The 57,671-nt window shown below is 45.1% G+C and carries 50 protein-coding genes (2 of these 50 running past the window's edge); 33 read left to right on the top strand and 17 right to left on the bottom strand.

Going from position 1 to position 57,671, the window contains the following annotated elements:
* The 3 genes from F0261_RS10350 to nspC all read left to right on the top strand — a co-directional run.
* Positions 1–88 carry the 3' portion of a hypothetical protein gene (locus F0261_RS10350; protein ID WP_014999348.1) on the top strand. It extends 323 nt beyond the left edge of the window, so only the last 88 of its 411 coding nucleotides appear in the window; its start codon lies off the left edge, out of view; it ends in the stop codon at positions 86–88.
* A 298-nt stretch (positions 89–386) separates the two neighbouring features.
* A complete protein-coding gene (locus F0261_RS10345; RefSeq protein WP_014950514.1) occupies positions 387–1,589 on the top strand; it encodes a saccharopine dehydrogenase family protein in 1,203 nt (400 codons plus the stop codon).
* Between the two features lie 176 nt (positions 1,590–1,765).
* Entirely contained in the window at positions 1,766–2,896 is a 1,131-nt protein-coding gene (gene nspC, locus F0261_RS10340) for a carboxynorspermidine decarboxylase (protein WP_171337902.1), read from the top strand.
* 228 nt (positions 2,897–3,124) lie between these two features.
* Here the strand turns inward: nspC and F0261_RS10335 are convergent, their stop codons facing one another.
* The 3 genes from F0261_RS10335 to rsmI all read right to left on the bottom strand — a co-directional run bounded on the left by F0261_RS10335 (position 3,125) and on the right by rsmI (position 5,430).
* The gene (locus F0261_RS10335; protein ID WP_171337901.1) at positions 3,125–3,961 is read right to left on the bottom strand and encodes a glycosyltransferase; all 837 of its coding nucleotides are present in this window, start codon (positions 3,959–3,961) and stop codon (positions 3,125–3,127) included.
* A gap of 270 nt (positions 3,962–4,231) precedes the next feature.
* The gene (locus F0261_RS10330) at positions 4,232–4,495 is read right to left on the bottom strand and encodes a hypothetical protein (RefSeq protein ID WP_014980128.1); all 264 of its coding nucleotides are present in this window, start codon (positions 4,493–4,495) and stop codon (positions 4,232–4,234) included.
* 98 nt (positions 4,496–4,593) lie between these two features.
* Positions 4,594–5,430: a 16S rRNA (cytidine(1402)-2'-O)-methyltransferase gene (gene rsmI / locus F0261_RS10325; protein ID WP_014980129.1), complete on the bottom strand. Its 837-nt coding sequence runs from the start codon at positions 5,428–5,430 to the stop codon at positions 4,594–4,596.
* A 141-nt stretch (positions 5,431–5,571) separates the two neighbouring features.
* Between rsmI and F0261_RS10320 the strand changes: the two genes are divergently transcribed.
* The 10 genes from F0261_RS10320 to F0261_RS10275 all read left to right on the top strand — a co-directional run bounded on the left by F0261_RS10320 (position 5,572) and on the right by F0261_RS10275 (position 14,868).
* The gene (locus F0261_RS10320; protein WP_171337900.1) at positions 5,572–7,572 is read left to right on the top strand and encodes a penicillin-binding protein activator; all 2,001 of its coding nucleotides are present in this window, start codon (positions 5,572–5,574) and stop codon (positions 7,570–7,572) included.
* Positions 7,573–7,576: 4 nt separating this feature from the next.
* Entirely contained in the window at positions 7,577–7,918 is a 342-nt protein-coding gene (locus F0261_RS10315; protein WP_171337899.1) for a YraN family protein, read from the top strand.
* A 181-nt stretch (positions 7,919–8,099) separates the two neighbouring features.
* Positions 8,100–9,188, top strand: coding sequence for a glycosyltransferase family 4 protein (locus tag F0261_RS10310; RefSeq protein ID WP_014977256.1), 1,089 nt, complete (start codon positions 8,100–8,102; stop codon positions 9,186–9,188).
* Positions 9,189–9,366: 178 nt separating this feature from the next.
* Positions 9,367–9,963: a phosphoheptose isomerase gene (locus F0261_RS10305; RefSeq protein WP_014950522.1), complete on the top strand. Its 597-nt coding sequence runs from the start codon at positions 9,367–9,369 to the stop codon at positions 9,961–9,963.
* 23 nt (positions 9,964–9,986) lie between these two features.
* Entirely contained in the window at positions 9,987–10,562 is a 576-nt protein-coding gene (locus tag F0261_RS10300; RefSeq protein ID WP_014950523.1) for a BON domain-containing protein, read from the top strand.
* Between the two features lie 19 nt (positions 10,563–10,581).
* Positions 10,582–11,964, top strand: a complete 1,383-nt coding sequence (locus F0261_RS10295; RefSeq protein WP_367613860.1) for an MFS transporter — start codon at positions 10,582–10,584, stop codon at positions 11,962–11,964.
* 125 nt (positions 11,965–12,089) lie between these two features.
* A complete protein-coding gene (locus tag F0261_RS10290; protein WP_171337897.1) occupies positions 12,090–12,686 on the top strand; it encodes a hypothetical protein in 597 nt (198 codons plus the stop codon).
* A gap of 28 nt (positions 12,687–12,714) precedes the next feature.
* Complete coding sequence (locus F0261_RS10285; protein WP_014950526.1) at positions 12,715–13,044, top strand: multidrug efflux SMR transporter; 330 nt, start codon at positions 12,715–12,717, stop codon at positions 13,042–13,044.
* Positions 13,045–13,060: 16 nt separating this feature from the next.
* Positions 13,061–14,251, top strand: a complete 1,191-nt coding sequence (locus tag F0261_RS10280) for a sensor histidine kinase (protein WP_171337896.1) — start codon at positions 13,061–13,063, stop codon at positions 14,249–14,251.
* Positions 14,248–14,868, top strand: a complete 621-nt coding sequence (locus F0261_RS10275; protein ID WP_171337895.1) for a DNA-binding response regulator — start codon at positions 14,248–14,250, stop codon at positions 14,866–14,868. Before F0261_RS10280 ends, F0261_RS10275 begins: the two co-directional genes overlap by 4 nt.
* A gap of 7 nt (positions 14,869–14,875) precedes the next feature.
* Here F0261_RS10275 and F0261_RS10270 read toward each other — a convergent pair whose 3' ends face one another.
* The 3 genes from F0261_RS10270 to F0261_RS10260 form a co-directional block, all read right to left on the bottom strand.
* The gene (locus F0261_RS10270) at positions 14,876–15,208 is read right to left on the bottom strand and encodes a hypothetical protein (protein WP_171337894.1); all 333 of its coding nucleotides are present in this window, start codon (positions 15,206–15,208) and stop codon (positions 14,876–14,878) included.
* 51 nt (positions 15,209–15,259) lie between these two features.
* Positions 15,260–15,532, bottom strand: coding sequence for a hypothetical protein (locus tag F0261_RS10265; RefSeq protein WP_014980136.1), 273 nt, complete (start codon positions 15,530–15,532; stop codon positions 15,260–15,262).
* Positions 15,533–15,658: 126 nt separating this feature from the next.
* Positions 15,659–17,923 carry a TonB-dependent receptor gene (locus F0261_RS10260; RefSeq protein WP_014950531.1) on the bottom strand — a complete coding sequence of 755 codons (2,265 nt, stop codon included), beginning with the start codon at positions 17,921–17,923 and terminating at the stop codon, positions 15,659–15,661.
* Positions 17,924–18,719: 796 nt separating this feature from the next.
* Here F0261_RS10260 and F0261_RS10255 point away from each other — a divergent pair.
* From F0261_RS10255 to F0261_RS10230, 6 genes are all read left to right on the top strand, one after another.
* Complete coding sequence (locus tag F0261_RS10255; RefSeq protein WP_171337893.1) at positions 18,720–19,382, top strand: FCD domain-containing protein; 663 nt, start codon at positions 18,720–18,722, stop codon at positions 19,380–19,382.
* Between the two features lie 65 nt (positions 19,383–19,447).
* Complete coding sequence (gene prpB / locus F0261_RS10250; RefSeq protein ID WP_014950533.1) at positions 19,448–20,323, top strand: methylisocitrate lyase; 876 nt, start codon at positions 19,448–19,450, stop codon at positions 20,321–20,323.
* A gap of 225 nt (positions 20,324–20,548) precedes the next feature.
* Positions 20,549–21,673, top strand: a complete 1,125-nt coding sequence (prpC, locus tag F0261_RS10245) for a 2-methylcitrate synthase (protein WP_171337892.1) — start codon at positions 20,549–20,551, stop codon at positions 21,671–21,673.
* A gap of 18 nt (positions 21,674–21,691) precedes the next feature.
* Positions 21,692–24,283 (top strand): Fe/S-dependent 2-methylisocitrate dehydratase AcnD, encoded by a 2,592-nt coding sequence (gene acnD / locus F0261_RS10240; RefSeq protein ID WP_061095773.1) that lies wholly within the window; start codon positions 21,692–21,694, stop codon positions 24,281–24,283.
* Between the two features lie 11 nt (positions 24,284–24,294).
* A complete protein-coding gene (gene prpF, locus F0261_RS10235) occupies positions 24,295–25,476 on the top strand; it encodes a 2-methylaconitate cis-trans isomerase PrpF (RefSeq protein WP_168462803.1) in 1,182 nt (393 codons plus the stop codon).
* Between the two features lie 121 nt (positions 25,477–25,597).
* Positions 25,598–26,854, top strand: a complete 1,257-nt coding sequence (locus F0261_RS10230) for a response regulator (protein WP_049588096.1) — start codon at positions 25,598–25,600, stop codon at positions 26,852–26,854.
* A gap of 10 nt (positions 26,855–26,864) precedes the next feature.
* On the opposite strand, the gene F0261_RS10225 is transcribed toward F0261_RS10230, so the two are convergent.
* From F0261_RS10225 to F0261_RS10205, 5 genes are all read right to left on the bottom strand, one after another.
* Positions 26,865–28,442: a sodium/solute symporter gene (locus tag F0261_RS10225; RefSeq protein WP_171337891.1), complete on the bottom strand. Its 1,578-nt coding sequence runs from the start codon at positions 28,440–28,442 to the stop codon at positions 26,865–26,867.
* A gap of 103 nt (positions 28,443–28,545) precedes the next feature.
* Positions 28,546–30,252 carry a PH domain-containing protein gene (locus F0261_RS10220; protein WP_171337890.1) on the bottom strand — a complete coding sequence of 569 codons (1,707 nt, stop codon included), beginning with the start codon at positions 30,250–30,252 and terminating at the stop codon, positions 28,546–28,548.
* Positions 30,252–30,806, bottom strand: a complete 555-nt coding sequence (locus tag F0261_RS10215; protein WP_171337889.1) for a PH domain-containing protein — start codon at positions 30,804–30,806, stop codon at positions 30,252–30,254. The genes F0261_RS10220 and F0261_RS10215 overlap by 1 nt, the downstream gene beginning before the upstream one ends.
* Before the next feature lie 182 nt (positions 30,807–30,988).
* Positions 30,989–33,343, bottom strand: a complete 2,355-nt coding sequence (gene arcB, locus F0261_RS10210; RefSeq protein WP_171337888.1) for an aerobic respiration two-component sensor histidine kinase ArcB — start codon at positions 33,341–33,343, stop codon at positions 30,989–30,991.
* A 99-nt stretch (positions 33,344–33,442) separates the two neighbouring features.
* A complete protein-coding gene (locus F0261_RS10205) occupies positions 33,443–34,378 on the bottom strand; it encodes an N-acetylmuramoyl-L-alanine amidase (RefSeq protein ID WP_171337887.1) in 936 nt (311 codons plus the stop codon).
* A 662-nt stretch (positions 34,379–35,040) separates the two neighbouring features.
* Between F0261_RS10205 and gltB the strand changes: the two genes are divergently transcribed.
* From gltB to F0261_RS10145, 12 genes are all read left to right on the top strand, one after another.
* Complete coding sequence (gltB, locus tag F0261_RS10200; RefSeq protein WP_171337886.1) at positions 35,041–39,507, top strand: glutamate synthase large subunit; 4,467 nt, start codon at positions 35,041–35,043, stop codon at positions 39,505–39,507.
* Between the two features lie 13 nt (positions 39,508–39,520).
* Positions 39,521–40,936 carry an FAD-dependent oxidoreductase gene (locus F0261_RS10195; RefSeq protein ID WP_014950544.1) on the top strand — a complete coding sequence of 472 codons (1,416 nt, stop codon included), beginning with the start codon at positions 39,521–39,523 and terminating at the stop codon, positions 40,934–40,936.
* A 201-nt stretch (positions 40,937–41,137) separates the two neighbouring features.
* A complete protein-coding gene (locus tag F0261_RS10190; protein WP_171337885.1) occupies positions 41,138–41,587 on the top strand; it encodes a hypothetical protein in 450 nt (149 codons plus the stop codon).
* Between the two features lie 209 nt (positions 41,588–41,796).
* Positions 41,797–42,384, top strand: coding sequence for a DUF2726 domain-containing protein (locus F0261_RS10185; RefSeq protein WP_014950547.1), 588 nt, complete (start codon positions 41,797–41,799; stop codon positions 42,382–42,384).
* 164 nt (positions 42,385–42,548) lie between these two features.
* Entirely contained in the window at positions 42,549–43,250 is a 702-nt protein-coding gene (locus tag F0261_RS10180) for a 5'-methylthioadenosine/adenosylhomocysteine nucleosidase (protein ID WP_014950548.1), read from the top strand.
* Position 43,251: 1 nt separating this feature from the next.
* Positions 43,252–44,199 carry a cobalamin biosynthesis protein gene (locus tag F0261_RS10175; protein ID WP_039226185.1) on the top strand — a complete coding sequence of 316 codons (948 nt, stop codon included), beginning with the start codon at positions 43,252–43,254 and terminating at the stop codon, positions 44,197–44,199.
* Between the two features lie 14 nt (positions 44,200–44,213).
* Positions 44,214–45,119, top strand: coding sequence for a cobalamin-binding protein (locus F0261_RS10170; protein ID WP_367613859.1), 906 nt, complete (start codon positions 44,214–44,216; stop codon positions 45,117–45,119).
* Positions 45,120–45,252: 133 nt separating this feature from the next.
* Positions 45,253–45,657: a rhodanese-like domain-containing protein gene (locus F0261_RS10165; RefSeq protein WP_014950551.1), complete on the top strand. Its 405-nt coding sequence runs from the start codon at positions 45,253–45,255 to the stop codon at positions 45,655–45,657.
* 136 nt (positions 45,658–45,793) lie between these two features.
* The gene (locus tag F0261_RS10160; protein ID WP_014950552.1) at positions 45,794–46,195 is read left to right on the top strand and encodes a DUF2721 domain-containing protein; all 402 of its coding nucleotides are present in this window, start codon (positions 45,794–45,796) and stop codon (positions 46,193–46,195) included.
* Entirely contained in the window at positions 46,192–46,797 is a 606-nt protein-coding gene (locus tag F0261_RS10155) for a GNAT family N-acetyltransferase (protein ID WP_014950553.1), read from the top strand. Before F0261_RS10160 ends, F0261_RS10155 begins: the two co-directional genes overlap by 4 nt.
* Before the next feature lie 30 nt (positions 46,798–46,827).
* A complete protein-coding gene (locus tag F0261_RS10150; RefSeq protein ID WP_171337883.1) occupies positions 46,828–48,186 on the top strand; it encodes an FAD-binding oxidoreductase in 1,359 nt (452 codons plus the stop codon).
* A gap of 97 nt (positions 48,187–48,283) precedes the next feature.
* Positions 48,284–48,637 (top strand): DUF1428 domain-containing protein, encoded by a 354-nt coding sequence (locus F0261_RS10145; protein ID WP_014980153.1) that lies wholly within the window; start codon positions 48,284–48,286, stop codon positions 48,635–48,637.
* A 15-nt stretch (positions 48,638–48,652) separates the two neighbouring features.
* Here F0261_RS10145 and F0261_RS10140 read toward each other — a convergent pair whose 3' ends face one another.
* The 4 genes from F0261_RS10140 to tyrS form a co-directional block, all read right to left on the bottom strand.
* Positions 48,653–49,321 (bottom strand): hypothetical protein, encoded by a 669-nt coding sequence (locus tag F0261_RS10140; protein ID WP_253819391.1) that lies wholly within the window; start codon positions 49,319–49,321, stop codon positions 48,653–48,655.
* A complete protein-coding gene (locus F0261_RS10135; protein ID WP_171337882.1) occupies positions 49,318–49,845 on the bottom strand; it encodes an RNA polymerase sigma factor in 528 nt (175 codons plus the stop codon). The genes F0261_RS10140 and F0261_RS10135 overlap by 4 nt, the downstream gene beginning before the upstream one ends.
* Positions 49,846–49,915: 70 nt before the next feature.
* Positions 49,916–50,623, bottom strand: a complete 708-nt coding sequence (locus F0261_RS10130) for a hypothetical protein (RefSeq protein WP_171337881.1) — start codon at positions 50,621–50,623, stop codon at positions 49,916–49,918.
* 370 nt (positions 50,624–50,993) lie between these two features.
* Positions 50,994–52,193 (bottom strand): tyrosine--tRNA ligase, encoded by a 1,200-nt coding sequence (tyrS, locus tag F0261_RS10125; RefSeq protein ID WP_014999392.1) that lies wholly within the window; start codon positions 52,191–52,193, stop codon positions 50,994–50,996.
* Between the two features lie 302 nt (positions 52,194–52,495).
* Between tyrS and F0261_RS10120 the strand changes: the two genes are divergently transcribed.
* Positions 52,496–53,821: an OapA family protein gene (locus tag F0261_RS10120; protein WP_171337880.1), complete on the top strand. Its 1,326-nt coding sequence runs from the start codon at positions 52,496–52,498 to the stop codon at positions 53,819–53,821.
* Positions 53,822–53,831: 10 nt separating this feature from the next.
* Positions 53,832–55,034 carry an anhydro-N-acetylmuramic acid kinase gene (locus F0261_RS10115; RefSeq protein ID WP_171337879.1) on the top strand — a complete coding sequence of 401 codons (1,203 nt, stop codon included), beginning with the start codon at positions 53,832–53,834 and terminating at the stop codon, positions 55,032–55,034.
* Positions 55,035–55,096: 62 nt separating this feature from the next.
* On the opposite strand, the gene F0261_RS10110 is transcribed toward F0261_RS10115, so the two are convergent.
* Both F0261_RS10110 and fucP read right to left on the bottom strand, forming a co-directional pair.
* Positions 55,097–56,350 carry an SLC13 family permease gene (locus F0261_RS10110; protein ID WP_039235284.1) on the bottom strand — a complete coding sequence of 418 codons (1,254 nt, stop codon included), beginning with the start codon at positions 56,348–56,350 and terminating at the stop codon, positions 55,097–55,099.
* A gap of 300 nt (positions 56,351–56,650) precedes the next feature.
* Positions 56,651–57,671, bottom strand: partial view of an L-fucose:H+ symporter permease gene (fucP, locus tag F0261_RS10105; protein ID WP_171337878.1) — the 3' portion only. 263 nt of this gene lie beyond the right edge of the window; only the last 1,021 of its 1,284 coding nucleotides appear in the window; its start codon lies beyond the right edge, outside the window; the stop codon is at positions 56,651–56,653.

Raw genomic sequence — 57,671 nt, 5'->3', positions numbered from 1 at the left:
CCACGAAGAGCGATTGATTCTTTACCCTTATTACAAAGTTGATGATAAGGTAGTCATATCGCCACCAATTGATACGGTTACTCGCTAGAATCCTAGCAAATTAAAACCTTTAGCCGAGCGGAATTACAGACACGTTAGTGATAAAAAACGTGTCTGTTTTCGTATCAGCTCAAACATCGATTAAACGACGTATCTCGGTGTGGACCATAAACGGTCAATAACGAGCGCTTTAAAAGGTAAGCCATTTGTAGGTGTGCAATACCTTTTACATTCGTTGTAACGATTAAAATTTTTTGTACTGTCATGGGCTGTCTTTGCTTGCCAAATCCCATTGGTCTGCTAGCATTCAGCCCAAAATTCATTAGCAAAATTAGGGATTAGTTATTATGTCTCGCGTTTTAATTATTGGTGCTGGCGGTGTTGCGTCGGTAACTGTGAAAAAATGTGCACGTTTACCGCAACATTTCGACGAAATTTACTTAGCAAGCCGCACGGTATCTAAGTGTGAAGCGCTACAACAAGAAGTAGGTGCAGATCGCGTTAAGGGTGTTTTCGCTGTTGATGCTGACAACGCAAAAGAAGTTGAAGCACTTATCAACGAAGTAAAACCAGACCTAGTAATCAACCTAGCGTTGCCATATCAAGACCTTCCAATTATGGATGCATGTCTTGCAACTAATACTGATTACCTAGACACCGCCAATTACGAGCCTAAAGACGAAGCGAAATTCGAATACTCGTGGCAATGGGCTTACCAAGACAAGTTTAAAGACGCGGGCATTATGGCCCTTCTTGGCAGTGGCTTTGATCCAGGTGTAACTAACGTTTACACAGCATATGCAGCTAAGCATTACTTCGACGAAATCCACTACCTTGATATCGTAGACTGTAATGGCGGCGATCACGGCCAGGCTTTCGCGACTAACTTCAACCCTGAAATCAACATTCGTGAAATTACCCAACGCGGTCGCTATTGGGAAAACGGCGAGTGGAAAGAAACGGATCCGTTAAGCGTACGTGAAGATCTGGACTATCAAAACATTGGTGTTCGCGCATCTTACCTGATGTTCCACGAAGAGTTAGAGTCTATCGTTAAGCACTTCCCTACCCTTAAGCGTGCACGCTTCTGGATGACCTTTGGTGATGCTTACCTTAACCACCTGCGTGTACTTGAAGGTATTGGTATGACTAGTATCGAGCCAGTTGAATTCCAAGGCCAGAAGATTGTACCGCTAGAATTCTTAAAAGCCGTGCTTCCTAACCCAGGCTCACTTGCCGAAGGTTACAGCGGAATGACGTGCATTGGCACTTACATCACAGGTATTAAAGATGGCAAAGAAAAAACTATCTTTATCTATAACAACTGTGACCACGCGAAATGTAACGAAGAAGTAGGCGCGCAAGCAGTATCTTACACCACAGGTGTTCCTGCAATGATTGGCGCAGCGCTTATGCTTAACGGCACATGGAAAGAAGCAGGTGTATGGAACATGGAACAATTCGATCCAGACCCATTCATGGATATGCTTAACGAGCACGGTCTGCCATGGCACGTACTCGAATGTGAAGGTAGCCCTTTCACTAAATAATTGAAATATCGGGGCGCTTAATTCAAGCGCCCTTTTTTATTAACGCCACTATTTAAATCTAGATCAGATTACTGGAATGTAGGATACAGAGTAGTTTTGAGCTACGACCTGTAATGTAATACATTAGGCGTTTGATAAATGTTGAAAGCCGTTTTATTTTTTGGAGCTTTATCCCATTGACCGATTTAACTCAACGTACTGATATTCCCTCTCCTTGCTACGTGCTGGAAGAAGCAAAATTAATTAAAAACCTTGAGCTGATGAAACAGGTTCAAGACGAATCTGGCGCGCGTATTATCTTGGCGCTTAAAGGCTTTTCTATGTGGTCTTGCTTCGACATCATCAAACAGTACTTACACGGAGCAACGGCCAGTTCGGTTTGGGAAGCGAAACTTGCTGCAGAGATGGGTAAAGAAGTTCACGCATATTCTCCTGCGTACAAGGTTAATGACGCAAAGGAATTGGCGGGTCTTGTTAATCACCTGTCTTTTAATAGTTTGACCCAGTGGAACGCGCATAAAGACGTGCTAGCAGGCGTGTCGTTAGGCCTTCGTATAAACCCTGAGCATCAAGAAGCAGATACACCACTGTACGACCCAGCTGCACCAGGTTCGCGCTTAGGCATACGCGCTAGTGAGCTAGAAGGCGTAGACTTATCGGGTATTGAAGGTTTTCACTGCCACAACCTTTGTGAGTGTGATTCTTTTGCTACTGCACGCACGCTTGAAGCCATTGAAAAGCGTTTTGGCAAATGGCTTGGTCAATTAAAGTGGTTAAACCTAGGTGGCGGACACCTGATGACCCGTGAAGGGTATGATGTTGAGCACCTCATCAAAACACTAAAAGACTTTAAAGCCCGTTACCCACACCTAGACGTAATTCTTGAGCCAGGGTCTGCGGTAGCATGGCAGACAGGGCCATTAATTTGCGAAGTGGTTGATATGGTAGAAAATGACGGAGATATCGCTATTCTAGACATTTCAGCTACTGCACATATGCCAGATGTGCTGGAAATGCCTTACCGCCCTACAATTTTGGGCGCGGGTATGCCTAATGAAAAAGCATATAATGTGAAGCTAGGTGGCAATTCGTGCCTTGCAGGCGATGTCATTGCTACCTACTCATTCGATGCGCCGCTTAAGGCCGGCGATCGATTACAGTTTGAGGACATGATGCATTACACCATGGTGAAAACCACCTTCTTCAACGGTGTAGAACATCCTGCTATCGGCATCCTGCGTTCTAACGGCGACTTTGAGCTGGTTCGCGAATTCAGCTACGAAGACTTTAAAGGTCGTTTGTCTTAATTAGCTTTTTTGTAATTGGCTAATTGTTAATGAGCCTTTTTACGGGCAAGCTGTTTGATTAAACAAACAGCTTGCTAATTTACACGGCTCACACAGTAAATTCCCTACTATCTGATTCACCTTAATCAATGAACCCCTCATTTTTCTCAGGTTAATATTAAACCCAAATATGAGTTAATAGTCACCAGAGTAGGCTGATGCGAACACTAAGTAGTTTTAGATAACTACTTAAGAAAATAACGTCCTCTTCATCAGCTTAAAATTCACCTTCCAATTTGTCTTAATTTTATGCTTTAGCGCGCTTTTGCTACTGACTTTGGGATCTTCAACGTTTGCAATAACGTCTTCAAGGGCAGCAGGGTGTAAATTAAAATCTTCAACCCTTTCTTTTGGAACATTTCCATAACCTTTATATTCATTCACCTTGTTTTCAAAATGAATAATCGACATCCACATTCGCTTTCCTCTGACTGGCGTCAGTTCTTTTACACCACTCCAATATCCGTGCCTTTCTTGACACCAGATGGTTTTAAAATCTTCACTTTTTTCAATTAAACTCATAAACGGATTATGCACATGTGAGTGCAGGCCTAGCCTTACACGAGGCGCTACCTGCAGCGTATATCCGTCAACAAAGTCAATTGCCATAAAAGATTGCTCTGAAAATTGATTCTGGACTTCTTTAACGAAGTCTTGGTGAAGGCTATCATCGTTATCAAGCCTCGTCGTAATGAGGAAAGGGGCTGTTAATCTAGACGCTATTTCTTTTTTTATAGACGGGTAAAAGTTTTCCATTCCGTCTGCGTAAATAGGGAGAAAATTGGAGAATTTTGAAGCTAGCTCGTTTATTTTTTCGCGATAAATTTCTGGTGTATTCGTATCGAAAAATACTAGCCATTCAAAGTTTTTTACCGTTTGAGATTTTATAGACGAATAACAGTACTGCTCAAACAGCTTCAATCTGTTTTCCATCCAGCTATCAGTTAAAACTTTGGATTGAGATTTGGTCTCATCCCAACCTTTTTTTCGAAGATTAAAGCGCGTTAATATGAAATGCTGAAACATGATAATGCCGTTGAATATAAGAAAATGAATTTACAGAGAAAAAGAATGCAAAAGGCAAATTGAAATAATACCAATAAAAACCACTCTTTTACGAAATTTTTTCTTTTTCTTTGTTAACTAAGACCCACTAAACGTTAATTCGCTCACATTTTTTCCTGAAAAAGGAAAAAATGAATTGATTTCAGGTCAGAGCGAGGCCTTAGCATTCAGGTAAACAACGTAGGAATTCATCGCGCATTGATTTTTATGGCGGCGCGATGGGGTTAGTGACTATACAACTCCACTTCCCGACGCCGCCTCAGATTTGTCGATCTCACCTTCAGCCAGCACTTCGTCATCTAACTCAATTTTAAATGACGTTCCTGCTTTTCCATGCAGGCTATAACGAAAGCCGTACATTTCGCCTTCATTTAGAGAAACTTCCGCAAAGGCATTAGGGTGGATTAAGTCGTAAACACCTGAGTCGTTAGCTTGAGAAAATATATCAACTAACCATTTTCCTTCTGACATGGTGATTTTGAGTGTTTTTGTCATATGAGCCTCCATAAACCTCAGTCCTTTTTGAACTGGGCAGTTGACGTGAATTACACTCCTTTGTATTTATTCCAAGGCCCATAAGATCAACAACGTGTTTACGCTTTTGCGTCTAGCCCAGCTTGATAAAGCGCATTCTTTTTCAAGTCATAGTGAGTGGCGACCACCGCCGCGGCCTTTTTAAGCGGCATGTGCTCACACAAAACACTTAGCAACGACATTGCTTCACTGGGTATCGCCTGGTCACTTACCTTCGCAGGGCCAATCATGACGACGAATTCGCCTTTCTGGTGTGCAACATCCGCATTGAGATAATCAATTACATCTTGCGCGCTGCCACTCACGTAGGTTTCGAAGGTTTTGGATAGCTCTTTCGCTACCACAATCTGGCGATCGCCTAGAACGCGCTGTATATCAGTAACGGTGTCTAAAATTCGACGTGGTGCTTCATAGTAAACTGTGGTGAACGTTCTATCTATTAACGCTGACAACACGCTTTCACGTGCCTGCACTTTAACCGGTAGGAATCCTTCAAAAATAAACTTGTCTGTCGGCAGTCCCGACGCGCTTAATGCTGTAATTGCAGCACATGGGCCCGGCAGAGCGCTAACCGGAATACCTTGCTCACGGCACTTGCGTACCAAAACAAAGCCCGGGTCGCTGATTAACGGCGTTCCAGCATCACTTATTAATGCTACCGACTCGCCGCCCTTTAAACGCTCACAAAGCATTGCTGTGCGCTTATCTTCGTTATGCTCGTGCAGAGAAAGAGTTTTCGTTCCAATGCTAAAGTGCTGTAAGAGTCGAGCGCTGTGACGGGTGTCCTCGGCAGCGATCCAGCTTACTTCACTTAATACGCGTATTGCTCTGGCACTTATGTCGTCTAAATTACCGATAGGTGTTGGAACAATATATAAGGTGGCGGTGTCTGTCATAACAGTGGTTAAGTCTTACGTTATTTTTAAAGAATATGCGATAAGTGTATCACGCCATTAGTCCAGATTATGCTGGCAAGCGTAGATTTTCACACTGGTTAAGATAAACTTGGCCTATAACGATGTAAAAGGAATGAAACTGTGCGTCATATTGGACAAGCTGGAAAAATCTTTACGCTATCAGCCGTCGCTTCTATATTGGTGCTAACGGGCTGTGGAAGTACACCTAAAACCCAGTCAAAGCCTGTGGTAGTGCAACCTACCCCAATTGAAACCACACAGGTTGAAGATAACGTCACACCTGAGCACAAACTCCTTGAAGCAAAAAAAGTATGGGAGCGCACCCGCAACAAAGAACAGCGCGATACGCTGTTGCTGCAAGCGGCTGACCTGTACCTTCAAAATCAACAGCCTGTTTTGGCTCAGCAAGTGCTTTATGAGGTAAAAGAAGACGGTATTTCAGGGGTAAATCAATCTTATTACTCCCTTCTGGTAACCAAAGCCTATGCGGGAATGCCTGATGCCTCGGCAGAAGAATTGCTGGCTATGTTGGATGGCGTAACCGGTACAGGCGAAACCGCATTCCAAAAAGCGGAGCTTCAAACCCAGCTCTTCAAGCAGCAAGGCAACCTAGCTGCGGCAGCGAATAGCGTATTAAAGACCAATCTTACTGACGATGAAAAAGTGCAACAAGTTTGGCAGTGGATTACCTCCATTCCAGCATCGTCACTTGATTCAGTGGGCAGTGCTTATCCCGACCTGTCTCCTTTCATTACTCTTCGCGAACTAACCGAAGAAAACGCGTCGTCACCGAAAAAATTAGCCAAAAGCCTGCAGCAATTTAAGCAGGTTTATCGCGGTCATGTATTAGAAAACGCTTTGCCTGAAAACGTGATTGAAGCAACCCAGCTTACCGATGCTGGCGCCAACGATATTGCGGTTTTACTACCACTTTCTGGCAGGTTAGCTCGCACAGGACAAGTCGTTAAAAATGGCATCATGGCGGCTTATTACACCGATGTTGAAAAGCGCCAAGATGAACACCTTCTGCCTCGTCTTCGTTTTATCGACACCAACGAAGTAGATACACAGCATTTACTCAGCGAAATTGGCGATACCAAGTTCATCATTGGCCCTCTTTTAAAAGACACTGTTGAACGTTTAATTCCCAGTTTGCCGCTTGGTGTGAACGTACTTGCATTAAACAGGCCTGACGAATTGCCAGACAATGCGTCTGCTAAAGGGTTGACAACAGGATCGTCAAATCCGGCGATAGCCGATGTTGCTCTTGCCTCTGGTACAGGTCTCGCAGGTGATGACACACAAAATGAACTCCACTCATTAGGCTTGCCTACCTCGCTGAATTATTACGGGCTAGCACCAGAAGATGAAGCAAAGCAGCTTGCTGAATTTATCTTTAATAAAGGATATCGTGCGCCTATCGTTATTGCCGCACAAAGCAGTCTGTACCAGCGAATGGACGACACCTTTAAAAAGCACTGGCGAATACTCAACAATCAGGAAAACAAGCAGCGAGCCAACATAACGTCGGTATCGTTTAACGACAGTAATTCACTTCGAGAGGGAATTACACAGGCGCTAGATGTGGCGCAAAGCAACGAGCGTATCAATCAAATTGAGTACATGACAAATGATGAAGTGTATAACATGCCTCGCAGTAGGCGTGATATTGATGCCATTGTTGCATTTGCCTCACCTCAAGACACAGAACTGCTTAACCCCATTATCGAAGCGAGCTTAAACCCATACGATGGCAAACAAGTCCCCGTGTATGCCACCTCTCGTTCAATGGATTACGACAGCGGGAAAAACCAATGGCGTGACCTGCAGAATGTGCACTTTATCGACATGCCTTGGTTAATGCCTTCACATAGTTGGCAACCTCTTCAGCAGGAGGTTGAACAGGCTTGGCAAAATCAAAATACTATGCAAAAACGTTTATTTGCGTTCGGTTTTGATGCCTATCAGTTGTTGCCTCAGCTAGGCATGCTTAACACGCTGAAATATCTTTCACACGAAGGGTTAACGGGTACACTTTCCCTTAATCAACAAGGTGAAGTAATACGCAAACAGCCTCAGGCAATTATTCGTAACGAAAAAGTTCAAATGCTTTCGGAGTAAAATTATGTCAACACTGCAAGGGAGTGCAGCAGAAGACGAGGCCTGTAAATATCTGATGGAACAAGGCCTTACTCTTCGATGTCGAAATTACCACACTCGGCGTGGCGAGCTCGACATTGTAATGCAAGACGGCAGCACCATAGTGTGCGTTGAAGTTAAATACCGAAGACGAAATCAGTTTGGCAGTGCTCTAGAGTTTGTGACTGCCAAAAAGCTCCAGCGAATTCAGGCTGCGTTTGATTTCTATTTGTTAGATAATGGCTTAAATCCAGCGTCTACTTCTCTGCGAATAGACGTTGTTGCCATAGACGGAGACAACCTTCAGTGGTTGAAGAACGTGGGCTAAAGACTGACAATATCCAGCTTTTAAACTGATGTTCCCCAAAGAGGACTAGAAGCGTACGCCAACGATGAGCGCGGCCGATATTGATGAAAATGTCTTTATGTCAGAAGTATTCCGTTTGTTTTATCTTATGATTTGCAACCCTTCATCGGTTTGATGAAAGTTTCTTAGGTTCCCACAAATAATGAGTCATCCCAACAACAAGGTTTCGTCCAGCAGCGTTGATAACCAAGAAATAGAGCTAATAGTCGGCAACTCCAGCTCTAATTTTTCTGGCGTAACGTCTACGATGCTGCAAGTAACATCGCTACAGAAGCATATGATTAATTTGCGGATAATGGGCAAGCATTTTGTTCCAGACCCATCTATGACTATTACTTTTTGGGAGGTCGCCAAAATGTGTCGACGCCCGCTTAGTAATGGTAAGTGGCGAATTTTTCATGCACGTCGCGTTGACGAGATGATTCAGGGTGTGATCCTCAAATACGTGTTTCGCGCCAAAATAAAGCTTGTATTTAGCTCTGCCGCTCAGCGAAAGCGTTCGGCTTCTACGGTGTGGTTAAGCAATAAAATGGATGCGGTTATTGCAATGAGTAATCGCTCTGCAAAATATTTAAATAAGCCCCCCGCCAAGATAAATCTCCACGGTGTGCAAATAGACAACTACACGCCAGCAGAAAACAAGCAAGAAGCTTGGCAAGCATTAGGCTACGGCGGCAAGTACGGCATTGGTATTCTGGGCAGAGTTAGAGAGCAAAAAGGCGTTCATCTATTTGTTGAAGCGTGCATCAAAGTATTGCCCAAATACCCTGACGTGAACGCAGTAGTTGTAGGTGCCATATCCTCGAGCAACCAAGAATTTGTAAACGAGCTTAAAGAAAAAATTTCTAAAGCCGGGTTAACTGACCGAATTGTTTTCACCGGTGAATTGCCGTTTGAGCAAATTCCTAGAATCTTCAGTGCACTGTCATTAGTAAGTGCACTTAGCTATAACGAAGGGTTTGGATTAACTGTACCTGAAGCCATGAGTGCAGGAGCTGCGGTATTAGCTACTCAGGCGGGCGCATGGGAAGACATCATTAGGCCAGGCGTTGATGGGTATATTGTACCTACCAAAGATCAGCAAGCTGTCACAGAAAAGATGGATTTACTGCTTTCGGATATGGACAAACTTGCAGAAATGGGCAAAGCCGGACGCGAACACGTTGTGAAAAATTTTAAAGTTGAAGATGAAGCAAGAAACCTAGTTGAGTTTTTTCGCACGCTTCAATAGTAAATGCGGGTTGATTATCGCGAGCGATAAACGTTAGGCCGTTTTTCTCTCGCGCTGAGGCCACAATTTAAACCTCTGACTTTCAGATACTGGCCATTACAAAAATCAAGGCGCTGTAATGCAGCGCAAAAAATTTCACTAAATAGTCTACCGTTTGGTGAAAACAAAGAGATGACACATGATTGAACAGATAAAAGCGAATTTTACCGAGAGCATACAAACCAAAATAGCGGCATCGGAAATATTGCCAGAGCATATTGAGAAAGCGGCGTACATGATCGTTGAAGCCTTAATTAGAGGTAATAAAGTACTGAGCTGTGGTAATGGCGGGTCTGCAGGTGATGCGCAACATTTTGCTTCCAACATGCTCAATCGCTACGAGCGCGACCGTCCCAGCTTACCGGCAATCGCATTAAGCACAGACACCTCAACCCTGACGTCTATTGCGAATGACTATAACTTCGAAGAAATATTTGCGAAGCAAGTACGAGCGCTCGGCCAACCCGGAGATATACTGTTGGCTATATCAACCAGCGGTAACTCTCGTAACGTCATAGCAGCGATGGAAGCGGCATTATCTCGCGATATGACCATTGTCGCGCTTACTGGCAAAGACGGCGGTGAAATGGCGGGCTTTTTAAGTGAACATGATGTAGAAATTCGCGTACCGTCAAACCGCACTTCGCGTATTCAAGAAGTTCATTTACTGGTAATTCACAATTTATGTGAATGCATTGACGACAGCTTATTCCCTGCCGATCACGGCGACGAGTAGTAAAACAGATAACGAGGACACAAGTGAAAAATTTGGGACTACTGGGTTCTTTATTAGCCCTAATTCTTACATTGCAAGGGTGTGTAGTGGCCGTTGGAGCTGCAGGCGCCATGGCTGCGAAAGTGGCTAATGACAGACGTACTGTGGGTACGCAGCTTGATGACCAAAATGCCGATGCTGCGGTGTCGTATCAATGGTCGAAAAGCGATGCGCTTAAAGAGCAGGCTAATCTTCAAGTGGATGTTTATAACGGTGTAGCGTTGCTAACCGGGCAAGCGCCAAACCAAGGCTTAGTTGACGAAGCTGTGCGCCGCGCCCAAGAAGTAAGCTATATTAAAAAAATTCACAATCAAATTAGAATTGGCGAGGCGATAGGTGCAGGCACACAAGCCAACGACTTGTGGTTAGCGTCAAAAGTGCGTACTAAAATTGTGGCAGACGAACGAGTGCCTGCTCTACAAGTTAAGGTAGTGGTTCAAGATTCAGAAGTATTCCTGATGGGTCGGTTAACCAATTTAGAAGCCACAGCCGCCGTAGATATTGCTCGTAATATTACGGGTGTCGCGCGCGTAGTTAGAGCCTTTGAAATTGTTCAATAGAGAGTTCGCCACTGCCCTTTTGGTTGCAGGGGCACTCTTTATGGAAATTTTAGACGCCACGGTTATCACCACGGCGTTACCTGTCATTGCTGCCGACTTCAATGTGCCGGCAGCCCACCTATCTATTGGTGTATCGGCATACTTGGTAGCCGTAACACTCTTTATTCCATTAAGTGGTTACGCCGCCGATAAATTTGGCGCTCGCACTATATTCGTAGCAGCGATTGCCGTATTCACTTTTGCCTCGGTGCTTTGTGGTCTGAGTACCAGCTTATTCGAATTTACCTTGTCTCGTATTCTTCAAGGTTTAGGCGGGGCAATGATGGTTCCCGTGGGAAGATTAGTGGTTCTGCGGGACTTGCCAAAGGAAAAGCTGGTAAAAACCGTGGCCATTATAACCTGGCCTGCGTTAAGCGCACCGCTACTAGGCCCTGTGCTAGGCGGTTACATCGCCACTCATCTCAGCTGGCAGTGGATTTTTTATATGAATATTCCACTGGGCATAATCGCTATCATCGCGTCACTGTATCTCCTTAAAAACATTAAAGGCAATGTAGGTAAATTCGATATTAAAGGCTTTTTGCTCACCGGAATCGGCTTTGCGCTGTTTATGGCGGGGATCGAGTTTTTAGCGAGTACCAGCGACAAGCTTATTCGACCACTTGGCATCATCGCTATTGGCTTAGTACTCATGGTATTGGCAGTCAAACACGTAAAAACGGCCAAGAACCCACTATTTTCTTTCGATGCGATGCAACACAAAACCTTCCGGCTTACTGTGTTTGGCGGCTCTGTTATGCGTGTCGCACTTGGCAGTGCACCATTTCTTGTGCCACTCATGCTCCAGCTTGGATTAGGTTACTCACCTGTAGAAGCCGGCTCATTGTTGCTGTGGCTGTTTGCTGGAAACTTAGCGATAAAGCCAGCGACAACGTGGATCATGAATACCTTCGGCTTCAAACGCGTGCTTGTAGTTAACGGCGTGCTCATCGCCCTTGGTTTTGTGGCGCTCGCGATGATAAATCACTCCACATCGTCATTTACTATTGCCGTTATTTTATTTGTTAACGGTATTACTCGCTCAATGCACTTAACGTTAATAAACACCATTGCTTTTGCCGACGTCCCCCCCAATAAAATGCGAGACGCAAACACGCTAGGCGCCATTTTAATGCAAATGAACCGCGGTCTTGGCATTACCCTTTCTGCGCTTGCTATCGCTGCTGCAGCATTCATTCTTGGACAAAGCGCCAATATGCCAAACCTACAAACGTTTACGCTATCTATGATGTTTATGGCCGCAGTAGCGCTTGTCAGCATTTACGATAGCTTAATGCTGTCTAAGGAAGATGGCGATTCAGTGTTAAACAAACGAAAAGCGAAAAAAGCACGACAGACATAATTCATAGGCTTCATTAAGTGAACTGATGACAATTGTCATACGCGATTGGTGACGTTTGTGACTAACGCAATCTGAGGTACCTCGGCATACTTTACCTATAGACACTACAACATCAGGTAAAGCTCATGGAACAAGTATCTCACGCTTCATCAATAACTCCCGTTCAGAATGCTTCCATCCCATTGGAGCAGCAGCGGGAAGATTTTAAAAAGAACCGATTCATAGCCATGCCGCTGGCAGGCACTGTTGTTTGGGCTCTGCTTGGTATCAGCGCTCCCTTTGTATCTGAATTAACCATAACCTGGTTGCTGTATATCGGCACAGGTGCCATCTTCTACCTAGGTGCAGGCCTTTCCTACCTCACCGGTGAGCGATTTTTTGCCAAAAAGCAGGCAAAGAACAGTTTTGACCGTCTTTTCTTCGTTGGCATGATCATGAGCCTAATGGTATTCGCCATTGCGCTTCCCGTTGCAGCCATCGACCACACCACCGTTCCATTGAGTATTGGCATTCTCGCAGGCCTGATGTGGATGCCTTTATCATGGGCTATCGAACACTGGATAGGCTACTTTCACACGCTAACCAGAACCTTCGGCATTGTCGCCGCTTGGTACTTGTTTCCCGATGCACGGGTAGAGGCAATATCGGCTGTGATTGTCGCTGTCTACATTGTGTCATTAATCACCCTTGAACGCCGTTTTCAATCAATCAGATCTAACTAATTTCACTTTAATTAAGAAGGAATGCACTATGACTTATTTACTTTTGGCAGTTGCAGTTATCACCGAAGTTACCGCTACCATGCTGCTTAAAATGTCGAACGGATGGGAGAAGTGGGCTTTTGGGTACGGCGCTATCTTTTTCTACGCGATATCTGGGATGCTGTTTGCCATGGTCTTAAAGAACATGGGAATTGGGGTCGCCTACGCCATTTGGTCGGGTATGGGAATCGCACTTATCACTGCTGCCTCGGTGGTATTTTGGAAACAAACTTTCGACATTTATGCCGTGCTGGGTATTATGTTAATTATCTCTGGTACGCTGCTAATTACTAGCAAGTCTGCCGTTGTATTTCAGTAGGGACGAAATACTCACAATGCTCAGCAATAAAAGCATACAAGATAGTAACAGCGCGGGGCCTGCCGTCAAAAACGAGAGTACCGCGCCTGACATGCCCCTTTTGGCAAGTGGACGGAAAAAGCGCTGGTCTCACGGAAGCTTGTTCTTTTCACTGTTCTTCTTTGTTCCACTCATTATTTCCCGTCCTCTTCCCATCGAAACATGGGTGCTGCAAACCCTGGGATACCTTAGCTTTGTCATTCTTTACATTAAAGCCATAAACCAGCCTGTTAAAACACTGCCCACTTATTTGCTACTCATGTTTCTACTTTCGGTAGCATGCAGCTTTCAAAACCCTGGTGGCGCAACCATTATCGGCTTTATTGCTTTTATCGTAGGTTATTACAATTCGCTCAAGACAGGCATAATGAGCATAGGCGTGATGATGCTGGTACTCTTGTCACTGCACATTACCGTATTTAACAACGCACATTTTCTTTTAAGTGCTTCGTTGCTCAACAGCTTAGTGCTATTCGGGTTTGGTGTTATGGAGCGCAAAGAAACGCTCCATAGTCTGAAAGAGAGCCAGCAGGCCGAAGCACTACGAGTATTGTCTGCGATCGCTGAACGTGAGCGAATAGGCAGAGACTTACACGATGTTGCGGGTCACGCACTCAGCTCTATTTCGTTAAAGGCACAACTGGCCGATAAACTTATAAGCAAAGATAAGATTGAAGACGCGCATCGCGAGGTGAAAGCGCTGGCACAGCTTTCTCAAGCGCTACTGAGTGATATTCGTCAAGCGGTGTCAGATATCAAGCAGCTTTCTCTTAGCGATGAAATAGCAAAAGACAAATCACTGTTAGAAGAAAACGGCTTTAATGTTACAACCGATATTGAAGGCGGCGCTGAAGGACGTTTAAGCGCTAAACAAGAAAGCCAGCTTGCGCTTATTATCAAAGAGCTGACAACCAATACCTTACGCTATTCAAACGGTAACGCGGTATCCCTTGGTCTTGAAGTTAATGAGCAAACCGTAAAAATGACCTATAAAGATCATGGCGTAATTGAGAACATCGCATCAATCAAAGAAGGAAACGGATTAATGGGAATTAGAGAACGCGCGGCGTCTATTCATGCGGATGTGGACATTTCTTTCCTTCCCCACCCTATTGTCAGGGTTCAGCTTACTGCCGAGCAAGCTTTGTCACATAAGGCACCCCTATGAACTCAAAAGCGCCAACTACTATTTTGATTGTTGAAGACCAGTCGCTGGTTCGCGATGCCGTTGCCATGCTTCTGTCATTAGAAGACGACTTAACCATTGTTGAAAAGTGCAGTAATGGAAAGGAAGCCATTGATTATTTAAATGATAACCCTGCACCACACATTATTTTGAGCGATATTGAAATGCCGCTGGTTTCAGGGCTAGATCTAGCCGCCCACATTGCAAAGCAAAATCTCAATACCAAGGTGGTATTAATGACTACCTTTTCTAAACCAGGCTACATCAAGCGTGCATTAAGTTTAGGGGTTAAGGGTTTTATATTGAAAGAGTCTGACAGCGACTACCTGATAGATGCCATTCACAAAGTCTCTGCGGGAGAAAAGGTAATTTCGACTGAGCTCGCCATCATGGCTCTTGACGACAACAATCCACTGTCGCAAAAAGAAATGTCCGCACTAAAACTTGCTTCAGAAGGGCTTAAAACCCAAGGCATTGCTCAATCACTGTTTTTATCTGAAGGTACGGTAAGAAACTACCTCTCAGAGGCTATTTCAAAGCTCGACGCGACCAACCGCGTAGATGCTGCTCGCATAGCTAAACAAAAAGGTTGGCTCTAATAAAGGCTTAAAACCACGTTGTAGCAATTGCTGTAGACGTCGGTATATTTAGCTTTTCAGACAAACCGGTAAGCACGCGTTCGGGACCGTATACGATACCTTGGTGTTTAGCGGTCCACACGTAGGTTAAAATACTCGTACCTTTGCGTAATTCACACTGCCACTTAGCGGTCGTTTCAGCGAGCCGTTCATAGTCATCTTCTATTTCCCAACCTCCGTCTACATGGTCTACGATAAGTTGTTCAAATTGAGCGAACGGAATAGGTTGAATGATTACCCATTCGTTTTTCTTAAACTTTTTTTCTAACCGCGATTTTTTAAAACTGGTAAACAATCCCACGCTCCATCTCCGTATGATTGAAAGGCCCTACTTACTACAAAAGCACGTCTACTATTTCGACACCGTTCCCATAATCTGCCCTGAAGGTGTTGGACAAGAACAAGATGTTCCAACCATTTCACTATTTGACGTTGGGCACGCGCCATACTCACCGTTTCCGCTATAACGACATTGATTACCAAATTCAGGTTTAGCAACTGCAATCTTGCCGTTTTTCTTAGCGTTTATATCTTCATCGTCGGGTAAATACACCGTGTAGGTACACCCTGACAAAAGCGTATTAACAACAAGAAAACCAATACCGTAAAGTGCTTTCACTTTCATAAATAGTTGCTGGGCATTTTTAGAACAGTTTTAAAACTATGCTAATAATGAGGATAAAACAAGAAAAAATAAGCAAAAAAAAGCCAGTCTTTAGACTGGCTTTATAATTGTAACTCGTTGTAGCTATTAGAATTCAGTTGAGAACCTAACACCAAACTCGCTTGCGTCGTTGCTTAGAATTTGCAGGATGTAGTCACCTGTATTCAAGCGTGCATTGTCGTAACGCTCATCAAAAATATTGCGACCGTAAAGTGCAACAGTATACGCATCATTCGCTGGCGTATAAGCGATGTCGAAGTTAACAAGCTCACGGCTATCAAGTTTAGTCATCCGCTCAGGTGCTGAAGTAGGCTCACCATACATTTCTGCACGATATGAGTAATCTGCACGTACGCGAATTGAATCACCACCATCAAGCTCAAAGGTATACTGCGGACCAATTGCAAGGGTTAGGTCTGGAGTAAGTGGCGCTACAGGATTGAATCCATCTTGCTCTTCAACATCAACATCCATATAACCAACGCTGGTCATCATGCTGAAGTTGCCATAGGTAAACGTAGCATCAGCTTCAACACCACGAGATGTTTGCTCTACCACAAGGTTTGCGGTGTCGAAGCCACCTTCGCTCACGCGACTTACTTGGTAAGGAAGATCTTCAAACTCAGTGTTAAATACTGCAACGCTAATGTCGAAGTAGTCATTCACACGACCTTTAATACCTACTTCATAGTTAGTAGCAGTAATATTGTCAGACGCCGTAAAACAGTTATTTGCGCGAACCGCCGCTTGAGCGCCTTCGATATCATCAAAGCCACCTGCACCGAAGAACTCACCAATTAGGCAGTAAGGACGTGCTGGGAATTGACCCGACTGGTAGCCAGACTGAATTGTCGCATAGCCCGTCATGCCATTTTCAAATGTGTAGTTAGTGGCGAGTTCCCACGTCACTTCGTCCCAATCATTTGAATCATAGATAGTACCAAGTGCTGAAAATACGTTCGCTGATGCTTCTTTTTCATCTTTCGTGTAACGAAGGCCACCAGAAAGGCTAAGCTCATCAGTTAAGTCACGGCGAACGTTAACGTAAACCGCTTTTGAAGTGGTTTCTTGATCGAGTTCTAGCAGGTTAGCCCCACCGTCAAAACTAGAGTCGTCACCTTGACGGTTGCTACCTTCTTCGTTGAAGTAGTAAACACCAGCAACAAAGTCAGTGTATTCGTTGATATAGCCGTTAAGCTGAAGTTCGATTGATGTTTGATCGGCTTCACCACGCTCAGGGAACTGATCTAACGAGTAAATTGTACCATCATCATCAAGACCTGCTTTGTACTTAGATGTACGCTGGCTTGCAACAACCTTTGCAGTGTAATCTTCGTTAATGTCCCACTCAGTAGTGAGTGAAAGACCACGCGCTTCGTTCGACACGCCAGTTACTGCTTCAGTACCTGTTGCATTGTCGTAGATATCAGCGCCTTCAGGTGTCACATCTGTGTTGCGTAACGGTACGCCAACACCATTCTGACCACCGAAGTAGCGATCTGAACCCACTTCATCAATTAGCACAGTGTAAGGACGCAGACCGCCGTCACCATTGTTAGCATCTGCAGTTAATACCATGCGGAAGTCATTTGATGGCTCCCACTTTAGAGAGACACGACCAGAAACATCTTCAGTCTCACCAACATCGTACTCTGCGTTAGGCACGTTGATGAACTCACCAAGACCATCGCGCTTGTTAAATGACAGGTTCATGTTAAACGCTACGGTTTCTGAAAGACCGTGGTTAACAAAAAGATCAGCTTTAACGCGACCACGTGTACCAAATTCAGTGTTGATTTTGGTCACATCACCTTGGTCTGGCTCTTTTGTGATGATGTTAATTGCACCACCAATTGAGTTACGACCATATAGCGTACCTTGAGGGCCACGAAGTACCTCAATACGCTCAATATTATTTAGGCTCCAGTTTTGACCAACCTGACGGCCCAGATAAACACCGTCTACATAAACACTCACACCCGGATCGGTTGTGATTAGGTGATCTTGAAGACCAATACCACGAATAAATGGGTTTACAGACGACGTGTGACCGGCAGAGAAACCAGTAACGTTTAGGTTTGGAACGAATTTACCAACGTCAGTCAGGTCAGTAATACCTTGGTCAGCTAACTTGTCGCCATCAAAGGCGCTAATAGCAATTGGAACTTCATAGATAACTTGAGGGCGTTTTGTTGCGGTAACGGTAATGGCTTCAAATTGTTGCTCTTCAGTTGCTTCTGCTTCTTGGGCAACGGCAATATTTGAAATTGCTGGAACGGTCATCGCTACTGCTAGTGCGACAGGTGAAAGCTTACTGGCGAGTGCCTTAGACACGTCAGTATTGGTTTTCATGGTATAACCCCTTTGCGTGAGTGTTAGGTGTAATAATATTTCTAGGCCGCTTCAAGTTCTTCTTTGGAACTTTGAAAGACTAAACTCACTAATTTAAGAGGCGCACATAACCTTGTGCTTATACTGGATTACAGGCAATAAAAAAGTAAGTCGCAATAAAACATTACAAACTTACTTTCAATGAAACTCTGCTTTAAAAGTAGAACTTACTTTTCCAGCCCTCTAAAATTCAGTAGAAGAATTTAGGCTTGAAGACTGGAACGATATGTTACCGTTAGATTACGATCTTGCAAAGTAAAATATTACACTTTTACTAAAATAAGACTTCAAAATTAGACTAATTGGTTAGGTTAAGCACCAAACACAAAGTATGTATAAATTCCATAAAAACAATTAGATATCATGAAGATAATTTACTCTATCTCTTCACAACACCTAAGCGAATAAAGTAAAGAAGACCTAGACCAGATGGACAAACTTTAAACAAATCATCATTGGCTTGAATCATTCTTTAGCTCAGAACCTCTGTATGTAACTTTCGTTACCAAATTCCCTCCTCCGTCCGGGCAGTAGCTATCAATATGGTTGCGCAAGGTTCGCCTAATAGACGTAAGCTGACACATGGCTCTGTTTGCGTATGCCATTAAACCATTGCACAACTGTCAACACAGGCCGCTAAACAAGACTATCAGACTAATATCTTACTCTCGTTGTCGACAATCCAAACCTTTTAAGGTTGAAAAAACACCAAAATGGGCATATATTGTCGACATTAGTCATTTAAAGATTCTATACAGTGTTAGTAAAAAGCGAACAAGCCATCACCAATGCCGACCGCACTTTCTTTCAATTAAGAAAGGATATTGTTGAGGGGATCATTTCAGCAGGCAGTAAGCTGAGTGAAATGGAATTGTCGACAAAGTATGAAGTCAGTCGCGCCGTTATTCGTGAAGCCATCAATCGTCTCGCTACCTGTCACTTGGTGGAACGTAAAGCTAACGTGGGTGCCCGTGTGGTTGCACTGTCCCCCGAAGGCCTTATTCAGCTATACCAAGTGCGCGAAGCATTAGAGGGTATGGCCGCCCGCTTGGCTGCACGCTACATGAGCGATGAAGAAATTGCCGACATGCAGGCGTTGCTTGATAGCCACTTCGATAAAGTAAAAGACGGTCAAAGTTATTATCAAGAAGCCGGCGATGTAGACTTTCACTACAGAATTGTAACCGGCAGTAAAAACGATCATCTTATCAGCGTACTTGTAGACGGGCTTTACCATCTTGTTCGTATGTATCGCGTACAGCTCGGTATGGCTGGCCCTCGCGTAAGCACTGCGTTTGATGAACACAGACACATCGTTAACGCTATTGCCAATCGCGACGAGGAACTGGCTGAAATGCTAATGCGTCGCCATATTCTTTATTCAAAAAATAATATTGAGAAGAAGCTTAATCATGGTTAACACCACTCAGTCTTCTTCATACCTAATTCACCTTTACCCTACTTTCAAATAAGCGAGTGATTATCATGAGTGCAGGAAAGAAATTCAGAACCGCATTAGAGAACAACAAACCGCTACAAATTGTCGGCACCATTAACGCCTATACTGCCATGATGGCAAAGGCCATTGGGCACCAAGCAATTTATCTTTCAGGTGGTGGCGTAGCGAATGCGTCTTACGGCCTACCGGACTTAGGCATGACGTCACTTAATGATGTGATTGCAGACGTTCAGCGCATTACCAGCGCATGCGATCTTCCGCTCATGGTAGACATCGACACCGGTTGGGGCGGAGCATTTAACATTGCCAAAACTATTCGCGACATGGAAAAAGCGGGCGCGGCGGCAGTTCATATGGAAGACCAGGTTGCGCAAAAGCGCTGTGGTCACCGTCCTAACAAAGAAATTGTTAGCACAGAAGAAATGGTAGACCGCATAAAAGCTGCAGTTGACGCCAGAACTGACCCAGACTTTTTTATTATGGCGCGCACCGACGCGTTCGCACAAGAAGGTTTAGACAAAGCCATTGAACGTGCAAAAGCCTATGTTGCAGCGGGAGCTGACGGCATATTCGCCGAAGCAGTGCAAACCGAAGAACATTACCGTGCATTTGCTGAAGCACTAGACGTTCCGATCCTTGCCAATATTACTGAGTTCGGCAAAACCGAACTATGGAACAAAGAAGAGCTTGGTGAGTGGGGTGCCGACATGGTGCTTTACCCGCTAAGTGCATTCCGTGCGATGAATAAAGCAGCAGAAATGGTGTACAAATCTATACTTGAAAACGGCGACCAAAAAGCCGTTGTCGACAGCATGCAAACACGTATGGAACTGTACGATTATCTTGGCTACCACGAATACGAGCAAAAACTAGATGCTCTATTCGCCGAAGGTAAGAACTAACACGAATACGAAACAGCAGGAAGCGAGTGAGGTGCGAGGCACCATTGAAGCTGGAACGGTACACAGGGCGTTACCATGCCGTGAACCCATCCATGGGGGCTCCGTTTCGGCATCCATGCCTCTACCTGTGTACAGCCCCCACTCGCGTGATGAGTTCAATGTAATTTTTATTTCTAAATTTTTAAAAAAGTACCTTACAAATTTTACAAGACCGGAGACAACAAGATGGCTAAACAGTTAAGTGGCGCGGGTTTACGCGGCCAAGTTGCAGGCAAAACAGCATTATCAACCGTAGGTAAATCAGGTTCTGGTTTAACGTATCGTGGCTACGACGTAAAAGAATTAGCGCAAAACTGTCAATTTGAAGAAGTAGCGTACCTTATTCTAAAGGGCAAGCTACCTAACCAGTCTGAGCTAGACGCTTATAAAACAAAACTTCGCAGCATGCGCGGCCTTCCTACCGCGCTTAAAGAAGTGCTAGAGCGCATACCAAAAAATGCTCACCCAATGGACGTACTTCGCACGGGTTGTTCAATGCTAGGTAACCTTGAAATGGAAACCAGCTTCGACCAGCAACAAGATGTTACGGATCGTATGTTAGCTTGCTTCCCAAGTATCATTTGTTACTGGTACCGCTTCTCGCACGACGGCGTGCGCGTAGACGTTGAAACCGATGACGACTCAATTGGAGGTCACTTCCTTCATATGCTTCATGGCGAAAAGCCACGTGAACTTCATGAACAGGTTATGCATGTATCGTTAATTCTTTATGCAGAGCATGAATTTAACGCGTCTACCTTCACTGCACGTGTTTGCGCTTCAACCTTATCTGATATGCATTCTTGTGTAACGGGTGCTATCGGCTCACTTCGCGGCCCGCTTCACGGTGGTGCTAACGAAGCCGCCATGGAAATGATCGAGGGCTTTACCTCTGCTGATGACGCAGAAGAAAAAATGATGGGCATGCTTGAGCGCAAAGAGAAGATCATGGGCTTTGGCCATGCTATTTACTCAGACTCTGACCCGCGTAACGAAATTATCAAGCAATGGTCTGAAAAACTGGCTGCTGATGTGGGTGACGACGTACTTTACCCTGTGTCTGTTCGCTGTGAAGAAGTGATGTGGCGCGAGAAGAAACTTTTCTGTAACGCCGATTTCTTCCATGCCTCTGCGTACAACTTCATGGGTATTCCTACGCCGTTGTTCACACCAATCTTCGTAATGTCTCGTCTAACCGGTTGGGCAGCACACGTTATGGAACAGCGCGCTGACAACCGTATTATTCGTCCGTCAGCAGAATACACAGGCGAAGAACTTCGCCCAGTGCCAGCTATTAGCGAACGCGCTTAAGATTAAGGTTGGGGTTTTATGAATATTGATTACCGTAAACCGCTTCCAAACGCGGGTATCGATTTTTTCGATACCCGTGAAGCGGTAGATGCTATTGAGCCTGGCGCCTACGCCAAGCTGCCTTACACCTCACGTGTACTGGCTGAGAACTTGGTGCGCAAATGCGCCCCTGAAATGCTTACCGACTCACTTAAACAGCTGATTTATCGTAAGCGCGACTTGGACTTTCCGTGGTTTCCTGCTCGCGTAGTGTGTCATGACATTTTAGGTCAAACGGCACTGGTAGACTTAGCGGGGCTTCGCGATGCTATTGCCGCAAAGGGCGGCGATCCGGCGAAGGTTAACCCCGTAGTTCCAACACAGTTGATTGTGGATCACTCATTAGCTGTAGAGCATGCTGGTTTTGAGAAAGACGCGTTTGAAAAAAACCGTGCAATTGAAGACAGACGTAACGACGACCGTTTCCACTTTATCAACTGGACAAAAACGGCATTTAAGAACGTGGATGTTATCCCCCCGGGTAACGGCATTATGCACCAAATCAACTTGGAGCGTATGTCGCCGGTTATTCAAGCTCGCGACGGCGTAGCCTTCCCTGACACGCTAGTAGGTACAGACAGCCATACGCCGCATGTTGATGCACTTGGTGTAATTGCCGTAGGCGTTGGCGGCCTTGAAGCGGAAAGCGTTATGCTAGGCCGGGCGTCTTACATGCGTTTGCCTGACATTGTAGGTGTTGAACTTACCGGCAAACCACAGCCTGGCATTACCGCAACCGACATTGTATTAGCGTTAACTGAATTTTTGCGTAAAGAGCGCGTAGTCTCCGCGTATCTTGAATTCTATGGTGAAGGTGCATCGCACCTGACGCTGGGCGACCGCGCAACCATTTCGAACATGACACCGGAATATGGCGCCACTGCAGCCATGTTCTACATTGACCAGCAAACTATTGATTACTTGCGCCTAACAGGACGTGAGGAAAAGCAAATTGCGCTAGTTGAGCAATATGCTAAGCACACAGGTTTATGGGCTGATGATTTAGAAACTGCCGAGTATGAGCGGGTGCTTACGTTCGACCTTTCTGCTGTTGGACGTAACATGGCTGGCCCTTCTAACCCACACGCACGTTTACCTACCAGCGATTTAGAAAGTCGCGGTATAGCAGCGAAGTGGACCGAGGAGGAAGGCAAAATGCCTGATGGCGCGGTTATTATCGCGGCTATCACAAGTTGTACCAATACATCTAATCCACGCAATGTAATTGCTGCAGGTTTACTTGCTCGAAATGCCAACGCGCGCGGTTTAACCCGTAAGCCGTGGGTTAAGAGCTCACTAGCACCAGGCTCTAAGGCCGTTAAGCTGTATCTTGAAGAAGCTAACCTGATGAGCGAGCTGGAAGATTTAGGCTTTGGCGTGGTTGCCTTTGCGTGTACTACCTGTAACGGTATGAGCGGCGCGCTAGACCCCAAAATTCAGCAAGAGATCATCGACCGCGATCTTTACTCAACAGCAGTATTGTCGGGTAACCGTAACTTCGACGGCCGTATTCACCCTTACGCTAAACAAGCATTCTTAGCATCGCCACCACTGGTTGTAGCTTACGCCATCGCCGGTACCGTGCGCTTTGATATTGAAAAAGACGTATTGGGCACCGACAAAGAAGGCAACCCAGTAACGCTTAAAGACATTTGGCCAAGCGACGAAGAAATTGACGCTATTGTAGCGAAATCGGTGAAGCCAGAGCACTTCAGAAAAGTGTACGAGCCAATGTTCGACCTTAGCGTTGACTACGGAAAAGACATTAACCCGCTTTATGACTGGCGTGAAATGAGCACCTACATTCGTCGCCCGCCCTATTGGGAAGGCGCAATGGATGCTGAGCGCACCATGAAAGGTATGCGTCCACTGGCTATTTTGGGAGATAACATCACCACCGATCACTTGTCGCCTTCAAACGCTATTTTAGCCAGCAGCGCGGCAGGTGAATACCTCCACAAAATGGGCTTACCGGAAGAAGACTTTAACTCGTATGCCACACACCGTGGTGACCACTTAACCGCACAGCGCGCTACCCTTGCGAACCCGAAAGTGTTCAACGAGATGGTGCTGGAAAACGGTGAAGTGAAGCAAGGTTCACTGGCGCGCGTTGAGCCAGAAGGACAAGTTATGCGCATGTGGGAAGCTATTGAAACCTACATGAACCGCAGACAGCCGCTGATTATTGTAGCCGGCGCTGACTACGGTCAGGGCTCGTCACGAGACTGGGCAGCTAAAGGCGTACGTCTTGCGGGTGTTGAAGTGATTGTAGCTGAAGGTTTCGAACGTATTCACCGCACTAATCTAATTGGTATGGGCGTATTACCGCTTGAGTTTAAACCGGGCACTACGCGTAAAACACTAGAGCTAGATGGCACAGAAACTTACGACGTAAGCGGCGAACCGTCACCAGGGGCAACGCTTACGCTAGTAGTAAACCGCCAAAACGGTGAGCAGCTGGAAGTACCGGTAACCTGTCGCTTAGACACAGCAGAAGAAGTCTCTATTTACAGCGCAGGCGGTGTATTACAACGCTTCGCCAAGGACTTCTTAGAAGCTGAAGCTAGCTGAGGGGAAAAAACATGACAAAGTATGCGCCACAACTTCGAGTACCGGCTACCTACATGCGTGGCGGTACCAGTAAGGGTGTGTTTTTCAATTTAACCGATTTGCCAGAAGCCGCGCAAAAGCCAGGTCCGGCGCGCGATGCCCTGCTTCTGCGCGTAATTGGCAGCCCCGATCCGTACGGTAAACAAACCGACGGTATGGGCGGTGCTACATCAAGTACCAGCAAAACCGTTATCTTAAGCAAAAGTGAACGTGAAGGTTACGATGTCGACTACCTATTTGGTCAAGTAGCCATAGACAAGCCATTCGTAGACTGGAGTGGAAACTGCGGAAACCTAACGGCAGCCGTAGGCGCATTTGCGATAACCAATGGGCTAGTGGATAGAAGTAAAATACCAGAAAACGGCATCGCCACCGTCAATATTTGGCAAGCCAATATCAACAAAGCCATTATCGCTAGGGTGCCAATGACTAACGGGGAAGTACAGGAAACCGGCGATTTTGAACTAGACGGTGTCACCTTCCCTGCCGCAGAAGTTGAAGTGGCCTTTGTAGACCCAGCTGACGGTGAAGGGGCAATCTTCCCGACAGGACGATTAGTCGACACACTTGAAGTTCCAGGCGTAGGCTCACTTCAGGCGACCATGATAAACGCGGGTATTCCGACTATTTTCATCAACGCAGAAGATATTGGCTACACAGGCACTGAACTGCAGGATGATATAAACAGCGACTCCGAGGCGCTGTCCAAGTTCGAAGCAATTCGTGCACACGGCGCGGTTCAGATGGGGCTCATCAATGATGTGGGTGAAGCTGCAAACAGGCAGCACACACCAAAAGTCGCGTTCGTTGCACCTCCAAGAGGTTACCAAGCTTCCAGTGGCAAAGATATTTTGGGTTCAGACATTGATGTATTGGTTCGCGCATTGTCTATGGGGAAACTTCATCATGCTATGATGGGCACGGCAGCAGTCGCGATCGCAGCGGCTGCGGCGATACCCGGCACTCTTGTAAATATCGCAGCTGGCGGCGACGAAAGAGACTCGGTTACTTTTGGGCATCCATCTGGAACGCTTAGAGTAGGAGCAAGAGCTACGTTTGAAGACGACAAGTGGCAAATTAAGCAAGCTGTAATGAGCAGAAGCGCACGTATTTTGATGGAAGGCTCCGTGCGTGTTCCCGCTGAACAAAGTTAGTACAACGCAATGTTACATAAGAATAAAATTATTTAGACATAAGTATAAAACGCCCTCTCTTTGAGGGCTTTTTTGTCTATAATTGGTTATTATCGAAGCCTAAGTGCCGAGAGTAAATCACATGTATAAAGTTCTTGTAGTAGAAGACAGTCTCACTGTCCGAAAGATTGTAAACAAACTTATTGAGGATAATCCTCACTTTACGTGTGATCTGTGCGAAGATCTTGCGGAAGCTAAAAGTGCCCTCGAGAGCGATACCGACTACTTGGCAGCTATCGTCGACTTAAACCTTCCCGACGCGCCCAACGGCGAGAGCGTTGAACTTGCACTTTCCTACAACGTTCCAACAATCGTGCTTACTGGGAATTTCGACGAATTTACTCGTGCTCAGCTACTCGATCAGGGCGTACTGGATTACATCACAAAAGAGTCTCGCTATTCATACCTTCAAGTGTCTAAACTTGTAGACCGCTTAAGAAAGAACCTCACTACCAAAGTGTTGGTAGTGGAAGATTCTAGAACGAGCCGAAATCACATTTGCTCATTACTTCGCAAATTCCAATTTCAGGTGCATGAAGCGAACGATGGCTTAGAAGCGTTGGAAGAGCTTGATAATCACCGCGATATTAAAATGGTTATTGCCGATCACCGTATGCCCAATATGGACGGTTATGAACTGGTTAAAGCAATACGCCACGAAAAACGCATGCAAGACTTGGTATTTATCGGTTTATCGGCAAACGGCGATAGCGTGTTGACTTCGAAATTCATTAAAAGCGGCGCCAATGACTTCTTGTCCAAACCGTTTTATCACGAAGAATTCTACTGCAGAATTATGCAAAACCTTGAATCACAAGAAATGATTCAAACTATTAGAAATTCAGCAAACTTAGACCCGCTAACCAAGGTATATAATCGCCGTTTTCTCTACGAAAGAGCAGAAGAGTTATTTGCAAATAAAGCGTCGAGAAAGGATGTCATTGTGTCTATGATCGATGCTGACAACTTCAAGAGCGTAAACGATACGTACGGCCATAAAACGGGTGACATGTTATTGCAGGAATTTGCTGCATTGTTAAAAGATTACTTCCCTGACGACCTAATTGTGCGCTACGGTGGCGAAGAATTTACGGTGGTATCGGTGAGGCCGCCCAAGGTGTATTTATCGGCGCTTTCAGCGTTTATGGATGCAGTGCGCTCTACTATTTTTACCAATCACAAGTTTAATATTACGTGCAGTATTGGTGTATGTACTGAGGAGCACAAGTGCTTGGAGTCGCAGTTAGAAGTGGCTGACGCGCGCTTGTACGAAGCTAAGCACGCGGGCAAAGATCAGGTTATTCTGAGAGACGCAGTCGCCAAAACAGTAGAGGCGTAAATCACTGAGTCTACTGCAGCCAACGCGGCATTAAGTAGCAAACAACGACCAATAAGCAAAAATAGCCAACCAATAGGGTGGCAATCGGCTTATCAATCAGTAAGCGTCGTTGACCAGAGGTGGTGATCGTCGCTGTATCGTTTTCATCATTAGCTGACAAAACAGACAAGATAATAGCGGGTATCACTGTGCTCGCGAACCCCGTTACATTCCACCAAAACCAAAACATGTCCTCGACAAAAAATGCGAACGAAAAATTAGTCAGCACGCCACACATCAGGCCGGTATTGACCTGTGTGGCCTTTATCTTCTTCGTTAGCATGCCAAGTAGAAACACAGCCAAGACGGGGCCAAAAAAAACAGAGCCCACTTTGTTCACCGCTTCTATAACGGTAGGCGCTATATCGCCAGCATTGAGCGAAAGCAGCAAAATAATCCCTCCCCAAAGCAAGCCCGCAAACTTAGCATGACTCAGGTAGCCTTCAGGTTTTGCGCGTTTCCGAGTGAGTTTGAAATAATCTTCCAGTGAAACAGCGGCAAGAGAGTTTATTGCTGAGCTCAGTGATGACATGGCTGCAGCAAGAATAGCGACCACAAGCAAGCCGATAAGCCCATGAGGTAAATAATTAAGAATAAAGACCGGCATAAGCCAGTCCGGATTATCTTTAGGAATTTGCGATAGCAAGTTGGCGTCGTTAAACGCTAGTGTGCCGATCACCAAGCCTGCTAAACAATATAGAAGTGTTATAGGGAACCTGAAAATGCCATTGGCTAACATCATCTTTTTGAGATCGCTTTCCGATTTCGCTGACAATGCCCTCTGTGCTTCTGATTGATCACAACCGTAGTATGAGGCGTAGAGGATCACGCCACCTAGCACCATAGGAAAGAAGCCGAAGCCGTCACCATCAAAACCCAGAGATGAAAAATTAAGGGTAGAGACCCGCTCGCTTGGAAGTAGCTGTAAAAAGTGCTCCCAACCGCCTAATGCGTTTAGACCAAAAGCAATGCAGATAGCTGTGCCCAAAACGATGACAACCATTTGTACCGCGTCACCATATACAACTGCTTTCATACCTCCTTGTAAGGAGTACAAAACGGTAATCACACCAATGAGTAATATTGCCTGCGTGGATGAAACCTGCATGGTTCCTTGCAATATAATGGATAGCGCGTAAACCATTATGCCGGTAGCGAAGGCCCTGCTAAATTGAAATACAACACTGATACAAATACGGGTAGAGGTAGAGAAACGTCGCTCAAGATAGTCATAAATACTCACCACACCGCTTCGGTATAATGTAGGCAACACGGTGGTAATGAGTAAAAGCATGGCTAACGGAACTGCCAGTTCATAAGAGAGCCAAATCAGCCCTCCCCCCTCACGGAAGCCGACAAATGCAGGAGCGGAAATGAAACTGACCGCCGAGAGTTGCGTCGCCATCACTGAAAGTAACAGCGGTTTCCAACTTAAGCTTCTTCCAGCGAGAAAATAATCTTTCTTTGACTGCTGTCCACGCAAGCTAAAGCCGATAACGAGTAACGTGATGAGGTAAATCGCGATGACACTGTAATCAAGAATATCCATATAGACGCAAGGTTAAGCAACTAAATACCTACCATTACATAAACTCGGTCTATTTGCATAAAAAAACGTATAAAAAAGCGGCGCTCAAAAAAAACAGTGTACGTTACATCCAAGACCTTCTGGTTGACTCCACCTCGAATAGCACACTATCTGCTAGTTTATTAACGTAGTCTTCTGGTAGAAACGGTACAGTCACCGCCCCCGAAGCCAGTACAAACTTAACGGTGGCCTGTTTTCTTCGCTTCATAAACACGCTTTGCTTAACGATAACTTGCTGCGCTTTATAGGGCTCAAAGCATTGATAGTCGATGCCTATTCTACCTCGCCTTATATAAACGTACTTACTGTCGTAGGCTATACCCCATCGCCACCACCTAAGCGTGAGTAACAGCGATACCGCACTAAAGACAACGAGTGAACCTAGCATAATATCAAGATGGGACGACACAGCGCCTATGGTGAAAAAGATCGCCAATGGCAATGTCCAACCCGCAAACAACCAAAAAGTAATGAATTGCTTGCTAATGGGATGATAATCTTGGCCTCGCAAGTCGCATTCAGGCATTACTTCTTGGCTAAGCGCAAAAGCTTCATCTTCGGTTACCGATGGCACAATAAGCTTGTTTGGCGACATCAGTTCTTGCACTTGCTGCCCAGCCGTTGAGTTCTGCTCAAAATACAAATTCACACGCTTTAGTATTTTATCCAGCCAGTCTTGCTTCGCCGTAATCATTTGGATGCGTGAAGCTCGCATGCTGACTTCCAGTTTATTAAGCAAGCCGCTTCGGCGGATATAGCGGTCTCCCGATCTTGAAAGCGTATAACCATAAAACGTGAATAGCGCACCACCAATACTGAGCAGTGCCACCAACGCCATAAGCATCATGAGTATGACGAAGGCATACAATCCAAATTGCCACCACGCAACCGTTTGTTCACCAACCAGCTGATTAAGCTGCAAGCCTTTATCGGCTAACCACTCTGAAACTAGACCGAACACATCGTCATAGAAAGGTGCCGCAGCACCCAGTATGATCCACACGCGATTGTTGGTGATACCGTGAATAATAATGTCTTTCACGGACCGTCGATTTAATACTTCTTCATTTGAATGGGAAGAATCTATCGCTTTAGTGCGCGTTCGTGGCGTGGAAAAAGATGAACTCTGCTCGTCGGATAAATCTTCATTTGGCAAACAATCCAGGTCACCTTCATCATGCAGCGCTTTTTCATACAACACCTGCTTTTTTAGCGCTTCAGCATAATCTTCAGGAACCGCTACAATTTTAGCTTCTTCTTTCCCACTTCCTGCGGTATCAAGCACCACTAGCGCGTACCCAAAAGGTCGGTAGTAAAAAGGGCGTTCTATCTTTACGTTTTGAATACGCCACAAGGGCAAGTTGGTATAGCGGCGTTGAAACACGCCATGATGAATCTCAACGTGCTGGTTGTGCACGCGAAACTTGTACATTAAAAAGCTAATTACGCCGCTGACACTGGTAGATAGAAAGAGGATTCCAGCACCGATTAGTACTTCAGGCGACAGCAGGTTATCCCAAATATTGAACGATATGGCTAAGGCGGGAATGGTATAAATAAGCACTTGAGCCGAGTTGGTAAAATTGCGAATAGTAAAATACAAAATAGAAATTAGAGAGAGGCGCTGCCACTCATCACCCGTCTCTACTTTAAGTTTCGGTTCTTCCATATTAGCATCTTGCCCATGGGACTTGAGCGCAGCATCTTCTTTCAGCTCTTTTGACTGATTAAGTGTAGGCGCTTGGTGTGAAGGCCTTTCTGATACCGTCATTAGCGTGCACCTATGTCTTTATGAGCAAGAATGAACTCACGCAACTGCTCTGCCCTTTCAATGCTTAACCCAGGTATTTCAAACGTGTGCATTTCACCACCAGCCGAAAACACCTGAAGTGAGGCAAGACCCGCCCACCTGTCCAATGGACCGCGATTAACCTCTACATGCTGAACACGCAAAATAGGTTGGCACGAAAGTTTTCTAAAAATTAGCCCTGACTGCTTACTGATGTCTTGCTCTCGAATCGCATAAAATATGCGTACATCAGCAAAAAAGTGGTACAGCGCCCATAGAGAGCCTACAGCGACGATACCAGCTACAACATACGGGTAGGCTTGCAGCAGTCCTTCTGGCAATGACCAAAAGCTTTGGAATCGTAACGCAGAAGCAATACCTATTAGCACTAAGGCTATCAATCCAATGGAGAGGATATTTAGTGTCCGGTACTTTTTGGATATAGGAAGTAAAGCGAGCGTTTGAAGTGAGGGAATTTCCTCTACGCTAAGCTGATTATTTGAAAACACGGTTTCTTGTTGTGCGCTAATTCTCATCGCATTAATTCCTTTTACCACTGTATAAATAAGTTCAGCCTGCCGCTTTTTTTAAGGAGAGGCTTAGCTACTTAGCTACTTTGCTAAGCTGCTCTGACCGCTTTCTCTAGCGCAGTTTTTATAACAAAAAAGAGGGCAAGCCCTCTTTTTCACGTTACCTATTAAAGAGCGCGTTATGCTAACTAGTCATCAACCTGCTGTTCATTCAGCCAATCGTGTAGTGCCTTCATGTCGTGCTGAACGGCCATTTGTAGCTCTTCCACCCAATCATGCACGTTCTCCCACCAAGTCGGATGGTCGCCTTGCTGAATTTGATTAGCAATACGCTGTACACGAGCCAAACCAACAGAGCCAGCGGCGCCTTTAATTTTGTGAGCCTGTGAGCACACTTCTGACTTTTCGTCCGCACTTAAGCTTAGCTGCAGTATTTCCATGTATTCAGGCATTTTTTCTTGGAATACTTTAACGCTAGCGCGCACCATTTCATCCCCTATGGTATCAACTAACATCTGTAACAAGTCCATATCTAAAATGTTACTTAATGTTTTGTTAGGTTCAGGGCGCTCTACTTCGCCATCAATTTCAAGCGGTGCAGGTGGTGCATGGAACAACTCGTTAAACACCTCGATAACGCGAGATTTTTTAATCGGCTTAGCAATAACGTCATCCATACCGTTTTCTAAGTATTCATCACGCTTTTTAATGACGTTTGCCGTTAGCGCCACGATGGGCGTTTGCATAACCAGATCTTCTTCAATAATCGTACTTGCCACATCGAATCCGGTCATGTCAGGCAATTGAATATCAAGCAAGATAAGGTCGTATTGGTTTTCCCTGACTTTGTCTATGGCTTCTTGCCCCGTCATTGCTACATCGACTTTCTGGCCAAGCTTCTCAAGCAAGGCTTTAGCGACCATGACGTTCAATTCAATATCTTCTACTAACAAGATATTGAGCCCTGTCACTTGAAGCTGCGCCACTTTCATTGGGCTGTTAGAAATTTGAACTGGCAACACGATTTCAAAGCGGGTGCCTTTACCCACTTTGCTAGAAACGTGAATTTCACCTTTCATCAAGTCGACCATTTGCTTACAAATTGCCAATCCAATACCGGTACCTGTGGCCGATTGGTGGTCAGGGTGATCAACCTGATAGTACATGGCAAAAATCTTTTCAATTTCGCTTTCTGGAATACCCACTCCAGTATCTTCAATGACAAAGGTAACATACGCCTTATCGCCATCGGGTTTCGTTGATGAAACCGATAAGCTTACGTGCCCTTTTTGCGTAAATTTCACTGCATTAAACAAGATGTTCCACAAAATTTGACGAAGGCGCGTGCCATCTATTTCAACAAGACGGGGAAGTGGCTCGTTGATTGTTGTTTTAAGCTCTAGCTGTTTGTCAGCGGCCAACAGGCGAATAATGCTGCTGAGTTCCTCGGTAAAGTCCTTCAACGATATAGTTTTTAGACTTAGTTCAAGTTTGTCTCTATCTAATTTATCTAGGTCAATAATGTCGTTAAAGATATTACCTAGCGTAATGGCACTTGCGTAAATTGTACTAACCCAGCTGAATTGCTCGTCGCTTAACTCAGTATCACGCAGCATGCGACTTAAGCCAACAATACCGTTCAATGGTGTACGAAGCTCATGGCTGATGGTCGCGATAAAGCGCGTTTTATCTGTGCTAGCTTTCGCCGCAGCATTTTCAGCCTGCTTACGCTCAGTCATGTCGCGACCGAATGATAGTAGCCCCAAGCGGTTGCCTTCTTTATCGAAGAAAGGTACACGCTTCATTTCGAAGTAACGACGACGTCCATCAGCAAAGCGAAGCCACAGCTCTTCTGTGATACTGGCGTTGGTTTCTAGAACTTCGTGATCACTTGCTACAATTTGGCGGGCAAGCTCTTCCTCGTATACGTCTTTTGGCGTTAAGCCAAGCAGCTCTTGCTCGGTTTTGCCCGTCATCAACTCGGCAATGCGGTTGCAGCCCGCAAATCGACCTTCTTCATTGCGATAATAAATTAAGTCTGGCGAAGCATCGATAATGGAGCGAAGTAGCGTAGATAAGCGGCGCGCTTGGGCCTCTTGTTCAGATTTATCCTGAATTTCTTTTTCTAAATCTTTAAATAGCGCTTCACGCTCTTCTTGAGCCTGCTTACGTTGCTCTATTTCGTGATTTAGCTGGCGAATATTGCTCTGTAATTCTCGGTTAAGAAAAACGTCTTCTTCACGTAAACTTTCTAGCTGACTAACGACTTCTTTAAGATTAGTACGCGAATTCTCTAGCTGCTTAATTAGTTCACTGAAAAAGTAGAGAACCCATGGCGCAGACAACATGGTAAGAATAACGGCACTTATAAAATCGTCGGGTTGGACTTGGCTTCCCATACTTACGCGTATCACGTAAGAACCGCCTAGCGTGAACACAAGCGAAAGAACAACAAATAAGATGCTGAGCTTTAGAGTGCCAAAACGCTGAACAAATTGAGCAAAGCGGATTGCCCAAGAATCGTTTGGTGAATCTGAATGCATGTACGTCTAATCTAAACTTATTTTGCCTTTATCCTATCAGGCTTTCCCCTCTTCGGGAATGCGGTTTGTCAAAGCATAACTCTGTGGCCCTACCCAGAATTAGGATTTGAAAGGCGACTTTTCAGTAATTTCATTAATGTATTTGGTATTCACCCACCCCACCTTCGTGTAAGACACTTTCGCCCACTCCCCTCGCTTTTCCAGTATTTTTAATACCTCGCCCTTGTGCAATCCATTCTCGATCGTTGGGAATGAAACATCGGGGCCTCTTCTCACATTCAGTGAATTAGCACTTACATTAGCCACCCGCTTTACAGCACTATCAAGATCCCGCTGAATTTGATCATGCGCCTCTCGCTGTGAATTCGAATCACTTGACTCAGTTGCCCACCTTTCACTATCACTTTGCAAAACAGCGGCTTTGAGTCTTTGAAGGGGAAAAGCGGGGCCAGGATCGACCTTTCGTGACGGCGCTATTTCTTCATGCCCGACGATAGTAGAGATGTTGTAGTGGCTACACAACGCTTTACACAGCGATAGCGTCCTAACAATTTGTACGTCGGTGTACTTGTGCCAATAGCCCATAGACTGTTGGTTAATGTGCTGGGCAGCTAATACTTCATTCTCGCCAAAAATTTCGCCAAACCAACTTTCAAAGGTGCCGTCTCCTCTAGCCTTAAGCTGGCCGGCATTGTCTAATTCAATGCCGATAGAGTACTGATTCAAGCCACTACGCCCCTCGTAATAACTTTCTCCTGCGTGCCACGCTATTTTATTAGTCGGAAGCATTTGAACAATGTCACCATTGCGTCCAACGGCAAAGTGAGCTGACACACCGCTATCAGCATTGGTCAAGACATTCACCGAAGATGAAAGGCTACTACCGGCGGTAAAATGAATAACAATAGTATCGGGAGATCCAGATTGAAAACGCCCAGATGTGTTAGGAGAAAGCCTGAAGGTGATATTGTCGCCAGTTAGAATATGATCATCTATACTAAATAAAGGCAGTGGTGAAGCATGTAGTGTATTCATACAATAATCCTTATTGTCTTAACAGCACGCCACCACAGTGAATTTTTATTCTTCGCCTTCCACATAAGCGTACACTCAATTCACACACAGGGCTCTCTATCAACATCCTTCAGCGCACCACGGGCCTTACCTGTGGTTAATTTTCAACCAATATAGCAAACTACTTATATTAGTGGAACCATAGCTTTACAAATTAATAAAAATACACCGCAAACCGCTATTGACAACATAAAACATCAATTTCAAAGCATATTTATTCATTAATAAAACGCAAATGAGAAGTAATATCATTTATAAGGGATGAGTTATTCACTTTGCAATACTGATAACATTTTTGTTACAAATATAAATGACGACACGTAAGCAACTGATTAATATATATTTAATTATATTTATACTAATTCACTATAAAGCTTATACTTTTAGCGTTTGATTTTAGTTTTTAATGTGGGTATTTTGTACGGCCCGCATCGCAATAATGCATAAAAATGCGGAAACGACTGGAATCCTCTAATAATAAAATAACGACAAGAAAGGCGCACGCCGCGAGCAATACCGCTCGCAGGCATAAAAGACGTCTAATAATGTTGTGATACGCAAACCTAGGCGCATCTACACGCAACGCATACCTTGCCCAGTCAAAAGGTTGAAGGAGTTAAGAGATGAGTTTATATAATCCCAATGATTCCCGGGACAACTGTGGGTTTGGCTTAATCGCTCACACTCATGGGGAAGCCAGTCATGAATTGGTAACTACTGCAATACACGGTCTTGACCGTATGCAGCATCGTGGCGGTATCGCCGCCGACGGGAAAACCGGTGACGGCTGTGGTTTATTACTACAGAAACCGGATGCGTTCTTCCATGCAATCGCCGAAGAAAATGGCTGGAAACTCAGCAAAAAATACGGCGTGGGCATGATTTTCTTAAGTCAGGACCCGGTACTTGCGCAAGCCGCGCGTGAAGTACTTAATGAAGAACTAGAAAAAGAAACACTTTCAGTAGTGGGTTGGCGCGAAGTGCCTGTCGACCACTCAGTACTGGGTGAATTAGCGCTAACGGGTGTTCCACAAATTGAACAGGTATTTGTGAACGCGCCAGCAGGTTGGAGAAAACGCGACCTTGAGCGTCGTTTGTATATGATCCGCCGCCGCGCTGAAAAACGTCTTGAGAAAGATCCCGATTTTTACGTAGCTTGTTTGTCGGGCTTGGTAACGATCTACAAAGGCTTGGTAATGCCAAAAGATTTACCCGCCTTTTATCACGATCTTGCCGATGAGCGTATGCAAAGCGCAATTTGCGTTTTCCACCAACGCTTTTCAACAAATACACTACCACGCTGGCCGCTTGCTCAGCCTTTCCGCTTCCTTGCGCACAACGGTGAAATTAACACCATTAAAGGAAACCGCGACTGGGCCATGGCACGTGCTGCTAAATTCGCAACGCCACTTATTCCAGATCTTAAAGATGCAGCCCCTTTCGTTAATACTGAAGGATCGGACTCATCCTCGCTGGATAACATGCTGGAGCTATTCTTAGCCGGCGGTATGGATTTATTCCGTGCTATGCGGTTACTTGTTCCACCCGCCTATCAAAACAACAAGACCATGGACGATGATCTTCGTGCATTTTACGAGTTCAACTCTATGCACATGGAACCATGGGATGGCCCAGCGGGTATCGTTTTAACTAACGGTCGCCACGTTGCCTGTAACCTTGATAGAAATGGTCTACGTCCTGCACGTTACGTTATTACTAAGAACGGTTTCATTACCCTAGCCTCAGAAGTAGGTATCTGGGATTACGAGCAAGCTGACGTAATTGAAAAAGGCCGTGTAGGCCCAGGTGAAATGCTTGCTGTAGACACTTACACAGGCAAAATCTGGCGCTCTACTGAAATTGATGAAGACTTAAAAGCACGCCATCCTTATAAAGAGTGGCTAGACAAGCATATTCGTCGACTTACACCAATTGAAAAGCTTGACGCGTCATTAATTGGTAAACGTGTGTTTGACGACGATGCCATGGCGGTGTACCACAAGCTACACGCCTACAGCTATGAAGAAATTCAACAAGTTGTAAAAGTACTCGCGAAAGACGGCCAAGAAGCCGTTGGTTCAATGGGTGATGACACGCCAATGGCGGTTATGTCCTCGCGTCAACGTACAGTTTACGACTATTTCCGTCAGCAATTCGCACAGGTTACTAACCCGCCTATCGACCCGCTACGTGAAAACCACGTTATGTCGTTGGCAACCTGTATTGGCCGCGAGCAAAACGTATTTAGCGAAACCTCAGGTTACGCTGACCGCGTATTGTTTGACTCGCCAGTGCTAATGTATACCGACCTTAAGCAACTGCGCGAATTTAACCCAGACAACTACTACTCAGAAGTCGTGGAGCTTCAGTATGCGCCGCAAGAAGGTTTGAAGAAAGCCATCGAGCGCGTTTGTAACGAAGTAGAAATGCTGGTTAAAAACAAGCGTGCTGCGTTCGTTATTCTGTCTGACAGAAACATTAAACAAAATCGCTTGGTTATCCCTGCAGCAATGGCAGTTGGTGCGGTACAACGTCGCTTAGTTGAAAAGTCATTACGCTGCGATGCTAACGTTGTTGTTGAAACAGCAAGTGCCCGCGATCCACACCATTTCGCGGTGCTGATTGGCTTAGGTGCCACTGCGGTTTACCCATTCCTAGCATATGAAACTATTGAGCAGCTTTGTGAAAAAGGTGAGCTAGATATTTCTCCTATGCAGGCCACGTTGAACTACCGTAAGGGTATCAACAAAGGCTTGTACAAGATCATGTCGAAAATGGGTATTAGCACTGTTGCTAGCTACCGTAGCTCTAAACTGTTTGAAGCAGTGGGTATTAACAACGAAGTGATGAAGTTATGCTTTAAAGGTGTGACCTCACGCATTCAAGGTGCGGGCTTCGATGATTTCCAGCAAGATCTTATCAACCTAAACCGTATTGCTTGGCTTAAGCGTAAATCTGTCGATCACGGCGGCTTGCTTAAATACGTGCACGGTGGCGAATATCACGCCTATAACCCAGACGTAGTCAGTACGCTTCAAAAGGCTGTGGTGTCTGGTAACTACGACGACTACCAGCAATATGCAAAGCTTGTTAACGAGCGTGCGCCTGCGCACATTCGCGACTTGCTAGCTATAAACCCTGATTGCGACCCTATTGATATTAGTGAAGTAGAAGCACCGGAAAACTTATTCCCACGCTTTGATACTGCGGCAATGTCAATTGGTGCACTAAGCCCTGAAGCGCATGAAGCGCTAGCGATTGCCATGAACCGCCTGGGCGGTCAGTCTAACTCGGGAGAAGGTGGCGAACACCCTTCTCGCTTTGGAACTGAAAAGAACTCTAAAATTAAGCAGGTGGCTTCAGGTCGCTTTGGTGTAACGCCTCACTATTTAGTTAACGCAAACGTTATTCAAATTAAAGTGGCGCAGGGTGCAAAACCGGGTGAAGGTGGTCAGCTTCCAGGCGATAAGGTAAATAAATACATCGCACAGCTACGTTTCTCTGTGCCGGGTGTAACCCTTATTTCACCACCACCACACCACGATATTTACTCAATTGAAGATTTGGCACAGCTAATTTTCGATTTGAAGCAGGTTAATCCAACGGCACTTATATCCGTTAAGCTAGTATCTGAGCCGGGTGTTGGCACCATTGCAACGGGTGTAGCGAAAGCCTATGCCGACCTTATCACCGTTTCAGGTTACGACGGCGGTACAGGTGCAAGCCCGCTAACATCAGTTAAGTATGCGGGTAGCCCATTTGAGCTTGGTTTATCTGAAACTCAGCAAGCGCTTATTGAAAACGGCTTACGTCACAAAGTACGCGTTCAAACCGACGGTGGTTTGAAAACAGGCTTAGACGTAGTAAAAGCCGGTATTTTAGGAGCTGAGAGCTTTGGTTTTGGTACAGGTCCAATGGTGGCTTTAGGCTGTAAATATCTACGTATTTGCCACTTGAACAACTGTGCGACCGGTGTTGCAACGCAGGATCAAAAACTGCGTGACGACCACTTCATTGGCTTACCTGATATGGTAATGAACTACTTCAAGTTTATTGCTCAAGAAGTGCGTGAAATCATGGCGTCTATGGGTATTGCTAAGTTCGACGACCTTGTTGGACGCACAGAGCTACTTAAAGTTCTAGATGGCATTACCGCTAAGCAAAGCCGTTTAGATTTGTCTCCGTTGCTAGCGCAGCCTAAAGCAGGCGACCATACGCGCTTATTCTGCTCACAAACGACCAACGCACCTATCGATAAAGGTGAATTGAACGCGCAGATGCTTAAAGACGGCCAGCAAGCGGTTGTTGACGGTAAATCTATTACTCTTAAATACCCAATCCGCAATACGGATCGCTCTGTCGGCGCATTGCTATCAGGTGAAATCGCTAAACACCACGGTAACCACGACTTTGAAGATACACCTATCAAAGTTGAGCTTACCGGTACAGCGGGTCAGAGTTTCGGTGTGTGGAACGCTGGCGGTTTGCATATGCACCTTGAAGGTGATGCCAACGATTATGTAGGTAAAGGGATGACCGGCGGTAAGCTTGTTATTCACCCACCTCGCAATATCTCTTACGACGCCCACGACAGCGCCATTATGGGTAACACCTGCCTTTACGGTGCAACAGGCGGTAAGCTGTTTGCTGCTGGCCGTGCTGGCGAGCGCTTTGGCGTACGTAACTCTGGTGCTATTGCGGTAGTTGAAGGCATTGGCGATAACGGCTGTGAATATATGACAGGCGGTATCGTGGCTGTACTTGGTCCGGTTGGTGTTAACTTCGGTGCAGGTATGACTGGTGGTTTTGCTTATCTTATGGATGATGGCGACGACCTTGATAACCGTGTAAATGCGGAACTGGTCGATGTAATGCCAATTGAAGATAAAGCGATTCTTGCTGAGCACTTACGTGGCTTAATTAATCAGCATTACGAAGAAACAGGAAGCGAGCACTCGTTGTCGTTGCTTACTGACTTCGCCGCAACGCTGAAACGCTTCAAGCTTATTAAGCCAAAAACCAGTGATGTGAAAAACTTGCTTGGTCACATCAGTCGTTCAAGTGCTGAATTACGCATTCAGGCTCAGTAGGAGGATTTAGTTTATGGCAAAGAACGTATATCAATTTGTCGATGTTGAACGTATCGATCCGCCGAAAAAGCCGATCATGGTACGTAAACAAGAGTTCGCGGAAATTTATCAACCGCTGAGCCAATCTCAAACCGAAGGCCAAGCAGATCGCTGCTTGGACTGCGGTAACCCATACTGTGAATGGAAGTGTCCTGTACACAACTATATTCCACAATGGTTAAGCTTGGCGAACGAAGGCCGTATTTTGGAAGCTGCGGAACTCTCTCATAAAACCAACAGTTTGCCGGAAGTATGCGGCCGCGTATGTCCACAGGACAGACTGTGCGAAGGTGCATGTACACTGAATGACGATTTTGGCGCTGTGACTATCGGTAGTATTGAGAAGTACATTACCGATACAGCATTCAAAATGGGCTGGCGCCCAGATATGTCTGACGTGGTATGGACCGACAAGAAAGTGGCGATTGTAGGTGCAGGCCCAGCTGGTCTTGCATGTGCTGATATCCTGGTTCGTAACGGCGTTAAACCTGTTGTTTACGACAAATACGAAGAAATTGGTGGCCTACTTACATTTGGTATCCCGTCTTTTAAATTAGAGAAAGACGTAATCAAGCTACGCCGCCAAATTTTTACCGAGATGGGTGTTGAGTTCGTACTTAACACTGAAATTGGTAAAGACATACAGTTCCAGGATTTGCTTGATAAATACGATGCTGTTTTCTTAGGCATGGGTACGTACAAGTCTATGCAAGGTGGCTTCGATAACGAAGAAGTTGAAGGCGTTCACGAAGCGCTACCTTTCCTTATCGCCAACACCAATCGCGTAATGGGCCTTGAAAAAGATCCTGCTGATTACATTGATATGAAAGGCAAGCGCGTAGTAGTACTAGGTGGTGGTGATACCACGATGGACTGTGTTCGCACGTCAATCCGCCAAGGCGCTGCCCAAGTTACCTGTGCATACCGCCGTGACGAAGAAAGCATGCCAGGCTCTCGCCGCGAAGTTGTTAATGCGAAAGAAGAAGGGGTTGAGTTTAAATTCAATCTTCAGCCGCTAGACATTGCAGTAGATGAAAACGGTAAGGCATGTGGTGTTAAGCTGGTTAAAACCGAAATGGGGCCACCGGATGCCAATGGTCGCCGCCGCCCTGTTGAGGTGGAAGGTTCAGAGCACGTATTGGAAGCTGACGCGGTGATCATTGCTTTCGGCTTCCAGCCCAGCCCTGCGCCATGGTTTGCTGACTTCGGCATTATGCTTGATGAAAAAGGTCGCGTACGCGCGCCATCTGCTGGCAAATTTGCTTACCAGACCTCTCACCCGCAAGTCTTTGCCGGTGGCGATATGGTACGTGGTAGTGACTTGGTTGTTACTGCTATCGACGAAGGCCGTAAAGCCGCAGAAGGGATTATGGACTATATTGGCGTTTAACCTTCGCTAACTAAGGCCTATTGTCCATTCATGAAAAGCTCGATAGTTCTGCTATCGAGCTTTTTTTATGCACACTTCGATGATACGGAAAACGCTAAAAGTATACGTTAATAGACCAAGGTTTAGTTGAAGCGCGAGAGTTACGACTCTACTATCGTTTAAGCAATTAAAGACATCGCACATCGGGTGAAGAATCTATCTATGCAGCATTTAAACATTAAGAAACTTACATTTTGTCTAACACTGGCGATAGCAGCGAGCAATGCCAGCTTAGCTGATACCATTGCTGTTGACGCTTCATTAAATGCGCAAGTTAACAACCAAACTAAGAAACAAAGCGTCAACTCTTCACCTAGTAAGCCAAGCATCATGTCTTGCCCTTCTGATTTTCAGCAAGTTAAGATTTCTGATGATGCAAGACAATGCCAAGCATTTGACGAAAGCAAGACAGCAGTAATGGTTTACCACTCTCCTCGCTCCCCGAGTGAATTACTGAATGTTTACCAAACGGCGCACCCCGCTTTAAAAACTCACACGCCAGTTAGCGGCCGCACGTTGTTATCCTCAGAAGATAAAGGGGTCAGAGTAATAATCGGCCCAGATAAGACTGGCTCTCAAGTGGATATTCTTGTTACATCCACAACGAAATAAGCCCTTTTAGCAAGACAACTACGAAATCTACTCATGTTGGCATCTGCTTTGCAAAATCATCAATAACTACTCCACGGTAACAGTGAGTGTCATTTTTATGACGCTCGAACTGCAAACGGAGCCCATGCTTTTTTCGATATAAACACTTTAGCGGGCTTCTTTATTACGCATTCCGTGGGCTTTAACTATTGATATTTGCGAGGGTTACGATGGAATTGGCAATTATTCTAATGATGTTACTTATTGTCGTTGCACTGGGTGCCATAAAGTTGTCAGACGGCGGTGTCGCATTTCCATTTAGGCGAAAGCCGCAATTGTTCACCCCCGTTGAGCACTCTTTTTTAAACCTTATCGAACAGGCTATGGGAAGAGAGTTTCGCATAGTGTGCCGTGTGCGTCTTAACGATTTAGTGGCGGTTCGCCAGTCTGCAAATAAAAAGACGGCAAGCCAAGCTATCAGCAGAGCTTCTAGCAGACAGCTCGACTTTGTATTAGTAGATAAACACGACATGAGTCCTGTTCTTGCTATCGACTTAGTTCATAGCCAAGGCAAAGATGGTTATAAATCACAAAAAGACTGGTTTGTAACAGGAGCTCTTGATGCTGCTGGCCTTCCTCACGCAAGAATTAAAGTGAAGTCTGGTTATACCGTTGACGATATTCGCGAGTGTTTGGAAAACAAACTCATTCCATATCGCCGTTTACAGCAAAAAATGGCACAGCTGCCAACGCATAATCCAGAGCCACCAAAGCGCCCGACTCGCCCAGTGCGTTCAAGCAGACCAGCTGCAGCTTAAGACATAAGCCCACTTCCCCTGGCCTTTGTTGCTTTGCTATTTTCTTACTCTCAAATAGCGGTAACAGAGGCATTTTTCTGTCAGTTTCTCTATTTTCCTTATACAATTAACGCTTTCAACAGCGTATTCACGCGTTAAATTCCCTCAACACCGTCGGTAAAGTTATGAAAAAAATTGGTATTTTAGGTGCAATGGACGAAGAAGTTGCGCTACTTAAAGCGTCACTTTGGAATGTAAAAGAAACCCAGTGGAAGCACCTGACGTTTTACGAAGGTACACTTAACGACATAGAAGTGGTGCTAGTAAAATGCGGTATTGGTAAAGTGGCTGCAGCAATTGCTACTACTGTACTTATCGAACAGTACGCCCCTGATGCTGTTGTCAATACCGGTTCTGCCGGAGGTTTCGACAAGAATCTAAACATCGGTGATTTAGTGATCGCCAGTCACGTTATTCACCATGATGCCGATTTAACCCATTTTGGCTACAAGCTCGGTCAATGCGCAGGTATGCCTGAAGATTTCCGTTGCGATACAAGATTAATGGAAGCCGCTCGTAGTGCTGCCACAGGCATTACCTCACTTCAGTCGACAACAGGTTTAATCTGTACGGGCGATGCGTTTATCGGTAGCGACGAAGCTGTAGCAGAACTGCGTGAAAACTTCCCAGACATGAAAGCGGTTGAGATGGAAGGTGCAGCTATAGGTCAAACTTGCCATATGCTCGACACGCCTTTCCTTGTCATTCGTTCATTGTCGGATATTGCAGGAAAAACGTCGTCAGTGAGCTTTAAAGAGTATCTAGACACTGCCGCTAAACACTCAGCACAATTAGTTATGGCAATGATTAAGGCTCTCGCAAAATAAGATGACAGAGGTAATTAGCGACCCGCAATACCAGTCGCTATTCGTACTTTGGCTGGCTATCGCCGGCGACGCATTATGGCGCTGGCCCCAAAGTACTCATCCATTAACGCTCATGCGCTACCTCGTTCAGCAAATGGGGCGCAAAGTGGTACCCTCTCGTGAATACGGTAGGTCTCAGCACTATATTTCAGGCTCATTAGCCGCCCTAGTTCTTCTTGCGCCATTGGTAGTATGTGTTGCCATCTTGGTGTACATGGCCCAATACCCCGTATTCTTTGAGGCGATTATTCTTGTCGCACTGCTCGACTACGGTTACCAGCGTCAACAGTACAAAAAAGTGCTGGCGAGTGTGGGAAGAAATAAAAAATCCCTCGCACGTGAAATGGCGCAAACCATTACCGCACGTCAATGCGATTCACTTTCCGATATAGGAATTGCCAAAGCCGCGATAGAATCGCTATGGCTGAAGTTTCTTTATCTTTATTGCGGCGTCATTTTCTACTTTGTAGTGGCAGGCCCCATAGGCGCACTCATTTATCGATTGCTTTTGCTCACATCTTGGCAGTGGCATTACCGAACCCCTGCAATGACTTTCTTTGCCAAACCCGTACGTAACCTTGTTTACTTACTTAATATGCCGCCCGCGGTCATTGGTGGTCTAGCAACACTACTGGTCAGCCATCCTATTAAAGGATTTCGCGCCATAAAGCGCTCCCCAGTGAAAGATAAAACGTCGCTACTGCTTGCGCTTATGGGCGGTGTGCTTGATATTAAACTCGGCGGACCAGCAATTTATGCCAACAAGAAGATTCGATACACCCGCGTGGGAGGCGCTAACGAGGTAAAGTACTCTCACATGTTGACGGCCAAAAATACCGTCACTCATGCCATGATTGCGGTTAGCGCCTTTGCATCGTTAGCTATGCTGGCAATGGCCGTAGCCCAATGAAAACAGCAGTTATGATGAAAACCATTTTTTTTGTAATTTTAAGCTATTTACCTCTTCTCACATTTGCTAACTCAGAATCAGATGCCGAGACAATACACCTAGCTAATTCTGATCAATTTGCTTCTGCCGATGTTGCACCAAGCTCGGAATCAAGCGCCTTATCACATTCCGTCGAGCTAAAGATAGTCAGCCTTGCGCCCCACCTTACCGAATGGGCATTTAGTTTGGGCTTAGGCCCTAACCTTGTAGGTGTAAGTGACTATAGCGACTATCCTGACGCCGCGAAAAATATTAAGCGGGTGGCGGATTTTCAAGGTGCCGATATCGCTACCATTGTGGCATTAGAACCTGATTTAATTCTTGCATGGGATGGAGGCAATAAGCCGCAAGATATCCATAAACTTTCTTCGATGGGTCTAAACGTATTTAGCAGTAAGGTCGAAAATATCACTGATATAGCCAGCGAAATTAAAAGGCTTGGGGCACTTACAAATACGCAAAAGCAGGCAACCCAGCTCTCCAATGATTTTCTCAACGAACTAGCCGAACTTCGAAGTAAATACGCCAAATCCTCGCTTATACCAGTATTTTATTATTCGTGGACTGCTCCACTTATGACCATCGGTCCCAACGCGTGGGGTAACCAACTGCTGAATGTGTGTGGTGCTCAAACATTATTTGCAGACAGTCCTGTAGACTATCCTCAAGTCGCATTAAAAGATGTACTCACTCGCCAACCTCACGCACTCATTGCGGCATCTAAAAGTACGCATTCAGAACTTGAGGTATTCTGGCGTGATCATCGCTCTTTCCTCAAAGCCCCCTTAATTGTTGTGGATCCAGACGTCACCAGTCGGTTTTCATTGCGATTAATAAATGAACTAAAAGTACTCTGTAAAGGTATTAAAGATAGCGCATAAGCGTTATACTTAAGTCTAGACCTGCTGGGCTGTTTTCAATTGATACACACCGACTTGGTTCAACTTAAGCGCCTTTGTGTAACAGAATAAGAGCAGGTTCTAATCTTCTATAAAAAGGTAAGAGTTTTTATTCATGCGGATTGTTGTTGCGGGTTTTCTAGTTGTTATCAGTGTTGCATTGTTTGTGTCGCTTCAGTGCACAGCGAAAGCGACCGCGCAAGCCTCTGTTGCCGCATCACCATATCTTATCGAGCGAGTTGCTAACAACGACTGGCTCCTTATTGATGTTCGCTCTCCGCAAGAATTCGCCGATGGTCACATTCCTGGCGCAGTAAATATGCCCCATGAAAATATCAATGACTACCTTAGCGAATTAGAAGGCCACAAAAACAAGCCTATTATCATTTATTGTCGTTCAGGCAGAAGAGCCAAACTGGCAATGAAAGTATTGGAAGAACTCGATTTTTCTGAAGTCATGCATTTAGAAGGCGATATGTTAGGCTGGAGTGCCGCTGGCATGACAGTTGACCGAATGTAGACTCAATATTCCGCCTTCTCCTTCGTATTAGTCTTTGGCACTAAAGATGTTGTAAGTTCAACCTCTTGGCTGATTACTGTGTGTAACTGAGCCCCTGTGATACACTCTTTTTACTCGACGATTGTATGAAACACCCATGAAAATAGATATTGCTACTCCGGCCATGTTATTTCCGGCGATTTCTTTATTGCTTCTAGCCTATACCAATCGCTTTTTAACGCTTGCAACTATTATCCGAAACTTTTCAAAAGAAGAGAGAGATGAGAATACTCAAGCACAAATAAAAAACCTTCGATTACGTATTCAACTTATTAAGCGAATGCAAATAGCAGGTGTGGGTAGTTTTTTTCTTTGTGTAGTATCCATGCTAGCGATATACCTCACCTATCAACAGGTAGGAAACTGGGTGTTTGCTGCAAGTTTAGTATCACTTCTGTATTCACTATGGATGTCGGTAAGAGAAATATTGATATCAGTTGAAGCCTTGGATGTGCACCTTGACGGGATGAAAAACGCCCCGCGTAAAGAAAAAGTATGAAGCCCACAAATCATTTGAGCCACATAATTCAAAGTGATATCAGCTACGAGTCTCTAGCGCCTGAGTTTTTTGCAGGGGTGATTGCTCTTGGCAATCACGTGCACGGAGATAACTACCTAACCAATGAGCTACTTGCTGATTACTATGCAAAGAGCTTTGTTGGCAATACTAATGCTAGCTGGGTAGCCCTATACAAACAAAAAGTTGTTGGTTTCAGGCTCACCTTTGCGCATACGCAATGGGAAGCAGATGAGTGGTGCAGCCCTTCCCTTTGGCCAGTAGATCCAAATACCGTATGCTATTTCAAATGTAATACGGTAGACCCCGCAATGCAGGGCTGTGGAATTGGCAGCAGACTATTAAGTAAATCGATTGAATGTGCGCAAACTCAAGGCGCAGAAGCGGGTTTAGCACATATTTGGTTGGCAAGCCCTGGCAACAGCGCATTTAAGTACTTCACCAAAAATGGGGGGCAGCTTATCAAGAAACACCCCAATAAATGGCGCTACGCATCTATTCACGAAGGCTACGATTGCCCTGTATGCGAGGGTTATTGCGAGTGTGAAGGTGCGGAAATGCTACTTCAATTTCAAGCCCCATAAGTACGCCAAAGGTAAAAACGTTTTTAATTTATGACCTACGATCCTCTTATTTCACGCGGCGTTTCATCAATGTTACCCGCAGCAAACAGCTACTGGCATGCCACACATAAACCACCGACAATACCGCCTTTAAACAAAAAGGTGAGCACCGAATACCTCGTTATCGGTGGTGGTTATACCGGTCTTTCAGCTGCCATCACTCTTGCTCAAGCGAAACAAGAAGTCACGCTACTTGATGCGAATTCGCTGGGATTTGGCTGTGCGGGCCGGAACGGAGGCTTTATCCTCTCGGGTAGCGGCCGATTGAGCTTAAGCGCCATAGAGGACAAGTGGGGTCGCGACATCGCCAAAGCTATGCAGGAAGAGTTTGATAGCGCGGTACACCTGCTTAAACAACGTATTGCAGACTTTGATATGCAGGTCGATTTGGTAGAAGGACCCTATTTAAAACTGGCGCATAACCCAAAGCAAGCCGAACTACTCTGTGCCAGTGCTAAGCATCTTGAGTCACAGTTCAACGTACCGAGCTCTCCACTTAGTGAAAAAGACCTTACTGCGCGCTTTGGTATTGAAGGGGCGTATGGTGGCGTTGAGCTAAAGGGTGCATGCTTACACCCTTTAAAATTAGTAAGCGAATATGCAAGAGTAGCAAAGGAGCGTGGAGCAACGCTTTTTTACGACTCACCAGCCATTCGCATTGAAAAGCACAAGACCGGATATATCGTCGCAACACCCAGCGGGTCAGTTTCGGCCAAACACATACTCATTGCTACTAATGCTTATACTCCTAAGCGCTTTCATGACAGCGTAGACAATAAGCAATTTCCTGTTCAGTCGAGCATTTTTGTCACTGCGCCATTGAGTAGCGAACAGCGCGCAAAGTCTGGCCTAACCACGCCAATGAGCTTTATGGATACACGGATGATGAAATACTACTACCGTGTTTTGCCAGATGGCAGATTATTATTCGGCGGTCGTGGTGCCGTAAAAGGTAAAGATGCCGATAATGCTTCAGAGAAACAGCGCTTATATCGCGCGCTGATTAATAGTTTCCCTTCACTTAGCGGTATCGCCATGGATTATTTTTGGAGTGGTTGGGTAAGTGTATCGTTAGACAGTATGCCGCGGATTTTCATCGACAATAAGGTAAGCGGCAACAATTTAAACCGCTCTAGCGGTAATATCGGTTACGCCATGGGGTATTGCGGTTCGGGCGTTTCTTTTGCCGCATTTGCAGGGCAGCGACTCGCTCAACGTATGATGGGTAACAATGACGTCGATTTATCGCTTCCCCTTTATCGTTCTCCTTTGAAAACCTACCCCTTTGCGAAAGCAAGAAGGCTGGCACTGCATGGCTTGTACCAATGGGCGAAAATAGCAGAACGCTAGTAATGGTTATAATTTACGATTCACCTTAATGTTAAGCATTGCATGCTGTCTATAAATTAGGCTATTTTAGGTATCTATTCTTTGACGGAGTCACCTCATGTCATATATCGATGCCTTTGCTGTAGCCGTTCCCACTGAAAATAAAGCGTTATACATTGAGCACGCCAAACTCGCCGGTGATATTTTTAAAGAGTATGGTGCGACTAAAATACTTGAAGCGTGGGGTGACGATGTCCCTGAAGGGGAAGTCACGTCTTTCCCGATGGCTGTTAAAGCCAAAGAAAATGAAACCGTGGTGTTTTCCATTGCATTTTGGCCTTCAAAAGAAGTACGAGATACTGCATGGAAAAAGGTGATGGAAGATCCCAGAATGCAGGAAAACGAAAACCCCATGCCTTTCGACGGTAAGCGCCTTATTTATGGGGGCTTCGCTCCAATTCTTGAATTATAATGGTATAGCTTTCAGCTATTTCATATCGTCTATTTTCGCTAACGCCGATGGCAAGTCGGCGGCTAACTTTTTGTACCGGCGGTATACGATAAAAACGACCACACTGTTTATCAAAAGCTGTGTTCCCCACAGCGTGAAGGCGTTAAACATCAGTACATTAAAAACGGCCAGTGCCAGCAGTCCACACCACAAAGCCAAGCATCCATAGAGGCTGATTTTCCAGTAATGTAATTGTTGTTTTAATTGGTTTTGTTTAAACGCCAACATTGACTGAACGTCTAACGTCTGGACCTTCCACTGTTTTTGCCTTACCCAATATCCCCATGCCCCGAAAGCGGCGGGAATAGGTGTAAGTACCATGAAAAGCAAAAATTGATATGTGCTAAGTGGCTCGAACAACACCAAAGTTAAACACCACATAGAAACCGCTAGCCCGAGCACCAAATCAACGGCACCTTTTAGTTTAAGTTTAAATCTTGCGCTCTTGGTTTCTTTAATCAGTGCATCTGTATCTACTGAAGGTGTTGCATCTTTGTAGGCGCTTTGCCACTGAGCGAGTTGCTTATCTAATTCGCTCATCTGCGAGCCGTCGTCGCTTATGGCTGTTTTATCTTCGCTCAAGGCTTCTTTATGATCGCTCATAGCTGTTTTATCTTCGCTCAAGGCTTTTTTGTTATCGCTCAAGGCTGTTGCTCCATTATCTGCGTTAGCTGTTGGCGGGCGCGGCTTACTCGCTTAGCGACGGCAGTCTCTTTGATACCTAACATATTAGCTATTTCCAGCTGACTGAAACCTTCTAAAAGCAATGCCAGTACCTGTCTGTACTTTATTTCTAGCTGACGTAAGCCTGTCATGAGATCCATCGCATTCTCTTGTAACGTGGCATCCCGAGATGAGCTGGCGCTGGTTGTGTGAGAAGAATCAAACTCGCCGTCATGGGTAAACTCTTGACGCCGCTGCTCTTTAATCACGTGATCAACCGCCTTGTTATGCGCGACTTTAGCAACAAACGTTTTCACACTTGCCTCACCGCGAAAGCCACTATCACTGTCTTTTGAGGCTCCTTCAAAAGCGCGCCAAACCGCCAGTGACATTTCTTGTATCAGCTCATCTTGAAGTGATTTATTAGCCTCAAATGTTGCCGCAATACGCGCCATGAGCGGCGCGTATTCACTAAGCAGTTTTTCTATTTGAATGGTTTCTTTCACTGCATTTCCATTTTTATTATTTTTTAATTCCACGCTTTAAGTGAGCAGTTGAATTACGCTTCCTAGCTGATTAGCGAAATAAGCGCTGGTAAGCAACAAAGCACATACATGAAACAATAGGGCCAAACACTAATCCCGACAATGCGAAAGTATAGGGCGCAAGTGCAACTGTTAAGAAAATCAGGGCACCTATTATCAACATCGGCTTATAAGCGCCCACTACTGCAGCAATACTATTTGTAAAAGATGCTGGGATTGAGCGATGTTTTAAAATAAGCAACATAGGTACAAATAAAAGCAGTAAATTTATTGGTGTTGCCGAGCCCATCATTAGCCCGACCTTCCAAGCGGGTACATCTACTACAACACCATTTGCTAACGCCGCCACTGAATCTGCGCCCATTAACATAGCGCCAATTTGAAATTGGATCCACGCGATTACTGGCCCGGTCAAACTCCACAAGGCAACATTTGTCCATGAGCGCAGGGTTCCGCCCGACAATCTCAGCTTGTTATTTTCTGCTAAGTTGGCAATGGCCAGCCACATCACGGTAGCCAGAAGCGGACCTATCCATTTCGATATGCCTAGGCCAATTGGCCCTGCTAACGCTTGAATGAGCCCCGCGGCAAATAAGGTAATAAAAGAAAGCCCCAATAATTTAAAAGGCGCTTTTACGAAAAGCTGCCAACCCTCTTTCAGCCATGTGAACGCTTCCTTCGCAGGAAGACTCTTGTTAGCTTGTTGGTATATTTCACTTGTTGAAGTTACCGTTGTCATGTTTTTATCCTTTGCATTGCGTAAGCGTTAGTATTGAGTTTCACTGTTGTTTCATCCCAGCCTGCTACGCGTTAACTGCTTATCGTACAGTTGGGTTCATTGATTGATTTTTCCCCTATAGACGATAGCGATTGCAAAAACCTGACAAACTTTTTCAAAAAAAAGTAAAAAAATAAAAAAACTTTTAGCGACAATTACTTATAAACGTTAAAGCCAATATCCCCACTGTTAAATTGGGTTGAAGCTCAACTTTGTATGAGTAATTAGGGCCTTCTAAAAAATAATCCCCCTACTTTCCTCTAGTACTTATATTTCAGGCAAAAAAAAGCCCGCTTAACTAAGCGGGCTTTCAAAAACTATCAGAAAAACATTAGGCTAGTGTAATACGCGCAAACTTGCGTTTACCCACCTGATACACGTTTTCACCTTTTTCGGTGATTACTAAGCGGGTGTCTTCCACTTTGTCGCCGTTAATTTTTACTGCGCCTTGCTTAATCATGCGCATAGCATCTGAAGTCGAACCTACAAGGTTAGCTTCTTTCAACAAGTTACCAATGGCAATACCCTCATCGCTTAATGCAATTTCAAGCTCAGGCATGTCGTCAGGAATAGCATTTTTCTGGAAACGTTGAATAAAGTCCTGATGCGCACCTTCTGCTGCTGCGTCGTCATGGAAGCGTGCAATAATTTCTTTCGCCAGCATGATTTTGATATCACGTGGGTTTTCACCGTTCGCAACGCGAGTTTTAAGCTCAGCAATCTCTTCCAGCGGACGGAAGCTTAGAAGGTCATAGTAACGCCACATCAAATCATCAGAAATAGACATCACTTTACCAAACATGTCGTTTGGCGCGTCTGTAATACCAATGTAGTTGTTCAAAGACTTAGACATCTTCTGAACGCCGTCTAGACCTTCAAGAAGCGGTACCATAACAATAGACTGTTGAGTGAGTCCTTGTTCTTTTTGAAGTTCACGACCCATTAGTAAGTTAAAGCGCTGGTCTGTACCACCTAATTCAACATCAGATTTAAGCGCTACCGAGTCCCAACCTTGCACCAACGGGTACAGGAACTCATGAATAGCAATTGGCTGACCGTTGTTATAACGCTTTTTAAAGTCATCACGCTCTAGCATACGAGCAACAGTCTGACTTGCAGCAAGTTTGATCATGCCCGCCGCACCAAGGTCGTCCATCCACTCTGAGTTAAAACGTATTTCCGTTTTATCTTCGTCAAGGATCTTGAACACCTGTTCCTGATACGTTTTTGCGTTCTCTAATACCTGTTCTTTACTTAAAGGCTTGCGTGTTACATTTTTACCTGTAGGATCGCCTATTAGGCCAGTAAAATCGCCAATAAGAAAAACAACTTTGTGGCCTAGTTGCTGAAATGTACGCAACTTGTTGATCAACACAGTGTGACCAAGATGCAGATCAGGCGCAGTTGGATCAAAACCCGCTTTGATAGTAAGGGTTTTGCCGGATTTTAGTTTTTCAATTAAATCCTCTTCGGGGAGTATTTCATCAACGCCCCGTTTAATCTCAGCTAGCGCTGTTTGCCAATCTTTCATTTGTACGTCACACTCTTAAAAAAACTGTATATTCAATATTGGCGGGCATTTTACGCGTACAACGGAACCATTAAAAGGTTTGCGCGTCAAAAAACGGATTACAAACAGTCATGTTGTTAAACCCAACAGCTTTTAACGTGAATTCAGAGTACTGAATTAACGTGGACTCAAGAGATAATCCCGACGATAAGAGCTATTGGGTGTAACAATTTGCGCTAACAATATAATGAGAAAAGTTGCATTTTTGAGCAACGTATGTGAAATAGTGTTGTGCACATAACATTTCTCAGGTGGGCAGTAGTATGAGAAAGAAATTAGACGCTTCGAAAGCGCTCAATTTATTTAAAAAATTACCGAAACAGCACAGAACTGGGTTAGCAGTAGCTAGCTTATTTCTGGGTGGGCTTATTCTTTTTCCAAGTGAACCAGTAGAAGCCAGTCGCCATCAAGAAGCACACATTCTGGATGCAGGTGTCCGCTATCCGGTGGAGCTTCATATTGCACCGTCAACCAACGTATTTTCTGGTGAAGAAGAATCTTCATGGCAGACGTACAAGGTGCGCAGTGGCGATACATTAGCAAAACTGTTTAAGCGTGCTGGCTTCACGTCGCGTGACGTATATAACGTAACGCAGGCAGGTGAGCTTACGAAAACGCTGGTTACTTTATTGCCTGGTGATGAACTTTCGTTTAAAGCAAATAAAGACGGCAGCTTTGGCGAGTTGAAGTACAAATTGTCTTCGACTGAAACCCTGTTTGTACGTCCAGAATCGTCGGATGAGAACAGCACCTTAACCGCTGAGCTTGAAAAGCGAGATGTAGACATTCGCTACAACTTCGCCCAAGGTGAAATTCACTCAAGTTTTTGGAATGCCGCCAGTGAAGCAGGTTTAACCAGCAATCAAATTATGAATTTAGCTGGCATTTTCGGCTGGGATATCGACTTCGCTATTGAGATCCGATCTGGCGATACGTTTAACGTAGTATTCGAAGAGCAGTACATTGATGGTGAATTTGTCGGTTACGGCGACATCGTAGCAGCGGAATTTACTAACCAAGGCGAGCATTTTAGCGCTATTCTTCACGAAGATGGCACATACTACACGCCTGAAGGGCGCAGTATGCGTAAGAGCTTCCTGCGTGCGCCAGTGAATTTTAGATATGTAAGCTCTAACTTCACAAAAGCTCGCTTCCACCCAGTGCAAAAGCGTTGGAAAGCGCACCGCGGTACAGATTACGTTGCTGCGGTTGGTACGCCAGTTATGGCTGCGGGTGACGGTAAAGTAATTAAAGCGGGATACGATAAATATAACGGTCACCATGTTTTCATTCAGCATGGCGAGAAATACACGACCAAATATCTTCACTTTAAGAAGCGTGCAGTGAAAGTGGGAGATACGGTTAAGCAAGGCCAAACCGTGGGCTATTTAGGTAGTTCAGGTATGGTTACTGGCGCCCATCTTCACTATGAGTTTTTAGTGGATGGTGTTCACCGAAACCCACGTACGGTAGAACTACCGAAGGCGCTTCCTATTGCTAAGGAAGAGAAAGAAAGATTTATGGAAATTGCCGCAATACGCCAAGAGCAGCTAGATAATAACAAGCGCATTATGCTTGCGATGCAATAGCGACGACTAGATGGCAAAATATATTGGCCTGATGTCAGGTACTAGCATGGACGGCGTCGACGCCGTCCTATGCGATATTACACATACTTCTTGCACGACCCTCGCCGCCCATTCAATTCCTTATTCTGCCGAATTACTTACTGCACTCAATGCACTATGTAGTGAAGGTCCTGATGAACTTAATAGTTTGGCCATCGCTGATAGACTGGTTGCTGAAACCTTTGCAAAGGTCACCTTAGCGCTGCTTGAGAAAAACAACCTATGTCCCTTGGACATTACGGCTATTGGCTCGCACGGCCAAACCGTGCGTCACCACCCGAATTCCGATGTATTGTCAGCACACTTTGCAGAATCATCCATACGCGGCTTCACCTGTCAGATAGGCGATCCTAATACCATCGCCGTTCTTACCGGCATTGATGTTATTGCCGACTTTAGGCGCAAAGATATTGCCCTTGGTGGTCAGGGTGCTCCCTTAGTTCCCGCTTTTCACAATGCAGTATTTGCCAGTGATGATAAACACCGAGCACTCGTTAACATTGGCGGTATAGCAAACGTTTCACTGCTTGCGCCAAAACAAGATGCTTCGCCACCTAAAGGGTTTGATACCGGACCAGGTAACACCTTGATGGATCAGTGGATAAGCCTTCATTTAAATAAAAGCTTTGATAAAGACGGTGCATGGGCGGCGTCAGGGCAGTGTCACTCAGGTCTGTTAGACAGGCTCTTACTGGATGATTACTTTGCTTTGCCTGCGCCTAAAAGTACTGGAAGAGAGTATTTCAATATCAATTGGTTAAGCAATGCGCTTGCCGATTACTTCCCTTCTAGTGCAGAGCTACAAAGCGAAGAAAAGAACAATAATTTAGCCCCTAAAGACGTGCAAGCAACCTTACTTTCGCTAACAGGTAGCACTATCGCTCAGGAAATTGCGAAGCATTTACCTAAAACGAATAGAGAAGGCGCAAAAAGCGAAGTGATAGTGTGTGGCGGTGGCGCATTCAACAAAGCATTGATGCATAACCTGAGCAATGCATTAAGCGATTATGTAGTAACAGACAGCCATGCTCTGGGCATCCATCCACAGCACGTTGAAGGCGCAGCATTTGCGTGGTTTGCACATGCGTATATGAATGATATTCCAGGCAACGTGCCTGAAGTCACAGGGGCTTCGAAAGCCACAGTACTCGGAGCGTTATATAAAAAAGCATAAGGGCGACAGGCTATCGCCCTCAAACGCTTTATTGGTTCTGTTTATAAAAGCAACGTCACCAATTAACTTGCCGTAACAAACAAATTCGCCATTACCAATACCAGCGCGTAACCCACGCTATACGCTGCAAGAAGAAGCAACACGAACTTGCCGTATTTGGCGAACGTCAGGCCCTTAACCTTACTCATGGTAACAATACCTGCTGATGAGCCAATAATAAGTAACGAGCCCCCAACGCCTACTGCATACGTGAACGCCATCCACTCAGCTGTCGACATGGCAATGTCCGCTTTTAACAACGCAGCAGTTAATGGCACATTATCTATCATGGAAGACAACACCCCCATCACAAAGTTGGCTCCTGTTGAAGGCATTACGCTATATACATGTAAAAGTGCGCCCAATGCGTCAATGTGATCGAGCATTCCGACAAGCAGCAACACCCCAAGGAAAAACAGAAGCGTGTCGAATTCTATTAGGCGAATATAGTCCAAGATAGGATCATCATATTTTTCTTCTCCCATAAAGGTTGCCACTAAAAACATAACCGCCATACCCGCTAAAAACGAAAGCATAGGTGGAATAGCAAAAAGCACATTGGCAATTAACGTCAGTACAATAGTGGACAGAAATATTCCCGCAATTACGTAATCAACCGGCCTAAGTTCATGACGTGTTTTTTTTATTTTAACTTCCCCCTTCATACCTATACTCAACAGTAACGCTAGAAATAGTACTGCTGTGAGTGAAGGAATAATGAGTAAGAGCAGCTGAGTTATAGTGACCTTATCATCCAAGAAAATCATAAGAGTGGTGACATCCCCGGTTATTAGCGACACGCCCCCAGAGTTCACCGCAAATACCACTAGCACGGCAAATCGCATGGTTTGGTTAAAGGGCAAACCCAAGGATAAAACCATGGCAATAGACACCAAGGTCGCTGTGATGTTGTCAGCTAGCGAGGAGAAGCAAAAACTAAAAATAGCGGTAAAGAATATGAGTTTTTTGAGGGTTATTTTTTGCGGCATGATAATGTTTAACATGTTTTCAATCATGCCTTTGCGGTTAAGGTAAGCAACGAAAGTCATTGCCGCTACAAGGAATAACCAGAGGGTGGATATTTCACTTATGTTTTCTATGAGGTGTTCATTGAGCTCTGCTAGGTGAGGGCCCCTATTCGCATCTATGAAAAGAAGGATCCATGCGAATGTTCCGAAAAATAATGTGGTTTTGGCCTTATTCACGTGAAGCACTTCTTCAAATACCACACCCAATAATGCCATTACCGCTATGCCAATGAGCACATAGTCCAGCATACGTTTTACTCCCAAATTGTCAGGGGTGAATTATACGATTGCTGTTCATGCTTTAGCAGGTGTTCTGCGCTATACAAGGGGAAAAATCAGTTATATTCAACATGCACTAAACTGATGAAAATACGGTGAAAAAATGCTGTTAACTAATTGAGTGCATTCCTCAAAAAAGTGGAATACATAACGTATTCAATATACAAAAAAGGCCAGTGATAGAATCACTGGCCCGTACACGTTTCTGAAGAAATACTATTTAGCTATTCCCATTTCCATCTTTTTAAGGGCATCTGCGTCTATTTCGGACTAAGGCTTAGCGCTGCTCTTTTTGGCGCGCATGTCGAAGTAGCCATAGCCACCTACTAGCAAGAAGCAAATAGCTGGAACAATATATGACACAACAACACCTGCGCTATCAATAATGGCGGCTTGGAAGAGCGGCATAATAGCTCCACCAAGAATGGCCATTACAAGGCCTGCTGCGCCTAGCTTAGTGTCTTCCCCCAGACCTTCAAGCGCAATGCCGTAAATCGTTGGAAACATGAGTGACAAACAGGCAGAGATAGATACCAATGCGATTACGCCTGCTAAATTAGGAGACTGTGTCATGAAGATACATAGCGCCATGGCAATCAGTGACATGATCATTAGCAGTCTAGCTGGATAGAGGTACTGCATTACCCACGTCATCACGAAACGAGAAATTAGAAATACAATCATGCTGTATTGTAAAATTTCACCACCACTCACTTCGTTGCCACCTGTCGCTTTCATTGCATATTGGATGGTGAAGGTCCACACGCACGTTTGTGCTCCGACATTAAAAAACTGAGCCAATACGCCAAATCGATAATGCCTGTTGGCTACTAACCGCTTAAGCGAAGCGCCCAACTTAACGTCTTCCACACTAGACTCAACCGATTCTTGAATTGGCGCTTTGATCAGGAAGATTGCAACCCAAACCAAAACGAGTACACATGCCATACCTACATAAGGAAGCATTACCGCATCAAGCTCAGCCCCTATCACGTTTTTAAGCTCGCTTACCGACATGGCGGCACGCTCTTGTGCAGATGCCTGATTCAGGTTTGGTAATATAAGCGTTGCAGCCAAAAACACACCTAAATTAGTACCAACGGGATTAAATGCTTGAGCTAGATTTAAACGGCGTGTCGCACTTTTTTGATTTCCCATCGCCATGACGTAAGGGTTCGCCGACGTTTCCAGAATGGATAATCCACCAGCCAATACAAAAAGTGCAGCAAGGAAAAAACCGTAAGTCATGGTTTGACTGGCTGGATAAAACAGAAATGCCCCCGCGGCCGCG

Source organism: Alteromonas sp. 07-89-2, from assembly GCF_013113925.1.
Classification (GTDB): domain Bacteria; phylum Pseudomonadota; class Gammaproteobacteria; order Enterobacterales; family Alteromonadaceae; genus Alteromonas; species Alteromonas macleodii.
Note: the sequence above shows the minus strand (reverse complement) of the source record. Positions and strands in the feature narration are given on the sequence as shown.

Excerpts from the sequence above, each read along its gene's own strand:
- F0261_RS10310 (WP_014977256.1), top strand. The coding sequence starts at position 8,100 with ATGAGTCATCCCAACAACAAGGTTTCGTCCAGCAGCGTTGATAACCAA.
- F0261_RS10220 (WP_171337890.1), bottom strand. The coding sequence starts at position 30,252 with ATGACGGTATCAGAAAGGCCTTCACACCAAGCGCCTACACTTAATCAG.
- prpC (WP_171337892.1), top strand. The coding sequence starts at position 20,549 with ATGGCTAAACAGTTAAGTGGCGCGGGTTTACGCGGCCAAGTTGCAGGC.
- F0261_RS10280 (WP_171337896.1), top strand. The coding sequence starts at position 13,061 with ATGCTCAGCAATAAAAGCATACAAGATAGTAACAGCGCGGGGCCTGCC.
- F0261_RS10265 (WP_014980136.1), bottom strand. The coding sequence starts at position 15,532 with ATGAAAGTGAAAGCACTTTACGGTATTGGTTTTCTTGTTGTTAATACG.
- tyrS (WP_014999392.1), bottom strand. The coding sequence starts at position 52,193 with ATGAAAGATTGGCAAACAGCGCTAGCTGAGATTAAACGGGGCGTTGAT.
- F0261_RS10225 (WP_171337891.1), bottom strand. The coding sequence starts at position 28,442 with ATGGATATTCTTGATTACAGTGTCATCGCGATTTACCTCATCACGTTA.
- F0261_RS10145 (WP_014980153.1), top strand. The coding sequence starts at position 48,284 with ATGTCATATATCGATGCCTTTGCTGTAGCCGTTCCCACTGAAAATAAA.
- F0261_RS10285 (WP_014950526.1), top strand. The coding sequence starts at position 12,715 with ATGACTTATTTACTTTTGGCAGTTGCAGTTATCACCGAAGTTACCGCT.
- F0261_RS10110 (WP_039235284.1), bottom strand. The coding sequence starts at position 56,350 with ATGCTGGACTATGTGCTCATTGGCATAGCGGTAATGGCATTATTGGGT.
- F0261_RS10215 (WP_171337889.1), bottom strand. The coding sequence starts at position 30,806 with ATGAGAATTAGCGCACAACAAGAAACCGTGTTTTCAAATAATCAGCTT.
- F0261_RS10115 (WP_171337879.1), top strand. The coding sequence starts at position 53,832 with ATGGCAAAATATATTGGCCTGATGTCAGGTACTAGCATGGACGGCGTC.
- F0261_RS10305 (WP_014950522.1), top strand. The coding sequence starts at position 9,367 with ATGATTGAACAGATAAAAGCGAATTTTACCGAGAGCATACAAACCAAA.
- F0261_RS10290 (WP_171337897.1), top strand. The coding sequence starts at position 12,090 with ATGGAACAAGTATCTCACGCTTCATCAATAACTCCCGTTCAGAATGCT.
- F0261_RS10160 (WP_014950552.1), top strand. The coding sequence starts at position 45,794 with ATGAAAATAGATATTGCTACTCCGGCCATGTTATTTCCGGCGATTTCT.
- F0261_RS10150 (WP_171337883.1), top strand. The coding sequence starts at position 46,828 with ATGACCTACGATCCTCTTATTTCACGCGGCGTTTCATCAATGTTACCC.
- F0261_RS10165 (WP_014950551.1), top strand. The coding sequence starts at position 45,253 with ATGCGGATTGTTGTTGCGGGTTTTCTAGTTGTTATCAGTGTTGCATTG.
- F0261_RS10155 (WP_014950553.1), top strand. The coding sequence starts at position 46,192 with ATGAAGCCCACAAATCATTTGAGCCACATAATTCAAAGTGATATCAGC.
- F0261_RS10180 (WP_014950548.1), top strand. The coding sequence starts at position 42,549 with ATGAAAAAAATTGGTATTTTAGGTGCAATGGACGAAGAAGTTGCGCTA.
- F0261_RS10230 (WP_049588096.1), top strand. The coding sequence starts at position 25,598 with ATGTATAAAGTTCTTGTAGTAGAAGACAGTCTCACTGTCCGAAAGATT.
- F0261_RS10330 (WP_014980128.1), bottom strand. The coding sequence starts at position 4,495 with ATGACAAAAACACTCAAAATCACCATGTCAGAAGGAAAATGGTTAGTT.
- F0261_RS10335 (WP_171337901.1), bottom strand. The coding sequence starts at position 3,961 with ATGTTTCAGCATTTCATATTAACGCGCTTTAATCTTCGAAAAAAAGGT.
- acnD (WP_061095773.1), top strand. The coding sequence starts at position 21,692 with ATGAATATTGATTACCGTAAACCGCTTCCAAACGCGGGTATCGATTTT.
- F0261_RS10275 (WP_171337895.1), top strand. The coding sequence starts at position 14,248 with ATGAACTCAAAAGCGCCAACTACTATTTTGATTGTTGAAGACCAGTCG.
- prpF (WP_168462803.1), top strand. The coding sequence starts at position 24,295 with ATGACAAAGTATGCGCCACAACTTCGAGTACCGGCTACCTACATGCGT.
- F0261_RS10190 (WP_171337885.1), top strand. The coding sequence starts at position 41,138 with ATGCAGCATTTAAACATTAAGAAACTTACATTTTGTCTAACACTGGCG.
- F0261_RS10345 (WP_014950514.1), top strand. The coding sequence starts at position 387 with ATGTCTCGCGTTTTAATTATTGGTGCTGGCGGTGTTGCGTCGGTAACT.
- F0261_RS10175 (WP_039226185.1), top strand. The coding sequence starts at position 43,252 with ATGACAGAGGTAATTAGCGACCCGCAATACCAGTCGCTATTCGTACTT.
- F0261_RS10315 (WP_171337899.1), top strand. The coding sequence starts at position 7,577 with ATGTCAACACTGCAAGGGAGTGCAGCAGAAGACGAGGCCTGTAAATAT.
- F0261_RS10205 (WP_171337887.1), bottom strand. The coding sequence starts at position 34,378 with ATGAATACACTACATGCTTCACCACTGCCTTTATTTAGTATAGATGAT.
- arcB (WP_171337888.1), bottom strand. The coding sequence starts at position 33,343 with ATGCATTCAGATTCACCAAACGATTCTTGGGCAATCCGCTTTGCTCAA.
- F0261_RS10120 (WP_171337880.1), top strand. The coding sequence starts at position 52,496 with ATGAGAAAGAAATTAGACGCTTCGAAAGCGCTCAATTTATTTAAAAAA.
- F0261_RS10185 (WP_014950547.1), top strand. The coding sequence starts at position 41,797 with ATGGAATTGGCAATTATTCTAATGATGTTACTTATTGTCGTTGCACTG.
- prpB (WP_014950533.1), top strand. The coding sequence starts at position 19,448 with ATGAGTGCAGGAAAGAAATTCAGAACCGCATTAGAGAACAACAAACCG.
- F0261_RS10195 (WP_014950544.1), top strand. The coding sequence starts at position 39,521 with ATGGCAAAGAACGTATATCAATTTGTCGATGTTGAACGTATCGATCCG.
- gltB (WP_171337886.1), top strand. The coding sequence starts at position 35,041 with ATGAGTTTATATAATCCCAATGATTCCCGGGACAACTGTGGGTTTGGC.
- F0261_RS10130 (WP_171337881.1), bottom strand. The coding sequence starts at position 50,623 with ATGACAACGGTAACTTCAACAAGTGAAATATACCAACAAGCTAACAAG.
- F0261_RS10260 (WP_014950531.1), bottom strand. The coding sequence starts at position 17,923 with ATGAAAACCAATACTGACGTGTCTAAGGCACTCGCCAGTAAGCTTTCA.
- F0261_RS10170 (WP_367613859.1), top strand. The coding sequence starts at position 44,214 with ATGAAAACCATTTTTTTTGTAATTTTAAGCTATTTACCTCTTCTCACA.
- rsmI (WP_014980129.1), bottom strand. The coding sequence starts at position 5,430 with ATGACAGACACCGCCACCTTATATATTGTTCCAACACCTATCGGTAAT.